The following is a 54,389-nucleotide window of genomic DNA, read 5'->3' on the forward strand; positions in this document are numbered from 1 at the left end:
CCTACCTGGCTGCTGGAATTACCCAGGCCATTCGGGAAGGCATCAGAAACAGAGTTAAGCAGCACGAAAGTAGTACCCAGCGTAGAAGCGTTCAGGAAAACGATCTTGGCATAGTACTCTTCAGTTTTCATCGTCTCAGCATCCATGATCCGCACACCCTTCGCGCGTTTGGTGTCTTTATCATAAATAACCTCCAAAACAATAGAGTAAGGACGGAGCGTCAGGTTGCCGGTCTTACGGGCAGCCGGTAACGTGGCCGAATTGCTGCTGAAGTAGCCGCCGAAAGGACAACCCTCATGGCAGCGGTTACGGTATTGGCAGGGACCACGATCGCCCACTTTGGCCGTATGGTTGGCAGAGCGTCCAATGATCATCGCGCGCTCTTTAAAGCGCTCCTTGATCCTGGCAGCAACATGCTTTTCCACGCAGTTCATTTCCATGGCTGGCAGAAATTCTCCATCAGGCAATTGAGGCAAACCATCTCGGTTACCGTTGATGCCTGCAAATTTCTCTACATAGCTGTACCAGGGAGCCAGGTCCGCATAGCGGATGGGCCAGTCAGTACCATGACCATCCTGCGCATTCGCACCAAAATCGATATCACTCCAGCGATAGCTCTGGCGGCCCCACATCAGTGAGCGGCCACCCACATGGTAACCCCTGATCCAGCTGAAAGGCTTCACCTGGTTATATGGGTTCTCCTGGTCGTTCACAAAGAACTTCTTCGAAACTTCATTGAAAGCATAACACTTACTCTGGATCGGACTTTTCTCCCGGTCTTCCTGGGTAAGGTTATTATGGTGGGGTAATTCCCACGGCGCTTTATCAGTATCGGTATAATCTTTAATGTGCTCCACATCCCTTCCGCGTTCCAGGAGCAGCGTCTTCAATCCTTTCTCACAAAGCTCCTTGGCAGCCCAGCCGCCGCTGATGCCGCTGCCCACTACAATAGCATCGTAGGTGTTTTGGGCAGTCGCTTTGTTGTTAATGTTAACGTTCGATGAATCCCCGGGCATAGATTAAGTTTATAGAAAATTATAGATTGCCTTTTTTCAGTTCGCTCACGGCAAAATCAGCCGCCCGCGCAGTTAAAGCCATATAGGTAAGGGAAGGATTCACACAGGAGGCCGAAGTCATACAGGCGCCGTCTGTCACGAATACATTCTTACAATCCCACACCTGGTTGTGTTCGTTCACGACAGAGGTCTTCGCATCTCTGCCCATCCGGGCCGTACCCATTTCATGAATACCCATGCCCAGCGCATAATCGCCGCGGAAACCTTTTACGTTCTTCACACCAGCGGCTTCCAGCATTTCCACGCCGTCGTTCACCATATCGTCCTGCATCTTCTTTTCATTGTCCTTGATCTCGGCATCAATGTCCAGAACTGGCAGGCCCCATTTATCTTTTACATTTTTGTTCAGGGTGATCTTGTTATCATGGTAAGGAAGCGTCTCGCCAAAGGCGGTCATACCGATGGTCCAGTTGCCTGGTTCGGTAAGCGCTTGCTTCAGGTCGGCGCCAATGCCCAGCTCGGCCACATTGCGGCCCCAGCCTTCACGGCTGGCAGCTCCCTGATAACCAAAGCCACGCAGGTAATTCCTTTTCTCACCAAACAGGTTGCGGAAACGGGGAATATAGAAGCCGGTTGGCCTGCGGCCAAAGTAATACTTGTCCTCATAGCCCTCAACGGTACCCGAAGCGCCTAAGCGGAAGTGGTGGTCCATCAGGTTATGGCCCAGCTCACCACTGCTGCTGCCCAAACCGCCCGGCCATATATCGGTGGCCGAATTGAGCAATACCCAGGTACTGTTCATCGCCGAAGCGCAAAGGAAAACAACTTTGGCAGTGTATTCAATGGTCTTATTGGTCTCGGCATCTACGATCTCAACGCCTTTCGCTTTCTTCGCGTCCTTATCATAAAGAATGCGCGTCACGATCGAGAAGGGACGTAAAGTAAGATTGCCGGTTGCTTGTGCAGCTGGCAAAGTAGAAGATTGCGTGCTGAAGTAAGCGCCAAAGGGACAACCCAGCCAGCATTTATTGCGGTACTGGCAATTGGTACGTCCGGGCAAAGGCTTGGTAATATTGGCCACACGGCCAATGGTCAGCAGGCGCTGACCTTTATAATGATCTTTCAGTCGCGCAGCAACATCCTTTTCAACACAGTTCAGGTCCATTGGAGGCATGAACTGGCCATCAGGCAATTGTGGAATGCCATCCCGGTTACCGCTGATGCCGGCAAATTTTTCAACATAGTCATACCAGGGCGCGATGTCTTTGTAGCGGATCGGCCAGTCAACCCCAATGCCTTCCTTACCGTTGGCTTCGAAGTCGAAATCGCTCCAGCGATAGCTTTGGCGTCCCCACATCAGCGAGCGACCGCCAACATGGTAGCCGCGAAACCAGTCGAAACGTTTGGTTTCAGTATAAGGACAATCTTTCTCATTGGTCCAGTAATCAAGGTTCGTTTCATTCAACGGGTAGTCGCGGTTCAGCACAGGATAGTTCTTGATCATCTCCTGCGTTTTACCGCCCCGATGAGGAAACTCCCAGGGGTTCTTATTGGCGTTCACATAGTCCTTGACGTGCTTGATGTCGTTTCCGCGTTCCAGCAACAACACTTTCAAGCCTTTTTCGGCAAGCTCTTTCGCTGCCCAGCCACCGCTGATACCACTACCCACAACGATCGCGTCATAAGCATTATCTGCCATAGTATACCGTTTTTAGTGTTTGATAAATAATTACCGGCCCTCTCCCTCACTGTCCCGACGCATGTCGGGATTGCCTTTCTGCCTTTACTCCCCCCACTGCCTTCTCTACACATCACAGATCTGGATCGCTTTCTCAAGCGACACCAGGCGCTCTTCATTGGTCTTGCGGGCGGGGATGAACTCCTGCGCTACATAACCCTTGAAGCCTGTTGCCAGGATAGCCTTCATGATGGCGGGATAATACAGTTCCTGCGTATCATCGATCTCGTTACGTCCTGGAACTCCACCGGTATGGTAATGTGAAATATAGTCATGACTGCTGCGGATCGTGGCGATCACATCACCTTCATCGATCTGCATATGGTAAATGTCATAGAGCAATTTGAATTTCTCCGAGCCAATGCGCTTGGCCAGCTCTACACCCCAGGCGGTTTTATCGCACTGGTAGTCTTTATGGTTAACCTTGCTGTTCAACAGTTCCATCACGAGGGTCACTTTGTGCTTTTCTGCCAGCGGCATCAGTTGCTTCAGGCCTTCCGCGCAGTTGTTCCAACCCGTTTCATCATCGATGCCACGACGGTTACCGCTAAAGCAGATCAGTTGCGTGTAACCCGCCTTGGCTACCAGGGGAATCATTTCCGAATAGTTCTTGATGAGTTGAGCATGGAACTTCTTGTCGTTGAAGCCGTCGACGAGGTTGATCTCGGCGCCATTGCACATAGAGGAGTACAAGCCATATTTCTGCAAAACAGGCCAGTCTTTGGGGCCTACCAGGTCAATAGCTACAATGCCCATCTTTTTGGTCGCAGCACAAAATTCTTCCAGCGGCACGCTGCCATAACACCAGCGACATACCGAGTGATTGATATTTCCTTTCAAAGTAATTGATTTAGACTCGTCAGAGGCAGAAAAGGAGGAAAGCATGCCGGCAGCGCCAATAGCAGCAGAGCCCGCCACAATATTCTTCAGGGCATCCCGGCGTGTTTGATTGTTGGACATGAGAACGTAAATATTGAATGTACAAAAAATGTTACTTCACAAAGGCCGAAAACACATCATTAACATAACACTAAGCACCCGCAACACTCAATTGCTGAGGCTTCTTTCTGCCACGCATATAGATCACCAACCCCGCGAAAGCAACCGTCAGAATGATCGGGATCACCAGGGTGGCATTCAACACAGCCGGACCCGCTGCGCTTTTCGCCGCACCCAATGCGTTCGCCATCTCGGATCCTGCAGGGGCCGCAGTATAATCAGCCAGGCTCGCACCGGAAGGCAGTTTTTCACCCACCAGCTTGTCATAATAACCGCCCATGAACATCATATAAATAGATACGGCAAACATACCCGCACCGCCCATTAGGTTCAACCCAACAGCGCCGGTCTTGGGCAGGTTTTCCGAAACAAAACCAAGCATCGTGGGCCAGAAATAACAAACGCCCATGCCGAAGATCAGCGCTCCAACAAACACCATATTTCCTGCAGTATGTCCAAGGAGATAGATGCCGGCAGCGGCCAGGATCGCAGAGATCAGCAAAACTCCCTGCGGAGAAAGACGGTGTACCACTGGTTCTGCCAATCCGCGGCCAACCACCATTACACCGGTAGAAACAGCCAGGATCAGGATTGCATTATCGGTCACATTCTTTAATAAGATATCGATCCACTGGCCGGTGAACAGCTCTGTAATAGCCGTACCGAACATACAGATGATCATAAAAATGAAAAGGGGATTGCCAAGCGATTTGTACATCTCGCTGGTAGAAACGCCCGCAGCAACACGTTCTGTAACAGGGAACTTCAGTCGGGAGAACAGGAAGCCATAAAGAAGCGTTGGTAATAACATAGTACCAACCTGTATCTGCCAGCTCAAACCAGCTTTAGTGAAGAAATAAACGATCAGTGTGCCGATCACAATACCACCCGGGAACCAAAGGTGAAAGTGATTCAGCTTGGTAGTCTTATTGTCTGGGTACAAAGCCGTCACCAAGGGATTACAAGCCGCTTCAACGGTGCCGTTGGCAATGCCGATCAATAATGTAGAAATGAATAAGGTCCAGTAACCACTGGCGAAAATAGTGAGGAGAATACCAGCCAGGTGAAAAACGAAGGCCATCACCAGCAAACGCTTCATGCCGATAGCGTCAACGATCATACCCCCAATAACAACCGCAAGAGGAAAACCCCAGAAAGCAGTGGCGGCAATAACACCCAGCTGCGAAGCATTTAATTGGAACTCGGTACCAAGTTTACCGAGAATACCCGCACGAATACCGAAAGACAAAGAAGTAACCAAAAGGGCAAGACAGCTGGCCCAGAATAACTGACCACGTTGGATGGTTGATTGCATGGCAAGGAGTTTTTATTTGTGAAAATCGTTAGGAAACAAATGTATACTACAGGATCAACAACACCCGTCCACCGTCACCGGATCATCTAACGCACGCCCCACGATTCACAGCCCGTCTACACAAAAGCCTTACGCACAAATCCTATTGTCGAAACAAAACCACGCATCCCTAAACCAACTTTGACATAAAATCCGGCCTATTTAATATTCCTTTAATTTGCAAAACTTATCACTTCCTGCTTACCTTTAGCGGCGTTTCGACGTATTGAACAATTTTCAATATACGGTCGTAAATGTAAATTTTTTATTTTTAAATCGCATTGTTCTTTTAACAATTTATAATACTTTCTAATCATTTTTACATGAACCGAAAACTTCGAATGGGAATGGTGGGTGGAGGTAAAGATGCCTTCATCGGCGCTATTCACCGCATTGCAGCCAATATGGATGGATTGATAGAACTCGCCGCAGGAGCACTTAGCATCAATCCCGAAATTGCGAAAGACTCAGGCAAAACGTTGTTCCTTCCCGAAGATCGCATATACCTCACGTTTGAGGAAATGATCGAGAAAGAAAGCAAACTCCCGGCAGATAAACGAATAGACTTCATCACCATCGTTACGCCCAACTTCGCACACTTCGCACCGGCTATGAAAGCCCTCGAAAACGGTTTTCATGTCGTGATCGAAAAGCCCATCACCTTCACCATCGATGAGGCCAAAGAGTTGAAAAAGAAAGTAGACGAAACAGGACTCATCCTCGCACTCACGCATACATACTCCGGCTACCCCATGGTAAAACAAGCCCGTGCAATGGTACAGGGTGGCGAACTCGGAAAGATCCGCAAGATCTGGGTCGAGTATCCCCAGGGATGGCTCAGCAAACTCAGCGAGCGCGAAGGCAACGCACAGGCAGCCTGGCGCACCGATCCCAAAAAATCAGGCAAGAGCGGATGCATGGGCGATATCGGAACCCACGCAGCACACCTCGCAGAATATATATCCGGATTGAAGATCACGCACCTCTGTGCCGATCTCAAAGTAATGGTGCCCGGCCGCGCATTGGATGATGATGGCAATGTGCTCCTCAAGTTCGACAACGGCGCAGCAGGCGTACTCATGGCATCGCAGGTAGCAGCCGGCGAAGAGAACGCACTGAAGATCCGCATCTACGGCGAAAAAGGCGGCATCGAATGGGCACAGCACGAACCCAATACCCTCCTGGTAAAATGGCTCGACGCACCCACACAGATACTCCGCGCCGGCGGCAACTACGGCGACCGCCTCTCCTCTTATGCAACCCACAACTGCCGTACTCCCGGCGGACACCCCGAAGGATACCTCGAAGCATTCGGTAATATCTACCGCAACTTCGCCCTCACCCTCGGCGCCCGCATCGATGGCACACAACCTACCAAAGAAATGCTCGACTTCCCCCGTGTGGAAGAAGGCATCCGAGGTATGGCATTCATCGACAACGTGGTAGAAAGCGCTGCGGCTACTGTTAAATGGACAGAATTTAAAGTTTAGATAGATATCATCAAGCTGGCCGCATGAAACGTCGGCCAGCTTGAAATTCAACCCGCTGAAGATCTTCAGCACCAACCAGCCTTTACATTCATTTTAGAAACCAAAAGCTATATGAAGACAATAAAAGGTCCCGGCATATTCCTCGCCCAGTTCATGGGCGATAAAGCCCCCTTCAATGACCTGATATCCATTTGCAAATGGGCAAAGGAATTGGGTTTTGTCGGCGTACAGATCCCCACCTGGGACAGCCGCTGCATCGATCTCCAGAAAGTGGCAGAAAGCAAAACCTTCGCCGACGAATACAAAGGAAAAATAGAAGCAGCTGGCATGCAGATCACCGAGCTGTCCACCCACCTGCAGGGGCAACTCGTGGCCGTGCATCCCGCCTACGACACCCTGTTCGATGGATTCGCCCCCGAGTCCGTACGCAACAATCCCAAGGCACGCACCGAATGGGCTGTGCAACAGCTCAAGTGGGCGGCAAAAGCCTCCCAAAACCTCGGCCTCAACGCCCACGCCACCTTTAGCGGCGCCTTGCTTTGGCCCACCGTATACCCCTGGCCCCAGCGCCCGGCCGGATTGGTGGAAACAGGTTTCAAAGAACTGGCCAACCGCTGGTTGCCCATCCTCAACGAGTTCGATGCCAATGGGGTAGACCTTTGCTACGAAATACACCCCGGCGAAGACCTCCACGATGGCATCTCCTACGAGATGTTCCTGGAACATACCAACAACCACCCCAGGGCATGCCTCCTGTACGATCCCTCACACTTCGTACTGCAGAGCCTCAATTACCTGGAGTACATCGATAACTACCACGAGCGCATTCGCATGTTCCATGTAAAGGATGCCGAGTTCAACCCCACTGGAAAACAAGGCGTTTATGGAGGATACCAATCCTGGATCAACCGCGCCGGCCGCTTCCGCTCGCTGGGCGATGGACAGGTGGATTTCAAATCCATTTTTAGCAAGCTCACCGCGTACGATTATAGTGGCTGGGCTGTCATGGAATGGGAATGTTGCATCAAACACCCCGAAGACGGAGCCAGAGAAGGAGCCCCCTTCATCAAGGACCATATCATCCGGGTAACAGAAAAAGCATTCGACGATTTCGCAGGCACCGGCAGCGATGAAAAATTTAATCGCTCAGTGTTGGGTTTGTAAAGTAAATTGCGCCCGCTTGCGTCATCTATTTGTCATTTATTAAACAAAGTTGCACATGAAAAAGCTGATGATCGCTTTTTTGATCTCCGGAGCCCTGGCCGCTTGTGGTGGAGAGGAAAAAAAGCCCGCCGAAGGCAAAACAGAAGAGAAAAAAGAAGCTGGTACCGTAGAGGTAGCCAATCAGAAAGGCCTCGAGCTGATCGGAGCCAGTGACTGTACAACCTGTCACAAGATCAGCGAGAAAAATATCGGACCCGCTTATACCGACGTAGCCGCTAAGTATGAAAATACCGATGCAAACGTTGCGATCCTGGTAGAAAAAGTGATCAAGGGCGGACAAGGTAATTGGGGCACCGTACCCATGACACCGCATCCTGCATTGAGCAAGGAAGATGCTACCGAAATGGTGAAGTACATCCTCGGACTGAAGAAGTAATTAGCTATCAGAAGATACCACAACAGGTTTTACTGATTGTCGGGAACCCCGCACAGTAAAACCTGTTTTTTTGTGCTTGGCCCACCCCAACTTCTTTTCCAAACACGGTAAAGCACCCGCCCCATTCTCCGCTATCCAAAGCCCAGCCTTCAACACATTCAACAACAATGGTTCGTTAACTTTTTAACTACTGCCGGCAAGCTCCTGCGGGATGCAACCTTTTCCCCTCAAAACCAGCCCCATCGCGGGCCCCATCAAAAACATTTTTTCGTTCAATGTCAAAAGAACAATCTATTTCAAGCACGTTATTCCATAAAAATCCCGTACTTTGAACTCAAATTTTTTACAATGCTAAAACGGTTTTGCCTCCTGTTTGCCATATCCGGCGTAATCGCCTGTTCTTCGTCCAAGAATTCTACCGGAACACCAGCCAATAACACCCTCTCTAAAGCAGAAAAGAAAGAAGGCTGGCAGCTCCTGTTCGACGGCACCACCAAAAACGGATGGCACGTTTTCAATAACCGTACCGACGGCTCCGCCTGGAAAGTAGAAGACGGCACCCTCTACCTCGATCCCAAGGCCAAAGGCCCCAAAGGCGAAGGCGGCGGCGAATTCATCACTACCGACTCATTCGAGAATTTCCACCTCAAGCTCGAATGGAAACTCGCCGAAGGGGGCAACAGCGGCATCATCTTCCTCTCCCGCGAAGACCTCAAATACCGTTGGGCATTCCAATCAGGACCCGAAATGCAGATCATCGACAACGATAAACACGCCGATGCTAAAAATATCAAACACCGTGCAGCCGATCTGTACGACCTCGTATCTTCTTCCCCCGAAAACGTAAAGCCCATCGGCGAATGGAACCAGATCGAGATCGTCCTCAACAAAGGAAAACTCGACCTCTACCAAAATGGCGTGAACGTAGTATCCACGACCATGTGGGATGAGAATTGGAAAGCACTGGTAGCAAAAAGCAAGTTCAGAAACTCTCCCGAATTTGCCGCCTTCCGCAAAGGACACATCGTGCTCCAGGACCACGGCGATAAAGTATCCTTCCGCAACATAAAGCTCAAGACCCTCTAAATAGAGGCATCAACAAATAAAAAGAGAGGCTGTTACCCCAAAGGGAACAGCCTCTCGTCATTTATCGGGTTTTTCGGAAATCTTGTCAGTATGGTGGTGGCCAAACGGGATGAAATCCCCAACGCCATCAAATAACCTCATCCAGGTCTCAGCCATAGCTGAACCCATGCAGAGGAAGTTCTCGAAGGAATTGGGAGTAAACCTAACGCAAATTTGAAGTAAACCTAAAGTAAACCTAGAGTAAAGCGCAACGCTTTTTTGCCCTCAAACGTCCCTCCGCAGCACCCAAAGCCCCGGTACAAAAAAAGCAGGTCATATCGTAGATCGCTAACATCTAAGGCTAAATATTGCCTATTTAAATTTACTGATAATTTGTCAGCATTAATCAAATAGCTAATAAAAAATTAAGACCAAACCAGTATCTTGAATACACAAACAAAATAACACATATGCGATCCCTGCTTGCAGCAACCATCCTGGCATCAGCTTTTACCGCATGCCAGTCAAACCAGCAACCCGCCTCAACCGAAGACACAAAAAAAGATAGCATGGCGGCAACACCAACCACACCACCCGAAAACAATAGCCTCACCGCAAATGAACAGTCCGAAGGCTGGCAGCTCTTATTCGATGGCGCCACCAAAAAGAACTGGCACGTCTTCAAAAACCTTTCCGACGGCTCCGCCTGGAAAGTAGTAGACGGAACCCTCCACCTCGATCCCGCCGAAAAGAAAGATGGCAAAACCGTAGGTGGTGGCGATATCGTCTCCGATGAAGAATACGACAACTTCCACCTTAAAGTAGAATGGAAGGTCGACTCCGCCGGCAATAGCGGCATCATGTTCTATGTGAAGGAAGACCCGAAAATTGAAAAGCCCTACCACACCGGCCCCGAAATGCAGGTGCTCGACAATGCCGCCCACCCCGATTCAAAGATCATCAAACACCGCGCCGGCGACCTGTACGACCTCATCACCAGCGCACCCGAAACCGTTAAGCCCGCAGGCCAGTGGAACGAAGCCGAGATCATCGCTAAAGACAGCACCCTCGAATTCTACCTCAATGGCAGTAAAGTCGTATCCACCAAAATGTGGGATGATAACTGGCGCAAAATGATCGCCGGCAGCAAGTTCAGCAAATGGTCCACATTCGGCACCTTCCAATCTGGCCGCATCTGTCTGCAAGACCACGGAGATCCCGTTTGGTACCGCAATGTCAAGATCAAAAGATTGAAATAAGACTGTTGGCGACAACCCGCCACACCATATAAATAAAACAGGGTGAGCTGTACTACAACAACTCACCCTGTTTTTTTATCATCAAACTCCGGAGCACAGCCGCCGTAGCCCGTGCCCCAATAGCAAATACTAAACCTTCGGCAGCTTATACCCGTTCTGGTATTCCTTCATCAGGTACTGTTTGTTCACCTTGTTATCGGTAAACTCTCCCTTCGCGGTATCCCAGGTTAGCTTTTGTCCCGTACGGAATGCAATATTGCCCATCTGTGCCACCGTAGCCACATGAGCGCCAGCCTGGATAGAACAATGCAGGTCGTCCAGCTTCCTCGACTTCACCACCTCCACGAAATTCTCCCAATGTTTATTCAAACCATTATCAGAAGCCTTCACCAAAGGTTTTGAAACCTTGCTCTTGCTTTGCTTTTCTTCGATCACTTCCCAGCCGCCACGGTCTACCACCAACGTACCGTTATTACCGATGAACGCAATGCCGTGGTTGCGGCCATAAGAGCCGTTATCGATGCCCATGGCAGAATCCCACACCAGGTTAAAGCCATCAAATTCATAAAGGGTGGTCAGTGTATCAGGCGTTTCTTCATACAGTTCTGGATAGGCAAACCGGCCTCCCAAAGCAGCAATGGTCTTCGGAGTAGGAGCCTTCATACCCAGCAGGCCATAATCCAGCAGGTGCACGCCCCAGTCAGTCATCAAACCACCGGCATAATCCCAAAACCAACGGAAATGAAAATGGAAACGGCTGGCATTGAATGGTCGGGTAGGAGCAGGGCCCAGCCACGCCGCATAATCGACGCCTGCTGGTGGAGCGCTGTCAGGCCGCACGGGCTCTGGACGCATCCAGCCCTGATAGCACCACACCTTTACCGTGCGGATATTTCCCAATTGGCCGCTGTGCACAAAGTCAACCGCATCACGGAAATGCTGCTGGCTTCTTTGCCACTGACCAGCCTGCACTACCTTATTATAACGTTGCTGCGCAGCTACCATCGTACGGCATTCGATGATGGAGTTGCCTACAGGTTTTTCTACATATACATCCTTGCCAGCTTCGCAGGCATGGATCATTTGCAGCGCATGCCAGTGATCGGGTGTGCCGATGATCACCGCATCGATGTCTTTCTGCTCCAGTAATTTCCGGTAGTCGGTATACACCTTCACCTTCGAAGCATCGACATTCATTTTCGCCAGGTCGGCTTTGCGCTTGTCCAGCACGTTTTGGTCCACGTCACAAATTGCGACCAGGTTTACCCCCGGCACCTTTAGTGCCGCATTCACATTCGACCAGCCCATCCCATTGATGCCAATAGCGCCGATATTCAACTGGTCAGCAGGTGAAATGCGATTCCGGAATATCGCAAACGGATGATTGTTGAAAGACGAAAACACAGTGGCCCCGGTAACCAGGGCGGCAGATTGCTGAAGAAACTTTCTGCGATGGCTCATAATCGTTAAAGTTTAAAAGGATGGTTATTGGTTGATAAATCGATAGCACAGCCGGCCATCGCCGGCGCCTAACCCTGCAGTTAAAAGCTACTAAAGAATATTGCTGTTCAGGTAAGAAATGCTCTTGGCAATGCTGTCAAAAGGGGAGCCCGGGCATACATCCTGTTCCACGAAGAAATACTTCATGCCGCTTTTCTTTGCCGCCGCAAAGATCTTTTTGAAGTCGATCGTTCCATTACCCACTTCCGTGAAGAACTTCTTCTCCGTCTTATCCATGTCTTTAACATGCCACATAACGATACGGCCAGGATGCGCTGCAAACAGTTGTACCGGGTCATGGCCGGCCTTCACCGCCCAATACAGGTCGAGCTCGAATTGCACCAGCTTTTTATCAGTTTCTTTGGTAAGAATATCAAAACCTGTAGTGCCATCTACCTTGAAGAACTCAAAATCATGGTTGTGGTAGGCCAGCTTCATACCGCCCTGGTGAGCCAGTTCACCGGCCTTGTTAAGGCCCGCCGCGATCTTTCGGTAGTTGTCTGCACTGTTGCGGTAGTTCTCCTCCAGCCAGGGAATGGTGATGTACTCCTGTCCCAGTGTTTTGGAGTCTTCAACGGCTACCTTCCATTGATCTTCCCAGCCATCTTTCAGGAAGAAACTGCCGGGAAAAGTATGACCACTCGGAGAGGTCAACCCATTATTTTTTAAGACGGAAGATAATTCAGCGGGAGAAAGGCCAAACCATTTACGGCCACCATAACCAAAGGTCTCGACTTGCTTGTAACCCAGTTGAGCCACCTTTTCCAGGGTACCCTTGGCATCTTTGCCGATCTCATTGCGCAGCGTGTATAATTGAACGCCAACTGGTTTTTTCTTCTTGAAGAGCTCTTCTTTATCAACGAAAAAACAAGCGGCAAGCAGGGAGGATTGTTTGATAAAATCCCGACGGGTAGCAGGCATCGTAAAATAATTTAGTAGATGCCCAAATTACTAAAAAATACCACGTCAGTTTGAAAGCAATACTATTTTAACACGGGGCGTGTTAATTTATTGTCACAAAGACGGTTCATGTAGTTGTAAAGAACCAGCAGCACATTCCAAGTCCACAAAAGATCATCTTTATCCTACAGCACTACGCTTCCTCTTCCATTTGATTGAGAAGATTCTTCAGCTTGTTGATGTGGCGGCCGTAGAGCTTGTTGACATACCAGATGTTCAGGAAATAACTGCCGATCGCCAGCGCAACACCCGAAACGGTAAACAAAACAAAGTAATCATGCCCCGTGATATGCGCCATCATTGCAGGCATCTTTTCCTCGGTGGCACGCGGGGGCGATTTGAAGAAAACGATCAGTCCCGCTACAAAATAAGCCGCCGGGGTTAGCACAGTTCCCGACACAAAATAGAAACGTACATATTTCTCAAGGGTCGACAGGCGCTTCTCCAGATTCACCTTCACCTGGCTTTCTACCAGCTGCATTTCTTTTAACAAACGGTTCTTGCGGAAATAATACACCACGAACGAAGCACCGATCACACCCAGCAATAAAGCGATCTCCCAATACCTGCCCTGCCAGGCCGTGATATAATAATACATCGTCACAGAATATAACGCAATGATCACACCCAGCTCCCATCCCAGATTACGCTTGATCTTCGCAATCGGGCTTTGGGAACGCTTCCGCAGGATCGCAGCGATCTCTTCCTCATGACTGGTCACAGCAGGCCCTATCCCCCCTTTGTTCGTGGGTTGGAAATCCTTCTCGTCCAGGTCCTTCCAGATCTCTTTGAGGTTATCCAAATCCATGTTCAACAACTTTAGTGAGTTTACGTAATTTTTCCTTGATCCTGTTCATCTTAACCCGCAGGTTATTCTGGTTGATACCTAAAATATCTTCCATCTCTTCATAGCTCTTGTCCTCCAGGTACAACATCACGATACCCCTTTCAATTTCAGGAAGCTGGTGAATAGCCCGGTATAACTGCTGAAGTCTTTCTTCTTTCTCTTTATTGTACTGAATATCCTGTATCTCAGTCGGCAGTTGGTCTGGTTCAACGCTTTGAATATGTTTCTTCTGCTTACGTAAGTCCGAAATAGCCGTATTGAGCGCAATGCGATACAACCAGGTACCAAACTTGGAGTCGCCCCTGAATCGTGGATAAGCTTTCCACAATTGGATCACGATCTCCTGGAAAAGGTCCTGTTTATCGTACTCCGATGAACAATACAGGTTACATACCTTGTACAACATGCCCCTGTGCTGGTTTACCAACACAATAAATTCATTTTGGTCAGCCCTTGACTGCAAACTGGGTGGTTTTAGCGAAAAGATACTAATTGGTCGGCGAATGTCGGAAAATATTACAGTTGTAACATCCACCACCCGCTGAATAGGTAGAGTAGTTAAAGATCAATGAATTAACTTGCGCCCATGAAGAAGTTTTATCATCTGGCCAATTGCACCACCTGCCAGGCCATCATCAAAGAAACCGGCGTCGATAAAGCAGGATTCACCATGCAAGACATCCGGACCGAAAAGATTACCCCCTCCCAGCTCGAACAAATGAAGAAGATGGCCGGTAGCTACGAAGCGCTTTTCAGTCGCCGTGCCCTCAAATACAAGGAGTTAGGTTTGAAAGACAAGCAACTCACCGAAAACGATTACCGCGACTATATCCTCCGGGAAGACACCTTCCTCAAGCGCCCCGTGGCCATATTGAACGATAAGATATTTGTAGGAAACGATAAGAAAACTGTGGCGGCACTCAAAGAAGCCATAAAATAAGGGCCGCTTCCGGCCCTTCCTGTTGCGCAATACAACTTTAGTATCCCGCAGCCCCGAAAACATCCGCAGCACCGGTCGCTCACACGCCGCACGAATAATGGTGGCTCCAGCCACTATTCCGGAGCATTGTTGACCGCATCACCCTCCATTTCGCATCAGCCCGCGGATCAAACCCTCCATATCGATCACTTTTACATTCACCAGCCCCTTCCGGCCGTTGTAATCACCGGCCGAACTGAACACATACTCCTCCGGCAGCCGTACGATCCGGTCACGCACCGGGTTTTCATGCACATAGTTTAGGTGGTCCCGCACCTTCATCGGTTGTCGGAAATCCAGGAACTCCGGATTGCTGCAACTCTGCCACACCTGATATTTCTCCAGCTTCTTCAGGCTTACACTCGAATGCTCAAACCGGCTCAGCATCCAATGCCGCCGTAATTCCGGTTCCATTTCGATCGCTTCTAAAATAGCGGTAGACGTTATGCGCTTGAAATCGCGCTCGATCATCGATAGCCCAATACCATCCTTCGCCTGCAACAGCAAATGCAGGTGGTTCGACATCAGGCACCAGGCATGTATCGTGAGCCCCCTTACAGCAATAAAATCATTGAGCGTGTCTACGACGATATACTTATATACCGGTCGCACAAATATGTCGACCCAATCAACGGTGTTGAAGGTAATATAATGACAGGCATGCTGGTTGGTAACACTGTTTTTCTCCTGCTTCATACGTGGCTCGGTTTTAACAATGGATCCCTGATAACCAGTTAGAATTGCACCCGTAAAATTACAAATACCGTTCCGTTCCACACTACCCAAACACATTAAAAAGCCACGTCCGAAACTTTGCCCGGTTTGGGGTACCTCCACAACAATTCACATGTTTGTGTTATTGCCCGGCCCCGCCTTAACTGGTAGGTTTGCATTGTTAAATAAAAAACAACCCGGAGAAAAAAGTAAGTCATGAAAATCTTATCAGTTGTGGTACTCGCTATCGCCTTGATGGCCGCCACGGTAACCAACGTGTTCGACGATCTGCAAGTCACCGAAGACAGGGCCAAAGAAGGCATCATTGCATCCTTTGGTGGTGGCATGATCAATATTAATTACGACGTGGTGAAAGCCGCAAAGGCCCTCCCTGTCGACGTAAGGGTCGCAAGCACCCGCCAGCTCATCAGGTTCGCCAAAGAGTATTCCAAAACGCCCGACTTCCAGAAGAAATACACCAAATGGAGAAATGAACGCCTCGGCTATAAATCCAAGAAGTTTGGACTGCCCAGCCTGTCGAAAGCCCTCGACAACGCTGTAGACAAACAACTTAACAAAGCCGACGACGAAAAGAAATTCCCCGCCAAATCCGACGACCTGATCAAGCAAAGACTCGAGAAGTTCCTGGCAATATCAGCAACGGTCGACTTCGATGCTCAACTCAATGGCAGCATGTTCGCCAATCCCGAGTACGAATCAAAGAGCGGCGAATGGAAATCCTGCTTCCGCGCAGGTAAAGCGGTAGTACAGGCAGCCCGCGAAGAAGCACAGGCCTGGCTCAAGGAACTCGAATAGTTTACGCCTTACAACAACCGATAGAACATTCCATGTGTAAAAAGAGGTGATGCCGCAAGCATCACCTCTTGCTGTTTTGTGAGGAGGCCTCCACACAACTGACCGCTTTCTTCTCCACCCGACTCGCCACACCGGCATTCCGGCTATTTCATCGACAAACGCCTTTCATCGACGAAAAACTCACTCAAACGAAATTTTGCCCGCTTTGTCACACTCAATCGGCTGTACGGCTATTTTATGTTTTTTGCCTGCACAGGACAAATAACTTTACTATAGTTACATTTTTTCAGAAAACATTAAGTCATAGCCATGAAACATTATTTCAACCTGCTCACTGTTGCCGCCTGCCTGTTCATTGGGCAAGCCACCGCCTCCGCGCAGGAAGAGGCCTCCGAAACAACCACTACCCAAACTACAGCGCCTGCGCCTCCACGTTGGGCCTCCGAAAAAGGCTACTGGGTGGTTGAGTCAAACATCCACATCCCCAAACAGTACACGATCCGGTTCTACAACAATGACCAGGTAATGGTATACAAAGAAGAAATGAAAGGAGTAAAGCTGAAGATCGATCGCCGCAAAACGAAAATGCACCTCAAGCAGGTGTTGGAAACGGCCATACTCGCCTGGAACCGGCAGCATGAAGTTAAAGAGAATGAAGGCTGGGTCGCCACTCGCCTGTCACCAAACTAAAATGATGACAAAACTCATATATGCGTGTTATCATTACCTCTTCCCGTTCTCTGGAAGAGGTTTTTTTATGGAACCGATCACCAGAGGCAATTTAAGGCTGCCTCGTCTCGAAGAACTTTAGCTTCTTTTTTAATTTTGGACCGGCTACCAACCGGTAGGCAGCATTGAAGCGCACATTGCCCGTTCGTATGGAGTAACTGCCATGGTCGTTTTTTGTCTGCACCGAACTGTTAACCCAGATCACACTTACATTGATGCGGTCACTATTGTAACCAACACCCACGCGCGACAAGACATCCGGACTGATCGTGATCCGCTTTTCCGTCACCCCATATCGCCACTGCTTGTGAAAACTGAAAGGAAAACTTACGGTAACCCCTGCCGTGCCGTAAAAATGTTCATCGACTACCACTGTGTAGGCATAACCAATCCCCGGACCAATATCAAAATACCTGGTTTTGATAACCCCCGATTGTTGATAATCGTTTTCCAGAATGCGGGGCACCAGCGCACTATCGCCGCTGTTCGTGCCAAAATAGAATTCGGCCCCCAGCAATAAACTGCCCGCCGATTTCTTCTGCCATTCATTCTGCAAGGCAGCCGCCCGCAACGAAAACTTTTTCCAGTTGTAAATATAATAGGCCGCGCCGCCCCAATGCCGCATCTTGACATCGGGCCGCACATAATACAGATCCCGGTCCTGCGGAACGATCCGTTTGGGAAAGGCATAGAACCCCTTGTACAATTGCCCAAACAGGTCGATGCTCATCTTGCGCGTATAAATATGTGATTGCAGGTCAAGATATTTCGTTTTACCCTTGGGATTGTCCGACTTGTTCAGAAAATTGAAACCATAGGCAAGGTTCAGCGTAAACCAGCCATACGTGGCACCTACACCCAGGTTGAGGGTCGTGTTGGGCCGGTATTCCAGGTCGCGCACAGGTTCATCGGCCTTGATCCGTAAAGAAGTATATTTCTGGGAAAAATAGATACGCGAGGTTACCATGTCCGTGTAGGACACATAATAGTTTTGGTCAAACTTCTTGCTGGTATCCGTTTGGGCAATACTCTGTGCAGCCAACACGAAGTAAAAAAGTGCAGCCAGCGCCGGCCTCGCAAAGCCCCTTGAACATAATCCTACCCGAATGCCAGCCTTTGGTTGCATAAACCTGCAATATCATGGTTTTAATTGAAATACAACAGGTATATGCAATAATGTTGCCTATCCTTTGACGAGGTATTCGAAGAACAATGGCCGGCGATTTCCTTCGTCAGTGGTGATAATAATGTCCGATTCGCTGAAGCAGCTGTTAAAGGCATCCAGTTGTTGCCGGCTGGGCCGCACGCCCATTGCAAGATCTTTGTTGTCCCCTGCAAGCAAGCTCCCTTTATCCAACCGGATGATCCTGCTTTTCGTTTTCTCCTGCAAACGCTGATAGAGATCATCGGCGGGCATCTTCCAGCCCTTCTTCCCCTGTTTCTTGGCCACCGCTTCGTCTACAGGGATCATCGCCACCAGGTCTTCACTGGTCATTAATTCAAGGCCATGTTTGCGCGCAGTAGCATTGTGGCTGGCATGATGCCCCACTTTATAAAAAACAGTACGCGCAAGAAGATCACTGGCCGTAACGGTTTCCTTTTTGCCCCCCTTCTCTACCTGCCATTTGATCTTTGGTTCGTTGGGTTTGTCAGCAACCGGCTCAGTCCAACTGAGCCAGTTGCCGATCTGTGCATCTGCGGGAAACAGCAACACCTTATTGCTGCCCTCCAGTTCGATCGCGATCACCAGACTGGTATTGTTGGTATACGAGTCGAGATTAAGCGCCAGCGCGCCGGCATTGTGCAGCCAGTCGGTCTCGATACCACGCCAGTCATGCTCTTTTGCATGCCGCAGGTTCCATACGTTGGCAGGGTCTTTCAATTGTTCTTCATCCACGTCGCCTGCATGCCACTTATACCGGCGGTGGAAAGGAGAAAGCGCCTCATCATCTTCATCGTCAGGATGATTCGTCAAAGCCATGTAGAAGTTGTCCGACAGCCCCATCTCGGTCAGGTACATTTCAATATGCTGGGCATCCTCCATCACGCGCAGCTTATCGTAGTCTTTAGGTGGCCCCAGAAAATAGAACTTGATGCCCGGCAGGCCGGTAACTTTGGCATCGGCCAGGTCGCCCGGATTCCAGAAGCTGATATCCGGACTGCCCTTCTCTTTGCTGCGCTGGATGAAATAGCCCATAGCGTCTTTCATCGTCAGGCCTAGTTCGCCGCCATTGGCGCCCAGGCTTGCAACCTCCTTTTCATCGATATCAAAAAAGCCAAGAATTTGTTGAAGCGCCGAAGCATAGCGTTGTTGTGCAGCATAGTAGTCCGAACCAAGGTATTCCTTGTTCAGCATCTTTTTGTGATCTGCCTGATGGATCGCCGTGTTGTATAGTTGCAACGCTTTGGCTAAAGCCCTTTTCTTTTGCTCTTGCTTTTGCATGAGCTGGATCGCCAGCTCGTCGCCATTGCCGCCGGTATTCTCCGTCCAGGCTAGCCACACGTTATCGACCTCGATGTCGTCCCACAGCAACTTATCCTTTTTATCGCGCAGGTTGAAACCCGAGATATGATCTTTATGCTGGTGCGTTTGCACCACCAGGTTGAGGTGGCCACCACAGGTGTCTTTTATATGGTTGATCACCGTCCGAAGCCGGTCCGAGTCACCGGTCAGCATACCGCAATCGATCAGCATCCGGTACACCGGGTTGTCGTTGCTTAAGAACGTCAATAGAAAACAGTCGCCAAACCCGTGCGCGTACATACGAACAGAAACACTATCGGCCTTGACATTGATCGTTCCACTATTGGCTCCGGATGATTGTAGAGAAGGACTTGGCTTCTCTCCATTGCTTGAGGGACGTACTACCCTTTTCACAGTGGCTGCCTTCGCAACATGTTGAACCGCAGCCTTTCGGACCGCCGCAGATTTCACCGCCCCGACAACGTTCGCCTTGCCTGCCACCCTCTTGGTATTAACTGCATTTCTCCCAACAACAACCTTCCCGTCTCGGACTGCCCCACGCGAACCTGTCGGCTTTGCGCTAGCCGAAGACTTTCCTGGTCCTGCAACTTTCGCCTTACCTGCCACCCTCTTCGCACTAACTGCATTTCTCCCCGCAACAACCTTCCCGTCTCGGACTGCCCCCCGCGAACCTGTCGGCTTTATACTAGCCGCAGGCTTTGCTGACCCTGCAACCTTGGCCTTTCCAGCTCCAGGCTTCGCGCCACCGGTTTTTCCGGCCGCGGCTGTCTTACCCGCAACAAGCCGCTTCCCCCCGTTTTGCTTCGCCGCTTTCGCAGCCGCTTTTTTGATCGCCGCCATAACGATTATAGGATTTTATGAATGATGGCAAAAGGTTCAGCCTCCAGGTTACCATAGGCTGTGCCGAAATAAGTAGCGTTTAGCGAAAAATCTTTGTTGTTGAAAAGCATCCGGTATTGACGCTTCATCCGCTCCAGGTCATTGATGTCCTTCTTGATAATGTATTTCAACTTCACGTTGTCCTTACTCAACGCATAATCCAGGTCGAAGATCATCGTACATCCACCCCTGAAAACAAACCAACCCTTCGGCAATACCTTCTCGCTGCCCTCACTCGTTAACCCCTCTGTCTTTTCAGGGTATGGCTTCAATTCGGGTTGCTCATCTTCATTTCGTGGCCTGGTATAATATCCTTTCTCCGGACTTTCCGGCACAAAGAAGCCCTTCACCTCTACATTGCCGTATTGATCCGTTTCACAAACCACCCCGCGGCGCTGCGTCAACGTAACCAGTATTTGGTTCACCACATTGCCGCTGGGGCCCACCCGGCTCGCCAGCTTAAGGTTATGCACCTCCAGTTTCGGCGCCATGAATGTATTTGCAGCAGTCGAACGGCCAATGCCCTGCACATCGATCTGCTCATCATCCAGCAACAGGCCCGTGAGCTTACTGAACTGTTGCCCTTCTTCCACGCCCATGAACTTTACATTCAACCGCTGGTGAAGCCCCATAATTCGATTCTCCTTTTTTCCACCCTTCTTATCCTTCACACCTGCTGGCGCCACACGCTTGCTGGCTCCTGCATCAGAAGCTGCTCCCGGAGAATGGATACCTCCTCCGGCAACAGCGGCCGCATACATATCTCCTGAGGCCGCCCCGCTAGCACCCAAACCCGCCCCAGCTTCCGAAGCCGCAGCCGAACTTCCCGCACGGCCCGCTCCATACTCCGCCTCATCATCATCTTCGCACGCACTATTAATATCACCACCAGTAATAAAAACACGCGTCAGGTTATACAGGTCCTTTCGCTTCGTTACATAACTGATCTTTTCTTTGAACAACTTGAAAAACTCGATGAGGTCTTTGAACTGATGCTCAAACCGGTCAGCATCATCCTCCACCTTACACAACAGGCTCTCCACGCTCATGTTCTTCACATTGTCCGGGAAAATACCCCGGCGCTGGAAAGCTTCGATGATCGCGATCCGGTAGTCGAGGTTGTCATCCTCTACCAGGTCATAGTCTGCTGTGATCATTGCCCGCAGATAATCACCGAAATTGATGTCCATCGGCGGACAATAATCCAACGCCCTGATGCAGATCTTAAGGATTTGCCCTGCGGACTTGCTCGCTTCCGTAGCCATCCTGTTCACCAGGTCGGGGTGCAGCGATCCTGCCGACAACATCCCCGTACCACCGGTAGCAATACGTAACAGGTCGGCCACCCGCCGCCGGTAAATATTGCTGAACACATCGAAGATGGTCGCCACCAGTATCGAACCCCGCTCATGCGGCTCAATGATCTTCTGGTAAGCCACCGGGTTGGGCGTAAGCGGCTCCCACTTGCCCGTCTCATCGTTCACCTCGCCCAAAGCATCTCGCAAACTGCCGTAATGCCCGATCGCCTTGCCAAACTCCTGCGCCAGCTGGCCCAGCAGGTTCTGGCTCGCCAGGTCGCCGCGCGTACGGGCGATCTGATCTTTCAAAACTTCCGGAAATGTAAAGTGTTGGAACAACGCCACGATATCGGCAAAAGCCTCATGAAAGGCCAATGAATCCGGATGCGTAGCCTCGATATAACGCCGGTGCATACCGTCCAGCAACGCATGGGTGATCTCGTGCGCAATGATATCATGGCTCAGGCAGGTATACACCGTACCTCCAGGCATCAGTAAGCTGGGGGTATCCGGAGCCGCGCTGAAATACCCAAATAAGAGAGCTTTCTTCTGAGGACTATAATACGCATTCGCCTCCCTTAAGGCATGCGGGTAAATGCGCAACCGCTGTACATAACCATCCGGGTAGCCCTCCTTATCCCGGCACGGGCTCCAGAGGATCTTACGTCCCAGTGCCCGCTCGAAATTCTTGATCGTCACCATGGCCACGGCATAGGCCATTTGCTGGTGAAACTGCGGATTGCTTTCCGCCGGGTCCAGCCCATCCTGGGCCAGCGTATACGGATCATCCAGGTTAACCGGTTTATAAAAGCAATTGCTCGAAGGATCGAAGTCGACCACCTCGATGTATTCACCCACCGGCCCCGGCCGCAGCGACTCCCAGGGTACTTTATAGACAAGATTGTTGATAACGCTGGTATCCAGCTTCAAAGACAGCGAAGGATCAAAAGTAAAAGCCCGCAACTTTCGGAATGCAGGCTTCAACGTAGTAATGTTGGCACACTCTTTCATGACGGTTGCGTTAATGTAGGACAATACAGCCTCACCTGCAGCTCCGTCAGGTTGGCCGCCTGAATAGCAAGATAAGTAAGTTCTTCCTTAGATAGCGGCGTTAAATTGGTTCCTACGTTGCGGGCAATCGTTAATTGAGGCGGTTTCAGGTTCCGCTGAAAGATCTCTTTATAGTTGACCTCATTTTCCAGGTAGGTCGTTAGCTCCGTCCGGTACCGCTGGGGATCTTTCACCCACTCCTCTTTAAATTGATGCGCCTGGATCACCTCATCCGTGATCTTACCCTTGGCCAGGTTATCGATAAAACCGGGAATACACTGTTCCAGATTCCATCCCAGCGATAAATAAGCGATCTGGCGATTGCCCAGCTCTGTATTGTCATACAGGTCCTGGGTCATCTGGAAGTTCTTGATACGCGCCATGAAAACATCCATCGTACGGATCAGGAGAATCAGCAGGTTGTTATACGAACCCTGAAAAGGTAATTTGTTGCCGGCATCACTCGTAATAACAATATCACAGGCATATATACTGCCTCGTTGAGTGATCTTATGAATACCCTGGTTATCGTAAACGCCGCCGTCCACCAACTGTGGTTCCACCCGCAACGTGTCGGCCGGGTTTACATAGAACTGCTTGTCGATATGCACCGGCGTAAACGCGAAAGGGACACAGGAAGAGGCCATCACAGCCCGCGCAACAGGAAATTCTTCCTGCTTGAAGCGCACCGCTGGATCCATAAAGGCATACGACGAATCTTCCATTTTCAAACGCGAAAAAGTAAAAGGCCGCGCCGATTGCAGGTTCGTAGAGCCGATGGCCAGCAGCGGCTTTTCCGTCAGCCGCGAAAGTGTAGCTTCTTCATAAAAGAATTTGTTATAAGCACGTTCTATTTCCTTGCTAACAGGAAAAATGGCAAACTGAAAACGCACGAATAAATACAACATCAGCCCGATCAGGATCAAAGACAACCAGGCATAGGCACTGAACAAAACATACACGGCTGGCACCAGGAAGAGTAAAAAGAAAAGAACAGTCCTGATAAAAGTGAAAGAAAGAAAAACCTGTTTGATCACATTCTTGGAGCCAAGCGCTTCCGTCATGTACTTATCAAAAGCAGCGAAATCTTTGTTGTGTAGACAATAGTACGCACCGGTAATCGATCCCCCCGAGATGGTACTCATAACATCCACCTTTTCGAGAACGCCCATCTCATGCAGCTTACGAAGGGTTCCCATATGGAAAGCAGCAGCTCTGTAGCCTCCCCCCGAAAGGGATAAGCCCAGTTTTTTATCAGCAGCCATAGTGTTTGTTTAGGTTATCTATTAATGCTATGGCAAATAGGCGGGGACACCCATCACCGCTGCTAAACTGGCGCTTTTTTGTTTGACCTCCAATAGTATAAGTACTGAAAATTGGACAAGTAAATTAGCCCAAACGAATGAGAAACAGGCACAAAAGCGAAAAGTGCGCTCCGTAGGGAACACACTTTCCATGAACGCTTATTCCCTTTTGTTGACCTTCTATCTTTTTATCGATAGTCGATGTTTGTTTCCGGGAAATCATCGTCCGTTTGTACTCTATATAGTATAAAATCCGTGCCAAAATCCATCTCAAACCATAATGAATGTAAGTCAAGGTATTAGAACAAGGCAGTCCACAACGTCACCCGAAATGTCGCCATTTTCTACAATTTTCATCGCACACTTGTAGAACCATTCCCCAATCATACCTAAAGTATAAGGACTCTCGTGACCATTGCCCGAGTAGGTTGTTCACATAACCGCATGCGTTCCGGGAACCACCTTCATCAAACTGAATCCGACGCCACCGGCACCACATCCGCTCGTCAATAATAAGAATCACCTATCAGGACTAAGGCACACTTGTTAAAATTCTGATAACGCGCCACCGAAGCGAACTAAACGGCGCCGGCAAACGTCTAAACCCTGAAATATCCAACGAGAACCTTTAAAAAGAGTAGAATCTATGCAGCGGAACTTAAAACCATTTTTATTCTCACTGGTGTTGGTGGCCTGTGTATCTGCGGTTTGGGGAATGACGGTTTTAGCCGGCAGCACAACAAAAACAATGCACCCTGTAACGGCTGAGGCAAACACTAAGGCCGTCAGCAAAACGGCCCTCTACGATAGCCTGCGCCTCGATACGCTCGAATTGTCTAAAGAAGCATTCCTCTATGCCATGCAAGGATACAAGAACCTGCAGGATAAAGGAGAATTGCCCAACGATCGGATCCTCACCATTGCCGATTTCTCGCTGCCCTCCTCCAAAAAGCGACTGTTCATTATAGATATGGAAACAGGAAAACTCCTGTTCAATACTTTCGTATCGCATGGCAGAAATTCAGGTACCGAAATGGCTACCCACTTTTCCAATCGCATCGATAGTCATCAAAGCAGCCTCGGCTTCTTCATAACCGGCACAACCTACAACGGCCGCAATGGCTACTCCCTCAAACTCGATGGAATGGAAGATGGCATCAACAACAATGCACTTGCTCGCGCAATCGTGGTGCATGGCTCCGCCTATGTAAATGAAAAGATCGCCAGTGCGAAAGGATATATCGGCCGCAGCTTTGGTTGCCCCGCCGTTCCATCCAAATTGGCTAAAGTAATAATCAATACCATTCGCAACGGAAGCTGCCTGTTCATCTATGGCAACGATAACCACTACCTGGCCATGTCGAAAATATTGTCCCAACCCTATCAACAGTTGTCCGACACAATGATAGCGGACACCATGGGATAATTTGATCCATACCCTTTTTAATCCGTACTCCTTTTTAATCCCTGCCCTTTAATCCGAACGCAATTTTAATCCGTACGCTATTTTGATCCGTAAGCTGATTTAATCCGTACCCTTTTTAGTCCATACGCTTGTTTAATCCTTACGCTATGCTGATCCGTGCCCTGTTAGTCCGTGCGTCTTTAATCCGAACGCAATTTTAATCCGTACGCTGTTTTAATTCGTACCCTATGCCTACTTCTGCTATCTGGTAGCAAGTGGCACAGACGAACTGGCTGGTGCAAACATCTTTTTGGCCAGCCTTTCATCATATCCGTAAATATCTTCCCTGAATTGGAGTTGCTTGTTTCCATCTACCCAGGCCGTATAATAGTAGATCAGTACCGGTACCGGGTCTTTTACTTTCACAAACTTCTCCTTTCCACTATTCATCGCACTGTCGATACGCTCACGCGGCCATTCCGGTTGATTCATTAAGAGAAACTCTGCAAGTTTTACAGGCTCCCGCAATCGGATGCACCCATGGCTATAGGCCCGCTTATCTTTATTGAACAACTCCTTGAAAGGAGTATCATGAAAATAGATGTTGAATCGATTGGGGAATAGAAACTTGATCTTGCCAAGCTGGTTTTGGTTGCCCGGCAATTGCCGTATTACAGGCAACCCATCTTCTTCGCCGGTCACTTCCATTTGGTGTTCGGTTAAATAATTACTGTTCTTTGCCAGTTCCGGCAACACTTCTTTCCGCACAATGCTTTCGGGAATATTCCAGTACGGACTAAAAACGACCTGATTTAAGTTCCCGGAGAATAGCACCGTGCTATGCCCTTCTTTGCCTACCACCACATCCATATTGAACAATTCTTTGCTGCCATCCTGCACATACATTTTGAATGCAGGAATATTCACGAGTATCAAACTGCCCGAAGGCTCTGCAGGCATCCACCGCATCCGCTCAAGGTTAACCAGCAATTGCTCCAGGCGCCGCTCTGCAGAAACATTCAGTTCCTTCAACAACGCGGCGGTAACCACGCCGTCGGCCGTAAAGCCATATCCCAATTGAACAGATTTAACGGCCGCGTCCAGTTGGTCGTTGAAAACCGCACTGGTGTCATTATCCGTAAACTGCCCCGTCGCCTGCAAACGCTTCTTCAGCGCCACCACAACAGTATCGATAGCGCCCTTCTTCAATTTTTTAGAAGGAGCAGCAATAAAACCCCAACCACCCTGTGCGGCAATTTTTGAATAACGGCTCACTTCTCGCTGTAGCGCCTCGTAATTTTTGTTGGGAGCATCATGATCAGCTGCCAGGAGTTTGGCCAGTTCCTGTGGTCCGTATTTCTTCGAAGGAACCAATTGCTCCAGCGCTACACGCCGGGTCTTCTTCCCGTCAAACTTATCCCATACGTAGTTGATGTACCGCCAGGTAAGCAGCAATTCTGTTTTACGGATTTCCGCATCCCCACTACCCACGTTAAGACTATCTCTGGCCATCAATCCTTCCAGTCGCCTGTCGAGCGACTTGTGCGAAGTGCCACTGTCATTTGAATAGTCATACAGGTTGCGGAAAGCAAGCGCCTGCTCGGTAAGCCCATCGCTCGCAAACCAGGCATATTGGTAATTGCGGGCATTATAAAAACTGCGCATGCCCACACTGATCGTATCATTCAAATGCTGATCAGCAATGAATGCTTCCATGGCAGAGCTGTCGAGGAAAACATCAGTGTAAGCGTTGGCCTTCGTAATAGAATGATTGCGGGGAATAAGGTCCTGGTTGCCGCCAGCAACGCGCCCATCTGATGCAGTCCGGTTTTCATCATTACAGGCAACAAGGATCAATACAGCAGCGAATAGCGATAAAGTGATTCTTTTCATATACCCGACCACCCTTCAAAAGCGTTGCCTCAGCACTTAGTGATTGATAGCCAATGATCTGCGGAAATGCAAGTTGGGGTATACCCGCTACATAAAACAGAACTTTCCTAATTTACACCCTTCAAATAAAAATATGGCATATCGAAATCTCCTCGCGGCGCTAATGATATTCTTCGCAGGTTGCGCTTCCAACAAATACAAGAATCCACATATTGAAATAGAAACCAAGATCGGCGATATCGAAGTGGAACTGTACCCGGCGCAGGCGCCGAAAACAGTCGCGGCATTCCTGGCCTACATAGAGGCGGGCTATTACAAAGACGTGAACTTCTACCGTGTCCTCAATGCCGATAACCAGCCATCCAATGCCCCTAAAGCCGAATTGATACAGGGTGGCTTGTATGGCACCAAACGCCCCGACCTGCCCGGTATCCCCCACGAAACTACCCAACAAACGAAGATCCTCCACAAGGATGGCACCATATCACTTGCCCGCCTGGAGCCCGGCACGGCCAACACAGAGTTCTTCATTTGCATCGGCGACCAGCCAGGATTCGACTTCGGCGGCGAGAACAATCCCGACAAACAGGGTTACGCGGCCTTCGGCCGCGTCATCAAAGGAATGGACATCGTTCGCCGCATTTATAACATGCCCGAAGAGGATCAGCGCTTCGATCCCCCTGTTCCAATCTATAGCATAAAAAAACTATAAGTCTGATTTTGCTCCTTTTTATAAAATGATGATTATTTGTAATTGATTGTCGAAGACATTGTTGAAGTTCTTCTGATTTTATGCAATAGTTTAATAAACAAACATTTATTTAATAACCAGCTATCCCGTGCCATCCTGTCTCTACCCTTTTCGGTTGCCTTATTCAGCTATCGTTAACAAATAACAATCAAATAATATTTGAGGCCGAAAAATCGTTGGGCATGAGGGCGTCGAAGCCGTCAAAGTCAAGCCCACAGCGTATTTTAAGATTTCATTAAGAGCTTTGAGATCATTAAATAGCCCAAAACTTGGTTTACACAATAAAAAAACTCGCATTACTTTTACATCAGAAACAGGGACGATAGGTAAGCAGAGAAGAAAAAGAGAAGTGAAGAGAGAAAGTGCTTAAGCAAGACGATAAAGAGGTCGTCAAAAAAACAAGATTATTACCTTTTTTCATATGGCAAGCAATCGTTAGAGGTCAGCTGTTTCTACAGCAGACCCTTTTTTTTTTAAATACCCATCCCGGAAACGATTCTTCAAACACATAAGCTGCCAAAACCCATCGCTGAAAATTGCGCCGCCATTCATTCGATTGCCGTTTCACCCATTAGATTGTTTTGTCCCACGTTTGCACGCGATTGATTAACAACCATATACTGGCCCGGTAAACCGTTGTGCGGCATACCTATGCCCTCCAACGGGCCGATCAGGTATTTAAAATATAAACTATAAAACACAAGATCATGAAATCACTCATTAAGCAACTGTTCTTCGACAAGGAACTCGTAACAAAGATCAAGACCACAAAGACCAACAAAGCCGTCCTGTACATAGCATTGCTCGATGGTCGTATCACACTTGCTGAATATATGGCGGCTACAAAAGCCTAACCATTTCGTAATCAGGAAACAACCGGTTGTCAGGCAGCAATTCGACTAGCCTGACCCGGCAGCTTGCCTGTCCGGCTCCCCTAGGGGCAGCTTCTACTCCCCGAATTCCCCTATCGCTCAGCGTATTGCACTGCGTTCAATAAAGACGTATATTGTTAGGTATCGTAAACCCTTAAACACCTGCATATGTCATTCTTTACACGCCTATCCAATGGTTGGCAGATCTCCATGAACAGCCTACAGGTCCTGAAAGAAAATAAACAGTTGATCCTCTTTCCCATCATCTCCGGCATCTCGATGGTACTCGTAATGGGTTCATTTCTCCTGGCCATGCTCGGAACATCAAGCTGGAACTTTGACCTCATCGAAAGCCACAGCGATCTTTATTTCATTGGCTTCACCTTATTATTCTATCTCGTCAACTACTTTGTAGTCGTATTCTTTAACGTAGCACTCACGCATTGTACGCGCATGTATTTTCATGGCGAAGAAGTGAACCTGAAAAAGGGAATTGATTATAGTATGAGTCGCATCGGGGCCATCTTTTCCTGGACCTTGTTTGCAGCCACCGTAGGTACTATCCTGCGTTACCTGCAGGAAAATACCGGATGGCTCGGTCGCATTATCATTGGTGCGCTCGGACTTGTATGGAGCGTCACTACCTTCTTTGTAGTGCCGGTGATCGCTTATGAAAACCTTGGCCCGCTGGGAGCGTTCAAAAGGTCTGCAGGGTTAATGAAACAGAAATGGGGCGAAAGCGCTGGCGCAACATTCAGCTTCGGACTAATACAGTTCCTCGCCACGATCCTGGTAGCAGTACCCTTGTTATTACTGGGAATGGCCATTCATCCGGTAGTGGGGATAGGGCTGGGTTTGTTAGCTCTTTTGCTCATTATGGCAGTATTCAGCGCTGCAAAAACAATCTTCGTCAGCGCCATCTATCATAACATCAACGGCGATCCCGTACAGCATTTCAACGATCAGTTTGTAGAGAACCTGTTTGTTCAGAAATAAAAGATCGTAATAAAATTAAAGAGCCGGCCCAACAAGGCCGGCTTCTGTTTTTATATGAAAGGGAACTTCTTTTCACCGCTCCGCTCAACGCTAATTTTCTCCATCCTCCAAATGCCGGATGCCCGCCTCCACCGTTTCAACTGCTCGCTCGTAAAGTGCCTTGTTGCCCTTAGTCAACACTTTCAATAGCGCCCTGCACTCTCTTAAGAATACGTCCGCAAAATCTGAGTCCAGGAAAGCTACTTCAGCGCTGTTGTCGATAATGTCTGCATACTTGACCGTCTGCGCATCCGCACGGGCGGCCCCCAATCTTTCGATCTCCTTCGATTTCCGCTTGCGCCGGTTCCAATCCGGGTAATTATGTTTCGTATAAATATCCGTCAGGTCCACTACCAGGTCAAGGGTGCGTTGCGCCGTGGCTTCCGGCATAATAGATCGCAAAAAGGCCAGCATGGCCGGCTTCTCAACCGGCGTATCCTCCAGCACATCGTGCAGCAGCGCAGCAGCGAGGATGGCAACATCGGGTGTTTGCGTGCGGCAGATCTCCATCACGCGGATCGGGTGGGCGATATACCGCTCGCCCACAAACTTCCTCATCTGCTCGCCGTGCGCCTTTTCCGCAAATTCCAGCACTTGCTGTAAAACATCATTCATATCAATTAATTAAAAATAATCATACCAGTTCAAGTTAACAGTAGCGTAATCTTTATTTAATAATGCGGTAACGCCGATCGAATAGGTTGCAGCCCATTTAACAACATACATATGAACCGCAAACACGGACTACTGCTATTGACTGCCGCCTGCATCTTCGCAAGCTGTAAAAAAGACCACGACGACGATTTCTATGTGCCGGAAGACCCCGCCACCTTTGCCGAGATCGGCACCATCGACATTGGCGACGTAGGCGCCGCCGAGATCTCCGCCTACGATCCCCAAACAAAAAGACTGTTCGTGGTGAATAACGGTCAGGAAGGCAAAGACAACAAGATTGACATCATCGACTTCGCAGATCCCACCAAACCCAAAGACATTGGCGACATTTCAACCGCGCCCTATGGTGGATATGTGAACAGCGTATCTGTGAGCAACGGATTGCTGGCAGCCGCTATAGAATCTATTAACAAGCAGGAACCCGGCAAGGTTGTCGTGTTCAATACCGCCAACAATGCCGAAGTGAAAAGTATAACGGTAGGAGCCCTGCCCGACATGCTCACCTTCAGCCCCGATGGCAAATACATCCTCTCTGCCAATGAAGGCGAACCATCTGCCGATTATACCAACGACCCCGCAGGTACAGTATCGATCATATCCGTAAAAGACAACTATGCGGTAACTACCCTCGACTTCTCCGCATTCGCCGGTCAGCAGGCAGCTCTCCAGGCGCAGGGACTTCGCGTATTTGGCCTCAACGCCACTTTTGCGAAAGACATGGAGCCGGAATACATCACCATCGCCGCCGATTCCAAAACAGCCTGGGTCACCCTGCAGGAAAACAACGCCATCGCGAAGATCGACATCGCATCGAAAGCCATCACGGCCATCTACCCGCTCGGTTTCAAGAACTACAACGAAGAGGCCAACGCCATCGATGCCAGTGATAAGGACAATACCATCGCCTTCAAAAAATGGAAAGTAAAAGGCATGTACCAGCCCGATGCGATAGCAGTATATAATACCGGCGGCATACCTTATTTGTTCACAGTCAACGAGGGCGACGTAAGGGAATACACGGCTTTTAACGAAGCTAAAAGAGTAGGCTCGCTCACCCTCGACCCCACCGCCTTCCCCGATGCAACCACCCTCAAATTACAGGAAAATCTCGGCCGCCTCAACGTAACCACCACCCTCGGTGATACCGACAAGGATGGAGACTACGATGAACTGTATTCATTCGGAGCCCGTTCATTCTCCGTATGGAATGGCAACAGCGGCACGCTGGTATTCGATAGTAAGAATGACCTCGATGCCCGTACCAAAACAGCCAATCTCTACGATGACGGCCGCAGCGACGACAAAGGCGCCGAACCCGAAGGCATTGCCCTCGGTGAGGTGGGCAAAAAGAAGCTCGCTTTCGTGGGCCTGGAGCGTGCTGATGCAGTAGCCATTTACGACGTAACAAATCCCGCGGCACCCCAGTTCCTACAGCTGCTCTCCACCGGCGACGCCCCCGAAGGTGTACTGTTCATTTCGGCCAAAGACAGCCCCATACAGCAAAGTTTAGTGGTGGTAAGCTCAGAGAATGATGGTGTTATAAAAGTGTATAAACCGAAAAAGATATAATCGTCCATTTCCTTATTTTTGCCCAAAATCTCACAATGGACATCAGCGGAAAGGTATTAACACTGCTGCCACTGCAAACTGGACAGGGCAAAAACGGAACTTGGAAAAAACAAGACTTCATTCTCGAAACAGCCGACACTTACCCTAAAAAGGTATGTATAGCCGTTTGGGGCGATAAAATAGATATGAGAAGCGTAGTGCCCGGCGCACAGGTAACCGTATCGTTCGATGTGGAAAGCCGCGAGTTCAACGGCCGCTGGTATACAGATGTAAAAGCCTGGAAGATCGTAACAGGCGCTGCGTCTGGCGGTGCAGCTTCCGAACCTGCTCCCACCTTCCACAACGCACCCGGTGGAGCCGATGATGACCTGCCCTTCTAATATAGATTCAATCTGAAAGAAAAATAATAAGCTACCGGCTGTAACGTAAAAGTTATAGCCGGTATTTTTTTAGCTTCGCCACAACATGAAAGCAGCTACCGTCCACGAACTAAAAGACGAATTACAACAGTTGCCGGTTAAGCAACTGGTCGAACTCACCCTCCGCCTCTCCAAATTCAAAAAGGAGAACAAAGAACTGCTCACCTACCTCCTCTTCGAATCGCACGACCTGCCCGCCTATATTAACAATGTAAAGCAGCAAATGGACGAAGCATTCGAAGCCCTCAATACATCCCAGATCTTCCTGGCCAAGAAAACCGTTCGCAAAGCCCTTCGCATCGCCAACAAGCATATCCGCTTTACCGGTAGCAAGCTGGCCGAGGTGGAGCTGCTCATACATTTTTGTACCCTATTGAAGGAATGTGGTATCAACCTGGCCAAAAGCACGGTGATGCTGAACCTCTACCAGGGCCAGCTGAAGAAAGTACAAGCAGCCCTGAAAGGCCTTCATGAAGATGAACAGTACGATTACAAAAGGGCAGTAGATAAATTGGCTAAGTAACCTAATGGCCTGCCGGCCGAAAAAGACTCCCTCCGCAACCGTGTGCGTGGAGAGCGCCCCAATAAAAGAGGGGCAACGTTCTGCGAACGTCGCCCCCTATATCGCCGCTTTCCTATAGCATTGGCTTGAGCTCCAAAGATAATGGTTACAGCAATACGAGGGTAGTTTATTGATACCCTTCACGGGCTTTTTCTAATCTTTTCTGAATAGTCGATTGCAGGGATTTGGGGGCCAAGACCCGCATATGCTCGGCAAAACCCAGGATTTCCCGTTCCAGTTCGAAGTTTAAGATGACGTCTATACTGATAATAATTCCTTCCTGATCTTCTTTAAGCAGGGCCTGGGTATGGTGCAGCGGCTTGGTCAGCACGTAAGGAGCATGGTATTTGTCGACAAACAGTACCACTTTATGGGGACGATCCTTCTCGGTCCTGGTTACCCCCAGCAGCTCATCGAAGTATTGCTCCAGGTCCATACCCTCGTAATCCACAAAAGGCTCTTTCAACAGCTCCTGAAAGTTGATGATCCTATCCAGCGCCATCGTCAGTAACAAGGGACCTTTCTTCGACTTGGCGATCAGGAACCACCTGTTCCGGTATTCCTTCAGCAGATAAGGATAATAGATATGTTGCTGTGAAGCGGCCGCCTTGAACGATTTATATTCGATCAGCAGCGGTCTTTTGTGCAGAATGCACTGGTAAAGCGGGGTAATATGTTCCAAACCCTTCACCTGCCGGTTATTTTCCAGTTGAATATAGTTCTTACCCTGAGGAATGTTCTTGTATAAATTGTTTTCCAGCCGGGCGATCATATCGCTCATCTCTTCAAAATAGCTGAACCCACTGAACTGCTTCAGGACCGACACCACTTCTTTCATTTTCTCAACGTCCGAAGGGTTAAGCGGAGCCCGGAAAATACTGTATTCAGGATCCGAATAGGAGTAATACCGTTTGTCTACCACCACGATCGGGGCGTTATAGCCCAGCTTGTCGCTGCGCATAATTTGAATATCGGCCTGGATGGTTCGGCGGCTTACGCCAGAAGTAATGCCTTCCTGTTCATATAAAACAGTCGAAACCTTTTCGATCAGGTTGTCGAGCGACCATTTACGATACCGGTTGCGCAGACATTCATCGATGGTCTTGTAACGTATTAAAGCCAGTTTATTGATCGACATGAGGCTGGGGGTTGGGCGATAAAGATAGCCGCCAAAAATATACTACGCAATACAGTTGCGCAGATTCCTTGAATAGGATTGCATCTTAAATAAATGCTCGCGTATTCGATTGTTAAACAATCAAATAAAAAAACATTTAAAAACTTGTCTACTGCGCAAATTGGCTGCGCAGCAGCGCATGCATATTTGTGTTATCACAAGCAGGTCAAGCAGAAGTTACTTCAACAACACCTAACATGTCACACTTCTTCCAATTACCGCTTGTTCTTAAAAAAACAAAATCATGAGCCAGTTATTAACCATCAGCCTTCGCCAAAAAGCCATCTACATTCCCGAGAATGCCATGGTCGCAAAGGAAAAAGGGATCACCGTTACTACCGGCATGCTGGTAGCCAACCTGGCCAAACTGGGATTCGGTGTGAGCGAACCCCTGCTGGTGGCCCTGAATAAAACAGTACCTGCTTACCAGGCCAAAATATTGGCGACCTGTAATGAAGTGATGGGAACCGGAAAGGGATGGACGCCCCTGGTAAAGGGGTGGCTGGTACCAACCGGCGAATCAATAGCCGATCATATCGCCACTTTTTTTGCCAACCTGTTCGGTACAAAGGGAAAAACAATGCCATGTGGCCATATCATACCCTTTAAAACATTCCCGTTGCATCGGTACAATGGTTGTCCCTATTGCGGAACACCCTTTGTGCGCGAAAAAGCGGAGCAACTGGAGCAGGGGAGCCATCAAAAAGTATTGGAGCTGTGGGAAGAAAAAGAGTTGATGACGTTTATGGAAGACCTCCTGTCGTCCAAAACCGCCCTGGATGCAACACAGATGGATAGCCTGAAGCAATTGCTGGCCGTTAAAAAGATGCCAGCTGTCAAGATAGCCATGAAAGAAACATTGATGGCGGTGATCGAGGCGTTGGTGAAGATGGAACAGCCCGAAAAAGCGCAGGCATTGTTTACATCGCCGGCCGATGTACTTCGATACCTCTGGTATAAGCATACCGGGTTCCTTCAGATCATAGAACCAAAAACGATCATAAAACGAAAAGCAAACAACGGTCGTCAGATCGGTTATACACGAGGAAAGGGGAAAGGCCTGAAAGCCAAATACGAAGCCTCATTTTCTTTGAAACTGAAGTATACCCGCCACCAGGCATTGATGGTCGCCAACTGGTTGAACAACCTGCCGATGGAGATCGAAATGATGTGTGAAGTAATGCACCCTAAGCGTAGCATGTGGGTCCGCTTTATCCGGGCGCTGCGTTTGGCAGAATACAGCAAACGAAAAGGATTTGAGAAGCTCCATGCAATGTTGGATGCATTCTATAAAAAGGAGTATACCGTGATGGCAGGAGAGATCGATCACGCACGTTTGCGCTATGATGCAGCTGCCACGTTCAGGCTACTGCAACAAAGACCCGGACTATTTGCCCGTTCCTTGTTTGCGAACATGGTGTGGTTTGGTCCGGAGTTAACGACCCAGGCATTTGCTCAGGTGATGCACCGGGTGCCTGCCCGCTTGTTGTTCACGCTCGAAATGTACGCGGAAGATTATTTCAACCCGGCCAACGAACGAAGCGTAAAGCCGTTGGGAGGAATTGCTAAAAAAGTACCAGCCAACCAGCTGTTGAGCCTCTATGCCGAAGACCAGTTGAAAGCCATGCGTCAATCGGTGCAGGACCTTTGCTTAAAAACAGTGATGAACCGTTTTGCAGCTGTTGCCACCGAAAGCAAAACGATGTATATCGATCCCTTGCTGTACAAGATGCCGGTATCCATCGGAGATCGTAGCGAAACCCTGCCAGGAGCCTTGATGGGAGCACGCTTCCAGCTGGAGGGAGATAAAGTGCGCCTCTTCATGCAATGGGGAACCGGATTACCGGCCCAGCGCCTGGATATGGATTTGAGCTGTATGGTGGCTTATGACCATGCCATCGACCATTGCTCTTACCGGGCATTGCAGATAGTGGGTTGTAAACATAGCGGCGATATCATCCATATACCGCATATGACCGGGGCAGCTGAGTATATAGAATTGGACCTGGCCGTATTGAAGAAAGCAGGCGCCCGTTATGTCATGTTCACCTGCAACGCGTACAGCGGCGGGGCCATAACGCCTAACCTGGTGGTGGGATGGATGAACAGCCGGCACGAAATGAAAGTGTCCGAGCGTACAGGTGTAGCTTACGATCCATCTACTGTGCAGCACCAGGTGCGGGTAGTGAGCGACCTTACAAAAGGGCTGCTTTTCGGAGTACTGGATGTACAGGCCGGTGAGATCATCTGGCTCGAGATGCCGTTTGAAGGTCAGGTGGTTCAAAACCTTGATGCGGCGAATGTCGCTGCCTTTCTGCGAAAGCTGAACAATAAACTGACTGTGGGCGAATTGTTGATGGTAAAAGCAATGGCGCAAAAGCTGCAGTTGGTGGAAGTTCCGGAAGCAGATGAAATATATACACGAGAATGGGCAATGAATACGGCCGCCGTGACAAAGCTGCTGATTGATTAATGAAGCCCTCCCGCGTGGAGGGCTTTTTAGTAAAAGGAGGTATTATGCAACAAGCAATCATGGAAAAACTGGCAGCAATAAAGGAACAATACAATATTGAGATCCTTTTTGCCTGTGAATCAGGAAGCCGCGGATGGCAATGCCCTTCGCCCGACAGTGACTACGATGTTCGTTTCATTTATATAAGACCCTCCAGGTATTATATGTCGGTAGCGAATCAGGGATACGATCTTAATTTTCCCATCAATGACGAACTGGATATCTATGGCTGGGATCTCAAAAAACTGCTGCAGTTGATGTTGAAGTCCAACACCACACCGTTCGAGTGGCTGCAGTCGCCGATCGTTTACGATCAGCGGCCCGGCTTTCGCGACGACCTGTGGGCCTTGAGCCAGCATTTTTTCAGCCAGCGCTCAAATATTCATCACTACCTTGGCATTGTTACTGGTGCCTTCAAATCAATAGATCAGGAAGGGATGATAAGTATTAAAAAGCTATTCTATGTCCTGCGCCCGCTGCTGGCAGCAAAATGGTGCCTGGAAAAAGATAATATAGCGCCTATGACAGTAAGTTCCCTAATGGAACTGATGCCCGCCCGCTATCAGCAGGAAGCGCAAGTTTGGCTAAGGAAAAAAGCTGGACGAAAGGAAGGAAGTTTGATCCGGATGAGCGAAAGCCTGCGGTCCTATATCGAGCAGCAATTTCTCGACATCAGTAACGCATCCCGGGCCTTGGAAAGCAATTACTTCAAGCCCGACCAATTGGATGAATTTTTCATAAAGACAATCCTGGATCATGACAATTGACGACATAAAGAACAAAGGCTTGCTGCTGCTGGAATGTATCAGTGGCAGCAAAGCCTATGGGCTGGAAACTGAAAAGTCTGATACTGATATCAAGGGTGTTTATTATTTGCCCAGAAATCAGTACTACGGACTGGAGTACATACCCCAGGTGAGCAACGAGTCGAGCGATATCGTGTACTTTGAATTGGGACGCTTCGTGGAGCTGCTTTTGCGCAACAACCCTAATATACTGGAGCTGTTGGCAACTCCTGAGCAATGTGTGCTGTACAGGCATCCATTGATGGATCAGCTGACCATTGACCTGTTCTTGTCGAAGCTTTGTAAAGACACGTTTGCAGGCTACGCGCTTACACAGGTGCGTAAAGCAAGGGGGTACAAGAAGAAGTTTGTGAACCCGGTGGAGAAGGAACGCAAAGGGGTACTGGACTATTGTTTTATACCCGAGGGGGCAGCTTCGGTTCCGCTAAAGCAATGGTTGGCCCATCGCAACCTGGAACAGGCCGATTGCGGACTCGTAAGTCTGCCCCACGCAAAGGGTCTTTATGCATTGTATAATGAAGGCGATGGCGCAGGGTACTACCGCGGCATCATCAGTGGTGAAGAGGCCAATGAGGTAAGCCTAAGTTCAGTGCCCCCGGGTAAAGAACCGAAAGCATACCTGTATTTCAACCAGGAAGGGTATTCTGCGTATTGCCGGGAGTACCGGGAATACTGGGATTGGGTGGAGAAGCGCAACGAAGACAGGTATCTCGGTAACGTGCAGCATGGAAAGGGCTACGATGCCAAGAACATGATGCATACTATCCGTCTGTTGCAGGTGGCGGAAGAAATACTGCGCGACGGTAAATTGCAGGTACGCAGATCCAATCGGGAGGAACTGCTAGGGATCAAAAGTGGGGCCTGGCCTTACGAAGAACTGCTTTCAATGACCGACACGCTAATGGAGAGGATCGAAGCTGCTGCGTCAACCAGTACGCTCCCCCTTGAGCCGGACAAGCATAGGGCTGAGGCGTTGCTCGTCAGCATGCGTGAACAACTGTATCGCTAGATCAACAGAACAAACAATAGGTGGCTGCCGTAGGTCAATAAAAGGAAGTTGACAACTGGTGGCCACCTCTTTTTCTCTAATTATAGGCTGCTTGCTAACCTTCGCAGCTTCCACAATTTTCAATGCACCACCCTTCACCAGCACGGACTTCCCGTTAAAAAACCGGAATAGTTCGATCCCCAGTACCTGAATCAGAAGATCTCCGGCTTTGCCTGGCACTGCAGCCTCAAAAGAAATAGCATCGGGCGTCTTCCTGCTAAGCGGAAGCAGTTCGCTGTATTGAATACACCTGCTGTAGATATTGCTGGTGAAATTTAGGGCCACCAGCGCATGTACAAAGCGAAAATGCGTTGCGCCGGCCGGATAAGATTTCCTTTTATAAGCTACAAACCGCGGAATCTGAACCTTGGCCATCCTACTGTCGGCACGAAGAGAATGTTCTGCTTGCACACCGAGGGCAGTATCGAGGGAAAGCTGTTTGTTAAACTCGAAGCCGTTTAGAAGACTGAGGTTACCGGCTGCTGCGCAACGGTCGCCATAGTCCTGAATGGGATCTGTAGTGGCTATGGAATGTAGCAAGCCATTCATATGGCCGTTTAAAGTAGTGCAGCGAACGCCGTTCAGCGCATCAGAAAGGGCGCGCCGCAACAGGGTGGCATCCTGGATAGCTCGTTTGAATTCGCTGGCGTTGCGACGGGTAAGAGCAAATTTGTCGCTTTGTAGAACCTGCTCGCGGGTCGGACCAGTCTTGCTCCCCACAATTTTCCCTTCGGGAGTGAGGCGAAACGTGAGGTCGTCGATGGTGCCGCGAATCGTGAGCACGCTGCTGTATTTAGCCATAACATAGGAATTTGGTGATAGCCAAACTTACGGTGAAAGCTACCCCATCTCCAAAAGGTGGCTGTCCGAAATGGCCGATTTGGCCGGAAGTGTCCGAATTGGCCGCATTTTTAATCTCGGGCTAATGCAGAAAGCGCGAAGTCTGGGGTGATGTCCTACCGTAGCCAGCACGATCACAACCCGCAAGCTCGGAGATCCTTTATGGATAGTAGCAAGATGAAGAATAGATGGTGGCGGGAAACGGAGAGCCGAATAGGAGCATTCCATAAGGAAATGGTAAGCCAATAGTAAGAGAGAAAGGCTGAAAGGTAGGCTGGGAGGGAGTTTTGCCGTTTAGAGCAGTTTTTGTGAGTTGAAAACTAAGAGCTGATTGCTTCCTTAATCGTCTGTGAATCACGTAAGTTAAAGGTACAAAAAAAGGGGGCCAGAGGGCCAACAGTATCGTCAAAATAGTTGTTGGGGCTTATGCTTGTTGTAAACCTTTCTTCCCGGCAAAATAGGTGTACAATTTTCTGCTGGTAAAAAGAACGGCCCATCCGCCGATAAGGCCACCGATGAATCCTGCGGGAATACCCCAGGAAAGCATAGTTTGGAAGGAATAGGTTTTGGGTCCGTAAATGTGAACCAATAAGGCGATCAAAGCAACTCCTCCTATACCACAGAAGCTGAACGAGAGGTACACAAACCATTTGAATCCGGTGTAAAAGGACCGCTTGTACAATCCCATGCCTATCGAAACCGATAAGATGCCTGCTGCCGTCATACCCAACAGGATGGCTCCCAAAATGGCTGCCGCAATCGACGCAAACACAAACGCTACCAAAATTCCTCCTAAAGCGAAAACTAACAGAATAAACAATCCCGGCGCAAAGTCCTCATCATAATAATCGTCCACAGGTGCCTGCACCGCCAGACTGTCTGCTTGGGCGAATAACTGAGTTACGAGAATAAGTAGCGCGATTAGGGGAACTAACTTTTTCATCTGGAAAGATTAAGGAAAGTTCAAATTAGCCCAATTTCGCATAGCCGCAAACGAAACGCTATGCTTTCCTATGCTTCTCCGCATCTTTCATCCCTTCAGCAAACCCGCCGGCGCATTGATACAGGAGATAGCTGGCAGCCACAACCGCCAACGCAATAAGGATAACTCTGAGGAACACGCTCTTTTTCGTCATAGGGGTTTACCATTAGGCGAAACGGGCAGAAATCAACCTGCTTCCTGCAAAACCAAGGTCTCACATATTACCATAATCCGGGCAGAAAATCAATTTAGCTAGCAATCGAGGCGACCCACTCACCACCAAAGGCGCTTTCCTTCCGCCCGAAAAAGGCACCAATCTCCGGCGGACAGACCTTTTACAAGCAACCAATCGACGATCCGAAACCAATCAAATACACCCATTTACAGCAGATTTTGGCCTATTTACAGGCAAAATCGGTCCATCCGGCGAAAACATACGACTCCCCAAAAATGGTAAAGCCCTGTGTCGTCCGTACTTACGAATATTTATTTCTTGTTTTCAATTCGTTTTTCAGCGTATTTATACGCACCTTTGCAGTAGCTGCACTTTATCTTTGAAAATTCTCCGACACAGCCGTACCAAAACGCCTGCCTGCGAAAAGCATACGAAACAAGTAAAACAACGTAATAGATGTACACAACAGCTTGGGTTAAGTACCTGCCTATCATTAAGATCCTGCTGAAGAAGTCTATCCAGACTGATCAGGAGTTACCCTTAAACCGCATTGACTTTGAAAAACTGGGCCTTGCACGTAAGGCAACCAACAAATTCACTGTTGTTTTCGAAAACGGCAAAGCAGCCAACACAGTTGGTAGCACGCAGATCGCCCGCGATATGGCGACTGTGCTCTCCGAAAACAACGATACCAAATTCCTGTTTAAGCACAACACCTACGAGCTCACCCTCAACTCAAAGTTCGTGTTGCTGATCATCAACAAGACCAAAAACCCGGTCCCTCTGCCCACAGCAGAACCCGAAACCAATACACCGGTAGAAGAATAACCGGTCAACCTTTTTCACGGGGGCGGCAAACGGTGTGTCCATTTAAACTAGACCACCCTTGCCGCCCCCGTTGCTTTTGTACCTCCCCCGAACGCTTCCCAATCTACCCCAATCCCGAAAAGCCGCCCCTCAATTCGCTCCAACTTACCGCCCCAATTCATTAAACCCTTTCCCCAACCTATCCATAGCGTGCAACGATACCCTCCCATTTGGTTGTTAATTGCATAAAATTTAGCCATGAAACAAATGATCGTGCTGGCACTGGTTGCCGCGATGGTAACCTCGTGCCGTAAAGAGGATGCCCCAAACCCCAATAAACCTCCGGTGGAGAAGGATCCCGAAATGATCTACACCGACCTCCTAAATCGTGAACTCAAATTCCAACAGGCCCAACTGGTCGACCTCAACAATGACAGCCAGGCCGATATTGGATTCTCTACCTGGTACATCGGCGACCCCGTAGAAAAGGAAGATGAAGTATTGTTCTTTGCCGGCTCCTATGTACACAGCAATCTGCTCGTTAACCACGACAATGGCTCTCCCGCTTTCAACAAAGGCGATCTCATTCCGGTCAATAACTTCCCAGGCCTCGAATGGTATCCGGTAGCCCAGGTAGAAATGGTGTACAAGAATACACCCGAAAGCGGAGCCCCCTACTGGGAAGGAAGCTGGAAACACGTTAACCATAAATACCTCGCCGTGCAGGTCATGCGCGAAGGAAGAAGATACAACGGCTGGATCGAAGTGTCATTCGATATCGCAGGAGAAAAGCTTATCCTGCATAAGTCTGCCATCAGCTCCAAACCCGACAAGTCTGTGATCGCGGGGCAGTAAAGGCGAACCATTCGCACCATTGACCCATTAAACCTTATAATAATAATCCCTGCCTCGCTTCCTGTACCTGAGAAGCCCGGCAGGGATTTCCTTTTGCTATCTAATCCGATAACCGTCTGCATGGCTACCCTCGTCTAAGCTACCTTGATCTTAATTCCCGAGGTCGGTACCTCCGAATGCAGGCCTCTACGCCTTCGCCTCGGCCAGCTTGATCGCATGCACCGAAGCCAATACTTCAGAATATAACGTATCGGCGATCCTGCCAACCGGTATCAGCCGCTCGTCTTTTTCGTTCCGCGGTTCCGTAAACCAACCCTTGCGGCCTTTATCCGCCACCATAAAATACAACCTACCCAGCGCCGGGTCTATATCGCTATCAAACCCCGCCGCAAATACACCCTGCACTTCCAGCACCGCTTCCACCGTACCGCTATAATCCAAAAAATGAAAAGCATTGATAGAACCAGCATCCTCCGCCTGTCCCTTCCGCCAGCCAAATCTTTCCAACGTACCCCTGATAGAACCGCTCACCGTTTCCTTTCCGTTAAAATCATACATGATGGCCTTGCTGCTTTCCTCATCAGCCAACCGGTAAATGGGTCTGTCCAGTTGAGGAAAAATAGGCTCTATAGAAAGGTCAAAGAACTTCCGCTTCCAGACCTGCAATACACCTTCCGTTAAATGAATAGGATGCACGATCCTGATTTGCGCTCCCTCAGGAATGGTTATTTCGTCGTCGTCGATATTCACAAGCGTAGTATCTTCCTGACAAATAAAGCAGTCTACCAGCCTGCCCTCATTATACACACCCCACAACAGCTTCGTCGCATAAATGAACATGACGGGATTATGGAGGAAGAAAGCCTGCCACACTTCAAAAGGCCAGACCCTTTGCACCACCAGGTAATTCTCCAATCTCAGCGACTGCGATTTCACCACATCCCGCACTTCCTTCGCCAGGTCTTTGAACTCGGCTTTCAGGTCTGCAGATGCCGCTGCCGGTAAATTCTTCAGCGCCTTATTGTCTTCATCAAAGAAAGATATCTTGAACTTACTATCGATAAAAGCACGGTACTCATCATCCCCGATCCTGAAATGCCTGAACAAACCTTCAAAACCAAAATCGGGCACAATACGATCGCCCAGCTCCTGGATAGTGATACCCAGTTCTTCAGCCGCATCCTCCAGCGCCTGCAAAGCCGTGGCGCCGATCACCGCTTTCTTATTCCTGTATTTCCGGCTATACCACTCCACCCATCGCAGTGCTTTATCATTGCCCTGCAAAGCCAAAGCACCCACGCCATGCTCGGCCATCTTCGTCCTGTTTTCTTCCAGCCAGTTGTTGATCGTAGTGCGGATCTTATCCACCGTATCATCGTCGCCCAATAAAGCCGCCACCGCCATCAGGAACTTATGCTCTGCCTTGGCTCCATTGTCCAGGTATCGTTGAAACAACTGTCGCGCAAATTCCCCTGCACGCCCCCGGTCAACCTGCGACAGTAATATCCGCGCTTCCACATCCGATCGCATTGTCTTTACACGGCTCATACGATAGATCAGGAACCGCACAGCCTCCACATTCAGCGCCGAACCATCTTTGTAATATAGGTCAGGCAGCTTAGCCTCTTCCAGCCACAGCTCCATCGGCGCATTCAGCTTGCCCCTCTTCTTCGCTCCTTCGATCATCTCCTGCACAAACGCCTTATCGGCCCTCGCTTCGAGATCGGCCGCCACCGTCTGCAACAACACATCGCGGGCATTATCATTGGATTCTTTTTGTAAAGCTTTGTTGACAGCCTCAATGGCAGCAGTTGATGCAAACCGCTGCAGTATCACCGCAGCCGTTAATCTCGTTTCTGCCTGTTTGCTATCGAGCAGCGCGATCGCCTTTTCCTCCGCCGAAGCATCCTTCTCCACCAATAAAGCAATAACAGCTGCTTTCAATGGCTTCGATTTGGTGCCCACCACCTTCCATACAAAAGGCAGATAATCCGCAGGCTCAAAATGCTCCTGCATCAGCGTCAGCATTTTAGTGTAGTGCTCTATGCCATCGGGCGGACTATCGTTTTGCAGATCACTTTGCAAAAGAGGTAGCGCCTCTTTACCAAGCACCTTATGAAGTGCTTCCATCGCATCATACGAAAGGAATTTCTTGTTGGCCATCCACTCGTGGATCAGCTTCAGTATCTGCTCCCGCTCGAATTGCAGCAAATAATACACGGCCAGTCCGCTCAGTTTATAACGAACATCGTCCTCCTGCAGCCAGGTACTTTCCCAATTGTCCAATTGCTTTTGATTCACCATGAAAAAGAGGTACAGATTCGCCAAACCAGTCAGCAAAGCACCATACTGCTCTTTGTTCTTATTGTACAAGCCCAGGCCCAACGTAAATCGTTGCTGAATATCCGACCTGTCCCGGACACCAGGCTGTTGGAGATGTCCAATAATGGCTGGAACATACTTGCCCTCGCGATAGCCCAATAAAAATCCGGCTACCTGGTGATCATGCAAGGCTTTATGAATAGCGTAATTTGTTGCATGCTCATCGAGCATATTCTCCTCCAGTAATAGGAAATAAAGGAAGTTCCACGAATAAGAGTATAGAAAGGTAGGTTGCCGGTAAGCTCCTGATTTCATCAGAAACTCCGACAGGTACTGCTTCAATTCCGTACCCTGCAGCATTTTTAAAACATAACCCTCTCCTTTGCCATCGAAAAAGGAAACGATATCCTCAAACACCTTCACTTGGCCATAACCGATCTTTTGAAAATAGTTAATGGTCACCGCTACCGCATTGTTGGTAGGATGCGCCACCGTATACTGCACCAGCTTGTGCGCAAACGTGTAGGAGAGGCTTTGCACCAGGTCGGGGTGCAAACAAAGATTAATGATCAATTGCTCTTCTTCCGAGGGCTGCTCGAAGTTCTGCAGGTAAGCCACCAGCGGCTGATATTTATACAACCCATAATCCTGCTCGATGAAACCCAACGTAGTGGTCTTGCCGGTCAGGTAATTGGCGATCGTTTGAAAGTTGGCCGATTGCTTCAACAAGGGCATATCCTTCTCGATACCGTAATAGCCATTCTTTTGGAAAATCTGATCGATAGCTTCTAACGTAAATGCCATAATCCATTATTTTTTGAGTACAAGATCTTCTTTAGCTGCCCACAACCCAACATCCTGCTTGCTTAAAGCAGCAGCCATCAGGTTGGGAAATTTATCGGGCGTACACGCAAATACCGGAATGCCCAGGTTCGACAGGAACTGAGCATTGTCATGATCATAGGACGGTGCCCCGTCATCATTCAGTGCCAGCAACACGATCACCTGCACACCTGCCGATACCAGCTCCGTAGCCCGCTTGCGCATATCGGCCACATTGCCCCCTTCATAGAGGTCTGTGATCAACACCAACACCGTATCCATCGGTTTTGTAATGATCTGCTTGCAATAGGTCAGCGCCGCATTGATGTCGGTGCCGCCGCCCAATTGCACGCCAAACAATAACTCTACTGGATCGCTAAGGTCTTCCGTGAGATCGGCCACTGCCGTATCGAAAACCACCATCTTCGTTTTGATGGCCGGAATCGAAGCCATCACCGAACCAAAAATGCCCGAATAGACCACCGAGGTCCCCATCGATCCGCTCTGGTCCAGGCAAAGCACCACATCTTTTAACGAAGAGCGCTTGCGTCCGTAGCCGATCCGTGTTTCAGGAATGATGGTTTTATATTGGGGCTGATAATGCTTCAGGTTCTTTTGGATAGTTGCATGCCAGTTGATCTCGTTGTGTCGTGGCCTGCGGTTACGGGCGCTCTTGTTTAAGCTGCCCACAATAGCCTGTTGCGTTGGTTGCGCCAGCTTACGCAGTAGTTCGTCTACCACTTTACGCACCACCTGCCGGGCTGTATCTTTCGTTTTGTCGGGGATCACACGGCTCAGCGATACCAGCGTAGCCACCAGGTGAACATCGGGCTCTACATTCTCCAGCATTTCCTTTTCAAACAACATCTGCGTCAGGTTCAGCCGCTTCATAGCATCCTGCTGCATCACCTGCACTACACTCGATGGAAAGAACGTGCGTATATCTCCCAGCCAGCGCGATACATTAGGCGAGGAAGGTCCCAGCGATCCTTGCCGCGTATTATCGTATAAAGCTTCCAGCGTTTTGTCGATCTGGATATCCTGGTTTTGCAGCGAGAAACCTGTGCCGTCATTTTGCTGACCGCCGAGTATCAATCGCCATTTGCGCAAATGTTCATCGTTCATCATACAGAAGTGGTTTGCGTAATACCCAATAATTGAAGAATAACCGGGATGCCTTTCCGGGCTCTCACCGGATCGATATCGCCATTGGCAGCAACAGGTGATACCTGCTCGATACCGCCCGACTTTACTTTCTCGCCCAGCTTACGACGCTCTGGCTGAGAGAAGTTAGCAAAGGTCCTGCGCAGCAAAGGCAGCACCTGTGTAAATACATCCGGGGGAATGGAGGCCACCCAATTGTTCACCAGGTTCCAAAGCTGCTGATCCAGCAACAGGATCGTACCACTGCCCTTTAAGAAACCTTCCAGCCAGGCAGCTGCAATATCCGCTGGAGTAGCCGCCGACATGGCATAGCTGAAAGCCTTTATCAATCCTTCTCCTTCCAATATTTTATAATCGGTCAACAGGCGGGTAGCATATCCCCTGATCACCGGTGCACTGTGTTGCGAATGGGCAATGGTCTGCAAGGTGCTTTGCCATTGAGCCGTGATGTCGGAGTTCTGTAAAAGGCTAACCGCATCATTGAGTTTGCCAAATAGCTCGAGCAATTGGTAAGCGACCTCATCATTGATGCCGGTAGTCGCCGCAGGCAATCCAATACATATACGCGTGATCATGCTGTCGACAATACCCAATAGCAGTTCGCCATCAGTCTTGCGCACGTTGCCATAGCGGGTCACACTCACCAGCGAAGGAATAACACCCATCAACTGGATCACATCGCCACTGGCTGCTGCTATATTGTTGATCTGGTCGATCAGTCCGGCCGTAGCGCCGTGTACTTCAGCTGGTATGGCTTTATCGAGCAATTCGCACACAACGCCGAGCGAACCAGCCTCCTTACCTTGATGTAAAGCATATTTTTCAGCTGCTTCTGCCACCGTATTGCCCCAGTTACCCTTCTCCACCACTTCGATCGAAAGCTCGGGATCCCATTGCAATCGCCAGGCTTCTTTAAAAGTTCCCTTACCCGAAGAACCCTGCGGCGCACCCCAGTTGATCTCCAGCAATTGCAGCCTGTGAAGGAATATACTGCGCTCGAGATCGTTCTCTTTACGCAAGTCTAGGGTATAGTCTTTCCAGTCGGCCGTGGCAGGCAGCCGCAATCTCTTTTGTAGTTTTTCTATATCCAGCTGCAAGGGCGGCTTAGGAATAGTTTCAGGGACCGCACCTATCCGGTTGCTGACGATCAACTCGCTTTGGATGAGCTGCATCGGCATCGCTTCACCACCGCACAACACACTCAGCGTCGCCTCATTCAATTCTGCCAAACCCGCCTTTGAATATTGACGCAACGAAGCCAGTGCTTCGGCCAGCCTGATCGCTTCAATCACATGCGCCACGGAAGTGTCCTTCCCTTCCTTCCTGAACAACTTGGCTACCTTGGCCATCCATCTGGTACCATCATCTGCCGGGTATTTCCAAACATGGTTATACCATCCCGGCGAACGGATGCCCGCACCATAACCGCTGAAATACCCCAGCCGGCTAAAGGTCCAGGGGATCCAGGTGCACTCGATCTTTACCTTGGGCAGTCCTTTCAGGACCTCACTGTCTTCTTTCTGCGATGGCATCTCCTTCAAAGCCGGCGCATGCCAGGCGCCGCAGATCACCACAATATTTTGAAACATCTCTTTCTCTGCCTGCCGGATGCATTTGCGCATCCACGCTTCGCGGCATGCTTCCATACGGTCTTCAGGTTGCGGAATAGTTTCCCGCAACACCTGCATCGCCTCCATGACCGCCTCGAACACCTGCTCCGAATGAAGCCGGTGCTCAAACATATGTTCCCACCATTTCTCGCCATCCGGGTAGCCCGCCGCTTCTGCCAGGTAGCTGATAGGGTCGCGCCTGATGGAAACAGCCTGCACGGTTTCAGCGTCGCCATTGGTTGTAGCATCACCTATCAATACGGGTTCACCACCGATAGCTGCTTTACCATTGCCATTATTACCTTCCAACTGCTCCCGGGCATCGGCAGGTAGTCGGCCTGCGTCGGGAGTGCTGCCGCTATTAGGTCGCTCCGCAGCCTCTTCCTCCAATGCCGTCTTTCCTTGGCCATTACCGCCTTCCACTTGCTGCTGCGCCTCTTCCTGTAATCGCTCTGCTTCTTTTCGCGCAGCTTCTCTTTTCTCCTTCTCCAGCGCAAATTGATGCGCCGCCGGCAAGTCGAAAAAACGCACATGTATCTTTTGCGCACGCGCGTAGCTGATCGCCTGCCACTCAGGCGAAAATTCTGCAAACGGATAGAAGGCACCGTTCTGCGTATCATCTGATTGGTACACCAGAATGGCTACCGGCGGCTTCAGCTCATTATGCCCCACCCACTCGAGCAGGCCGTCTGCTTCGGGCGGACCTTCCACCAGCACGATGTCTGGCTTCACCCGTTCCAGGAACTCTTTCACGTTCCTCGCCGAACCGGGCCCATGGTGCCTGATACCAAGTATATGGACTGCCATAATTTAATAGTCGATAAAAAGATTCATCAATCAGATCATTCATTGCCTGCGGGCGAATCTGTCCTTAATGCCACGCCGCACCGCAAGGCCACACGTCACCGTGCTTTCATGCAGAGCCGCATCTACAGCTCTCTGCAAGCCCTGTAAATATCTTTCCATTCCTCGCGCAGCTTCACCACCGTCTCCAGGTACTCCTGCCACACCAGTTTGTCCTGCACTGGATCCTTTACTACCGAGCCGATGATACCAGCCGCCAGGTCAGTAGCCTTTAACTGGCCATCGCCGAAATAAGCAGCCATCGCCAGTCCGCTATTCACTACAGAGATCGCTTCTGCCGTACTCAGCGTGCCACTCGGCACTTTGATCTTTGTTTTCCCATCGAGCGTAACGCCATTGCGCAATTCGCGGAAGATGGTAACGATGCGCCTGATCTCCTGTAACGCTGGCTTCTCTGCCGGCAATTCCATCACCTTCTCAAAACTCTCCACACGACGTTTAACGATATCGATCTCTTCTTCGATCGAATCAGGAACCGGTAGGATCACCGTATTGAAACGGCGCTTCAGGGCACTCGATAGCTCATTCACCCCCTTGTCGCGGTTATTCGCAGTAGCAATGACATTAAAACCCTTCACCGCCTGCACGGCAATATTGAGTTCGGGAACCGGCAAGGTCTTCTCCGAGAGGATGGTGATCAAAGTATCCTGTACATCGGCGCCAATACGCGTCAGCTCTTCGATGCGCACGATCTTGCCATCTTTCATACCGCGCATCATGGGCGTTTCCACCAACGCCTTCTCCGAAGGGCCTTCGGCCAGCAGGCGTGCATAGTTCCAGCCATAGCGGATAGCCTCTTCACCGGTACCCGCAGTGCCCTGGATGATCATCGCCGAATCTCCGCTGATAGCGGCCGCCAGGTGCTCGCTCACCCAGCTCTTCGCCGTACCCGGCAAGCCATAAAGCAATAATGCCCGATCAGTCGTGAGGGTTGCAACAGCGATCTCCATCAGTCGCTTGTTGCCAATGTATTTAGGGGTTACTTCAAATCCATTCTTTAGCTTACCACCCGTGAGGTAGGTTACCGCGGCAGTGGGGGTTAGTTTCCAGTTGGCAGGGCGTTTACCGCTGTCCGATTTCTGAAGTTCTTCCAGTTCATGGGCAAACAGCTCTTCGGCATTCTGGCGTAAAATGGCTGACATGATATTATTTTATGGCGTTAAAAGATTGAAATAATTGTTGTTTAAGTCCGATCAGTTTGTGCAGGTAAGTACTGATATTGCTCCACATGGGTTTGAAATGTTCTTCGGGTGGCGTCAGGCCATCCAGTTCGAACAGTATCGCAAAGGGAAACCGCTCGATGTGCTGGCTGTAAAAGCTGCGATTGTATTGGTAGGGATGCCGTGCCGCGTAGCGGAAGATCTGCCGGGTGAGGTCGATGCTCCATTCGCCGGGCCGCTCTGCGCAAAGGATGATGGCCCTGTCGGCCGAATGACTTAATGCATTGATCGCATAGGCATCCTGCTCATTCGCCGGCAGCAAAGGAAACAGTTCGATATAGTTGGTGTCTACGTGTTTTACGAAAGCCAACGCCCAGGTGCGGTCATTAAACTGCACGATGGCCTGGGCAATAGAAGCGATCAGGTATTTGCCTTTTACATCCTTCTTCAAAACCGCAATCACCTCTTCAGGCGATCCACCCAATAGCTGCTCCCAGATCGAAGGAGGCACGCATGCAGCCAACTGATACACGATGAAATCCTCATCAGACACCCCTTTTTTGTCGCTCAGCTTTTCGATGCCCGATTTGAAGACCTGTTCATCAATCGTGGATGGTAATTGGATGTCTAGTAAATGTTTGCTGGAAAGCCCCGGCAGCACTTTTTCTTTTTTATAAGAAATCGATTGCCGCAGCACTTGCTCATATAACTGCACAACAGAGGAGGAGGGAATGCGGCGCAGCAAGGAAACGGCCTGCTCTTTCACCTTTTTGCTTTTCTCGCCGGCCAGCCCTTCCAGAAACGGAGCATCCTCCGCTCCGATATTCGTAACCAGCATAGCCAGTAATTCTGTTTTCGTATTAGCGTCTTCCTGCGGCCAGGTTTTTTGCAGCCATTCGCGCCCAAGAGCAGGATCTGTGTTCCTCATATCCTGCAAGGCCGCTTTTCGTTGCTCGAGCGAACCTGTTTGCCATACTTCGGTATCAGCTACTTCGATAGAGAAATTCCACTCGGGATTGAAGCGTCCCAGCCAGGCGCCCCGCTTGCCACAACAGTGCCCCAGCAGAGTTTGCAGTTTCTTGTGCTGTTTTCCCTGCGAAAGCATGGCCGGCAATAGTTCAGGGTGAATCAGCTGTTCGCGATCCACGCATTCCTGTAGCCAGCGTTGCAGCAGCGCCACATTGTCTTCTTCAATAATGTCCTTCAGTACCTGCAAGGCCTGTGGCGTGCAATAGGCCTTATCCTCTTCCCCCGCAACAAGACCTTCCTGGGCCGCATTTTTCATGGGCGATACACCACACTGCCGGTAATTGAAAGCCAGCGAGGCAATCCGGAGGAACTGCTCTTCCCGGTCTGCATCTGTTTGTTGAACGATCAGCGACACCGCTTCCTGAAGGTCGGGCGTCAAGCTTTCAACGCCAGGTGGTCGCTTGTCGGTACCCATCATCGCTGCGTTCAGCATCTCCTGCCACATCTCCATACGGCTTATAAAAGTTTATAGTTTTGATGATGCCATACACCTATCGGCATAAAAGATTTTTCCTTTCCAACAACAGCCATATTGAGCGGAAAGCCCCCGCTTAGCGACAAGAGCTTCCAGATATTCCGGAAGCCGCTATCGATGGGCATCATATGATTGGTGGAGTCCTGTAGCCACCATTGCTGATTGTACTGCACCGGTCGCAACTGTTCAATGATATAGGGCCGCTCGTTGCGAAACGGCAGCTGGCTGCTGTATTGGGATTCTGCGGTTACCACCGCCTGCCAGCTGGCAAATCCCTGATAGGTTGCGGTGGCCGATGAATTGATCTGCTTCTTGATGATCGCCCGCAAGGGGATCGTGGAGGGATAAAATACCAATTCTGCTTCTATGAATAGACCGGGCGTAAGGGGAATCGCTGATGATCCCTGCCCGCGAACGATGAATTGAAGAATAAGGGCGTAGCTGTTGCTGTTGATCCCGTAGAGCCAATTGCGCTCTACTGTCAGGGTATCCTCTTCACTCGTTTGCTTACCCATGATCAGCCAGGTATCCGTAATGCCTTTTTGTTCTTTCAGGGCTTCCTGGTTTTGGGTAAAGCCAAGGAAAAGACGAAGGTCTTGCTGCAGCGCCTCGGGCAGTTGCTCGTTGTTCTTGTAGCCGGTAATAATTAAATATATACGCAGCAGCTGATCCAGGAAATCCGATTGCCAGCCTTCGCGATAGAAGTTGGTATCGCCTAAACTCCTCACCATATTGGCCAGGCCCGGGGCCTGTGCGTCTACCATGCGGCGCGCCATCCCTTCAAAGTAGGCAGCGCCTTTATCGGGCATGGCCAACAGGCCATTGCGGACAATATCTTTTATCCAAAGCAACAGCTCTTCTGCACCATCGCTCACTTTTGACTGACGTGCCTGTTGTCGTTTAGCCTGTGCCGCTTCATCTACCGGTTTTTCTTTCTTCTCTACCTGCTTCTCCTGTTTTTCGGTACGCTTGTTGATCCATTCCGACACCCAGGCAGGCATATCCGTGTCGGTAAAGCTTGCAGCCTGCCGGGCGTGTAACAGCAACAAGCCGATACCATGTTTGCAGGGAAACTTCCTGCTGGGACACGAGCACTTGAAGGCAATATTCGCGCGGTCTACCTGCGTTTGATAAGGTTTGCTGCCGCTGCCCTGGCATTCGCCCCAGAGGGCAGCATCGCTGGCGCCTTTGCTTACCCACTTGGAGGGGTTGGAAAGATCCTTGCCGGATTTCTTCGACGACTCGTCAGGCGCCAAAGCAAGAACCTGTTCTTCGGATAGGTGCAAGAGGTGAAAATTTGAAATGACAGAATAAAAACACCAGTAAGTTAAATAAACCTGCCAAGTAGAAAAACTTAACGGTTATATGTATATTTTGCGAATACCATTTGCCTTACCAAACTCATTATTTAATGGCTGCTTCAGTTAAGATCGACTTCAATAACCTATGCGAAATTGATAATATATCCGAAGACCTGCGGATCAGCACATTTCAAACGAAGCTCAACATCGGACAGGCAATGCCGTTAATTGTAAAGATCAGTAACCAGTCGCATGCCATGCTGCCCAACGTGTACAATCTGGCGTTTGGACCGCTCAACGCCAAAGGCAAGATCGACGATCGTGCCGAACTCACCCATGCCGACTATTCCAAGGTCTTCTCCACCATCCTTTTCTCAGCATTGGCTTACCTGAAATCCAATCCCGATCACTACCTGGGGATCGATGGCTCTGATAATGCCCGAGCTTACTTCTATTACAGAGCTCTCCAAAGGAATTACACCTATTTGAATAAGCATTTCCGCATGTTTGGCGTTAAATACTTTGTGCGGATAACGCGGTTTGGGAAGACCCAATACGATAATCCCTTTGATTTTGAGGATATTATGCCCTATCCTTTCCGGATTGAAAAGGGCGCGCTCATTTCACAGGACCATATGTACAATTATTTCATTTTCAACCTGAAGCAGTAGCGTAGCGCTAATGTGGATAAATCAGAAAAACGCCTTAAATTTGACATTATGGAAAAGACCATCGAACGTAAAGTAGCAGCGTTGACCCGCAAAGCAAAGGGTTCTGGTAAAAAGGCGGAAGCCAAAGTGGCGGTGAGCTCTTCCCTGCACCAGGTCATCAAGACCAAAGAGCAGGCTGCCCTGTTCATGAAACTCCTGAAAGAAGCATAGACCTCAAACATCTTATTATATAGCAACCCGCCTCCAGGCGGGTTTTTTGTTGCCAGTAAGGGGTCAGCGTGCTGGCTTCAAATCGTGCAGCGTTGGGCTTATCAACACTAACCTCAGTCACGTCCTTACCAGTTTAACAACAGCTAAGCGCCAGGAAACTTCGCTACTGGTTTTGTCACGTCCTGAAATCGCTTTACAGTTTTGGGTAGTAAGTCTGTAACTTAAATTTACCCAAGTATGAATCTAAAGAAAGAAGGCCGGGATTCGATTTATGACAGCAGTTTGAAGATCACGGT

46 protein-coding genes (1 of these 46 cut by a window edge) are annotated in these 54,389 nt (G+C 49.5%); 22 read left to right on the forward strand and 24 right to left on the reverse strand.

Features of this window, described 5'->3' with window-relative positions; translation table 11 throughout:
* The 4 genes from P2H89_RS22125 to P2H89_RS22140 all read right to left on the reverse strand — a co-directional run.
* A protein-coding gene (locus tag P2H89_RS22125; RefSeq protein ID WP_275830989.1) for a GMC family oxidoreductase crosses the window boundary here: on the reverse strand, window positions 1-1,016 show its 5' portion. 700 nt of this gene lie to the left of the window's left edge; 1,016 of the gene's 1,716 nt are visible here — the first part of the coding sequence; it begins with the start codon at window positions 1,014-1,016; its stop codon lies beyond the left edge, outside the window.
* A 19-nt stretch (window positions 1,017-1,035) separates the two neighbouring features.
* Window positions 1,036-2,715 carry a GMC family oxidoreductase gene (locus P2H89_RS22130; protein ID WP_275830991.1) on the reverse strand — a complete coding sequence of 560 codons (1,680 nt, stop codon included), beginning with the start codon at window positions 2,713-2,715 and terminating at the stop codon, window positions 1,036-1,038.
* A gap of 105 nt (window positions 2,716-2,820) precedes the next feature.
* Window positions 2,821-3,714, reverse strand: a complete 894-nt coding sequence (locus P2H89_RS22135; RefSeq protein WP_275830993.1) for a TIM barrel protein — start codon at window positions 3,712-3,714, stop codon at window positions 2,821-2,823.
* A 70-nt stretch (window positions 3,715-3,784) separates the two neighbouring features.
* On the reverse strand, window positions 3,785-5,068 hold the full coding sequence (locus P2H89_RS22140) for an MFS transporter (RefSeq protein WP_275830995.1): 1,284 nt from the start codon (window positions 5,066-5,068) through the stop codon (window positions 3,785-3,787).
* Window positions 5,069-5,430: 362 nt separating this feature from the next.
* Between P2H89_RS22140 and P2H89_RS22145 the strand changes: the two genes are divergently transcribed.
* The 5 genes from P2H89_RS22145 (at window position 5,431) to P2H89_RS22165 (ending at window position 10,521) form a co-directional block, all read left to right on the forward strand.
* Complete coding sequence (locus tag P2H89_RS22145; RefSeq protein ID WP_275830997.1) at window positions 5,431-6,597, forward strand: Gfo/Idh/MocA family oxidoreductase; 1,167 nt, start codon at window positions 5,431-5,433, stop codon at window positions 6,595-6,597.
* Window positions 6,598-6,708: 111 nt separating this feature from the next.
* Complete coding sequence (locus P2H89_RS22150) at window positions 6,709-7,761, forward strand: sugar phosphate isomerase/epimerase (RefSeq protein WP_275830999.1); 1,053 nt, start codon at window positions 6,709-6,711, stop codon at window positions 7,759-7,761.
* A gap of 55 nt (window positions 7,762-7,816) precedes the next feature.
* The gene (locus tag P2H89_RS22155) at window positions 7,817-8,197 is read left to right on the forward strand and encodes a c-type cytochrome (RefSeq protein ID WP_275831001.1); all 381 of its coding nucleotides are present in this window, start codon (window positions 7,817-7,819) and stop codon (window positions 8,195-8,197) included.
* A 348-nt stretch (window positions 8,198-8,545) separates the two neighbouring features.
* A complete protein-coding gene (locus P2H89_RS22160) occupies window positions 8,546-9,283 on the forward strand; it encodes a DUF1080 domain-containing protein (RefSeq protein ID WP_275831002.1) in 738 nt (245 codons plus the stop codon).
* Window positions 9,284-9,732: 449 nt separating this feature from the next.
* Entirely contained in the window at window positions 9,733-10,521 is a 789-nt protein-coding gene (locus P2H89_RS22165) for a DUF1080 domain-containing protein (protein ID WP_275831006.1), read from the forward strand.
* A 129-nt stretch (window positions 10,522-10,650) separates the two neighbouring features.
* Here P2H89_RS22165 and P2H89_RS22170 read toward each other — a convergent pair whose 3' ends face one another.
* The 4 genes from P2H89_RS22170 to P2H89_RS22185 all read right to left on the reverse strand — a co-directional run bounded on the left by P2H89_RS22170 (window position 10,651) and on the right by P2H89_RS22185 (window position 14,258).
* Entirely contained in the window at window positions 10,651-11,982 is a 1,332-nt protein-coding gene (locus P2H89_RS22170; RefSeq protein WP_275831008.1) for a Gfo/Idh/MocA family oxidoreductase, read from the reverse strand.
* Between the two features lie 90 nt (window positions 11,983-12,072).
* Window positions 12,073-12,942, reverse strand: coding sequence for a sugar phosphate isomerase/epimerase (locus P2H89_RS22175; RefSeq protein WP_275831010.1), 870 nt, complete (start codon window positions 12,940-12,942; stop codon window positions 12,073-12,075).
* A gap of 172 nt (window positions 12,943-13,114) precedes the next feature.
* Entirely contained in the window at window positions 13,115-13,789 is a 675-nt protein-coding gene (locus tag P2H89_RS22180; protein WP_275831012.1) for a hypothetical protein, read from the reverse strand.
* A complete protein-coding gene (locus P2H89_RS22185; RefSeq protein WP_275831089.1) occupies window positions 13,776-14,258 on the reverse strand; it encodes an RNA polymerase sigma factor in 483 nt (160 codons plus the stop codon). The genes P2H89_RS22180 and P2H89_RS22185 overlap by 14 nt, the downstream gene beginning before the upstream one ends.
* A 156-nt stretch (window positions 14,259-14,414) precedes the next feature.
* Here P2H89_RS22185 and P2H89_RS22190 point away from each other — a divergent pair, with 156 nt between their 5' ends.
* Window positions 14,415-14,768 (forward strand): ArsC/Spx/MgsR family protein, encoded by a 354-nt coding sequence (locus P2H89_RS22190; protein ID WP_275831014.1) that lies wholly within the window; start codon window positions 14,415-14,417, stop codon window positions 14,766-14,768.
* Window positions 14,769-14,906: 138 nt separating this feature from the next.
* Here the strand turns inward: P2H89_RS22190 and P2H89_RS22195 are convergent, their stop codons facing one another.
* Window positions 14,907-15,503: a transposase gene (locus P2H89_RS22195; protein WP_275831016.1), complete on the reverse strand. Its 597-nt coding sequence runs from the start codon at window positions 15,501-15,503 to the stop codon at window positions 14,907-14,909.
* A 234-nt stretch (window positions 15,504-15,737) separates the two neighbouring features.
* On the opposite strand from P2H89_RS22195, the gene P2H89_RS22200 reads away from it, so the two are divergent.
* Together P2H89_RS22200 and P2H89_RS22205 are read left to right on the forward strand one after the other, a co-directional pair.
* Window positions 15,738-16,337, forward strand: a complete 600-nt coding sequence (locus P2H89_RS22200; RefSeq protein WP_275831018.1) for a hypothetical protein — start codon at window positions 15,738-15,740, stop codon at window positions 16,335-16,337.
* Between the two features lie 309 nt (window positions 16,338-16,646).
* Complete coding sequence (locus P2H89_RS22205; protein WP_275831020.1) at window positions 16,647-17,027, forward strand: hypothetical protein; 381 nt, start codon at window positions 16,647-16,649, stop codon at window positions 17,025-17,027.
* Between the two features lie 91 nt (window positions 17,028-17,118).
* Here the strand turns inward: P2H89_RS22205 and P2H89_RS22210 are convergent, their stop codons facing one another.
* The 4 genes from P2H89_RS22210 to P2H89_RS22225 all read right to left on the reverse strand — a co-directional run bounded on the left by P2H89_RS22210 (window position 17,119) and on the right by P2H89_RS22225 (window position 24,043).
* Entirely contained in the window at window positions 17,119-18,192 is a 1,074-nt protein-coding gene (locus P2H89_RS22210) for a DUF4421 domain-containing protein (protein ID WP_275831022.1), read from the reverse strand.
* 57 nt (window positions 18,193-18,249) lie between these two features.
* Window positions 18,250-19,944, reverse strand: a complete 1,695-nt coding sequence (locus tag P2H89_RS22215) for a hypothetical protein (protein ID WP_275831024.1) — start codon at window positions 19,942-19,944, stop codon at window positions 18,250-18,252.
* A 452-nt stretch (window positions 19,945-20,396) separates the two neighbouring features.
* Window positions 20,397-22,739, reverse strand: a complete 2,343-nt coding sequence (locus tag P2H89_RS22220) for a hypothetical protein (RefSeq protein ID WP_275831026.1) — start codon at window positions 22,737-22,739, stop codon at window positions 20,397-20,399.
* Window positions 22,736-24,043: a patatin-like phospholipase family protein gene (locus P2H89_RS22225; protein ID WP_275831028.1), complete on the reverse strand. Its 1,308-nt coding sequence runs from the start codon at window positions 24,041-24,043 to the stop codon at window positions 22,736-22,738. The genes P2H89_RS22220 and P2H89_RS22225 overlap by 4 nt, the downstream gene beginning before the upstream one ends.
* Before the next feature lie 787 nt (window positions 24,044-24,830).
* Here P2H89_RS22225 and P2H89_RS22230 point away from each other — a divergent pair.
* Window positions 24,831-25,508, forward strand: a complete 678-nt coding sequence (locus tag P2H89_RS22230) for a murein L,D-transpeptidase catalytic domain family protein (RefSeq protein ID WP_275831030.1) — start codon at window positions 24,831-24,833, stop codon at window positions 25,506-25,508.
* A 240-nt stretch (window positions 25,509-25,748) separates the two neighbouring features.
* Here P2H89_RS22230 and P2H89_RS22235 read toward each other — a convergent pair whose 3' ends face one another.
* Window positions 25,749-27,380 (reverse strand): L,D-transpeptidase family protein, encoded by a 1,632-nt coding sequence (locus P2H89_RS22235; protein WP_275831032.1) that lies wholly within the window; start codon window positions 27,378-27,380, stop codon window positions 25,749-25,751.
* Window positions 27,381-27,513: 133 nt separating this feature from the next.
* Between P2H89_RS22235 and P2H89_RS22240 the strand changes: the two genes are divergently transcribed.
* From P2H89_RS22240 to P2H89_RS22250, 3 genes are all read left to right on the forward strand, one after another.
* Complete coding sequence (locus tag P2H89_RS22240; protein ID WP_275831034.1) at window positions 27,514-28,092, forward strand: peptidylprolyl isomerase; 579 nt, start codon at window positions 27,514-27,516, stop codon at window positions 28,090-28,092.
* A 746-nt stretch (window positions 28,093-28,838) separates the two neighbouring features.
* The gene (locus tag P2H89_RS22245; RefSeq protein WP_275831036.1) at window positions 28,839-28,985 is read left to right on the forward strand and encodes a hypothetical protein; all 147 of its coding nucleotides are present in this window, start codon (window positions 28,839-28,841) and stop codon (window positions 28,983-28,985) included.
* A gap of 186 nt (window positions 28,986-29,171) precedes the next feature.
* Window positions 29,172-29,999, forward strand: a complete 828-nt coding sequence (locus tag P2H89_RS22250; protein ID WP_275831038.1) for a DUF6159 family protein — start codon at window positions 29,172-29,174, stop codon at window positions 29,997-29,999.
* 90 nt (window positions 30,000-30,089) lie between these two features.
* Here the strand turns inward: P2H89_RS22250 and P2H89_RS22255 are convergent, their stop codons facing one another.
* Window positions 30,090-30,653 (reverse strand): HD domain-containing protein, encoded by a 564-nt coding sequence (locus P2H89_RS22255; RefSeq protein ID WP_275831040.1) that lies wholly within the window; start codon window positions 30,651-30,653, stop codon window positions 30,090-30,092.
* A gap of 111 nt (window positions 30,654-30,764) precedes the next feature.
* Here P2H89_RS22255 and P2H89_RS22260 point away from each other — a divergent pair, with 111 nt between their 5' ends.
* The 3 genes from P2H89_RS22260 (at window position 30,765) to P2H89_RS22270 (ending at window position 33,224) form a co-directional block, all read left to right on the forward strand.
* A complete protein-coding gene (locus tag P2H89_RS22260) occupies window positions 30,765-32,282 on the forward strand; it encodes a choice-of-anchor I family protein (protein WP_275831042.1) in 1,518 nt (505 codons plus the stop codon).
* A gap of 35 nt (window positions 32,283-32,317) precedes the next feature.
* The gene (locus tag P2H89_RS22265) at window positions 32,318-32,662 is read left to right on the forward strand and encodes a DUF3127 domain-containing protein (RefSeq protein ID WP_275831044.1); all 345 of its coding nucleotides are present in this window, start codon (window positions 32,318-32,320) and stop codon (window positions 32,660-32,662) included.
* An 85-nt stretch (window positions 32,663-32,747) separates the two neighbouring features.
* On the forward strand, window positions 32,748-33,224 hold the full coding sequence (locus P2H89_RS22270) for a hypothetical protein (protein WP_275831046.1): 477 nt from the start codon (window positions 32,748-32,750) through the stop codon (window positions 33,222-33,224).
* A gap of 166 nt (window positions 33,225-33,390) precedes the next feature.
* On the opposite strand, the gene P2H89_RS22275 is transcribed toward P2H89_RS22270, so the two are convergent.
* The gene (locus P2H89_RS22275; protein ID WP_275831048.1) at window positions 33,391-34,401 is read right to left on the reverse strand and encodes a WYL domain-containing protein; all 1,011 of its coding nucleotides are present in this window, start codon (window positions 34,399-34,401) and stop codon (window positions 33,391-33,393) included.
* Window positions 34,402-34,684: 283 nt separating this feature from the next.
* Here P2H89_RS22275 and P2H89_RS22280 point away from each other — a divergent pair, with 283 nt between their 5' ends.
* Genes P2H89_RS22280 through P2H89_RS22290 form a run of 3 tightly spaced genes read left to right on the forward strand, consistent with a single transcriptional unit; the run spans window position 34,685 to window position 38,767 of the window.
* Window positions 34,685-36,913 (forward strand): hypothetical protein, encoded by a 2,229-nt coding sequence (locus P2H89_RS22280; RefSeq protein ID WP_275831050.1) that lies wholly within the window; start codon window positions 34,685-34,687, stop codon window positions 36,911-36,913.
* Window positions 36,914-36,957: 44 nt separating this feature from the next.
* Window positions 36,958-37,719 (forward strand): nucleotidyltransferase domain-containing protein, encoded by a 762-nt coding sequence (locus P2H89_RS22285; protein ID WP_275831053.1) that lies wholly within the window; start codon window positions 36,958-36,960, stop codon window positions 37,717-37,719.
* Complete coding sequence (locus tag P2H89_RS22290; RefSeq protein ID WP_275831055.1) at window positions 37,709-38,767, forward strand: nucleotidyltransferase domain-containing protein; 1,059 nt, start codon at window positions 37,709-37,711, stop codon at window positions 38,765-38,767. The genes P2H89_RS22285 and P2H89_RS22290 overlap by 11 nt, the downstream gene beginning before the upstream one ends.
* On the opposite strand, the gene P2H89_RS22295 is transcribed toward P2H89_RS22290, so the two are convergent.
* Both P2H89_RS22295 and P2H89_RS22300 read right to left on the reverse strand, forming a co-directional pair.
* Window positions 38,684-39,607, reverse strand: coding sequence for a hypothetical protein (locus tag P2H89_RS22295; protein WP_275831057.1), 924 nt, complete (start codon window positions 39,605-39,607; stop codon window positions 38,684-38,686). The genes P2H89_RS22290 and P2H89_RS22295 overlap by 84 nt on opposite strands.
* A 463-nt stretch (window positions 39,608-40,070) precedes the next feature.
* Window positions 40,071-40,589, reverse strand: coding sequence for a hypothetical protein (locus tag P2H89_RS22300; RefSeq protein WP_275831059.1), 519 nt, complete (start codon window positions 40,587-40,589; stop codon window positions 40,071-40,073).
* 670 nt (window positions 40,590-41,259) lie between these two features.
* Here P2H89_RS22300 and P2H89_RS22305 point away from each other — a divergent pair.
* Both P2H89_RS22305 and P2H89_RS22310 read left to right on the forward strand, forming a co-directional pair.
* Complete coding sequence (locus tag P2H89_RS22305; RefSeq protein WP_275831061.1) at window positions 41,260-41,631, forward strand: hypothetical protein; 372 nt, start codon at window positions 41,260-41,262, stop codon at window positions 41,629-41,631.
* A 237-nt stretch (window positions 41,632-41,868) separates the two neighbouring features.
* Window positions 41,869-42,465: a hypothetical protein gene (locus P2H89_RS22310; protein WP_275831063.1), complete on the forward strand. Its 597-nt coding sequence runs from the start codon at window positions 41,869-41,871 to the stop codon at window positions 42,463-42,465.
* Window positions 42,466-42,651: 186 nt separating this feature from the next.
* On the opposite strand, the gene P2H89_RS22315 is transcribed toward P2H89_RS22310, so the two are convergent.
* The 6 genes from P2H89_RS22315 to P2H89_RS22340 form a co-directional block, all read right to left on the reverse strand.
* Window positions 42,652-45,591: a DUF4132 domain-containing protein gene (locus P2H89_RS22315; protein WP_275831065.1), complete on the reverse strand. Its 2,940-nt coding sequence runs from the start codon at window positions 45,589-45,591 to the stop codon at window positions 42,652-42,654.
* A gap of 6 nt (window positions 45,592-45,597) precedes the next feature.
* On the reverse strand, window positions 45,598-46,737 hold the full coding sequence (locus P2H89_RS22320; RefSeq protein WP_275831067.1) for a VWA domain-containing protein: 1,140 nt from the start codon (window positions 46,735-46,737) through the stop codon (window positions 45,598-45,600).
* On the reverse strand, window positions 46,734-49,190 hold the full coding sequence (locus P2H89_RS22325) for a DUF5682 family protein (protein WP_275831069.1): 2,457 nt from the start codon (window positions 49,188-49,190) through the stop codon (window positions 46,734-46,736). Before P2H89_RS22325 ends, P2H89_RS22320 begins: the two co-directional genes overlap by 4 nt.
* A gap of 122 nt (window positions 49,191-49,312) precedes the next feature.
* Window positions 49,313-50,389: an AAA family ATPase gene (locus P2H89_RS22330; protein WP_275831071.1), complete on the reverse strand. Its 1,077-nt coding sequence runs from the start codon at window positions 50,387-50,389 to the stop codon at window positions 49,313-49,315.
* Between the two features lie 4 nt (window positions 50,390-50,393).
* Window positions 50,394-51,887 (reverse strand): DUF5691 domain-containing protein, encoded by a 1,494-nt coding sequence (locus P2H89_RS22335; protein ID WP_275831073.1) that lies wholly within the window; start codon window positions 51,885-51,887, stop codon window positions 50,394-50,396.
* Between the two features lie 5 nt (window positions 51,888-51,892).
* Window positions 51,893-53,197 carry an SWIM zinc finger family protein gene (locus tag P2H89_RS22340; RefSeq protein WP_275831075.1) on the reverse strand — a complete coding sequence of 435 codons (1,305 nt, stop codon included), beginning with the start codon at window positions 53,195-53,197 and terminating at the stop codon, window positions 51,893-51,895.
* Window positions 53,198-53,322: 125 nt separating this feature from the next.
* Here P2H89_RS22340 and P2H89_RS22345 point away from each other — a divergent pair, with 125 nt between their 5' ends.
* Both P2H89_RS22345 and P2H89_RS22350 read left to right on the forward strand, forming a co-directional pair.
* Window positions 53,323-53,883: a hypothetical protein gene (locus P2H89_RS22345; protein ID WP_275831077.1), complete on the forward strand. Its 561-nt coding sequence runs from the start codon at window positions 53,323-53,325 to the stop codon at window positions 53,881-53,883.
* 48 nt (window positions 53,884-53,931) lie between these two features.
* Window positions 53,932-54,093, forward strand: coding sequence for a hypothetical protein (locus P2H89_RS22350; RefSeq protein ID WP_275831079.1), 162 nt, complete (start codon window positions 53,932-53,934; stop codon window positions 54,091-54,093).
* Window positions 54,094-54,389: the final 296 nt, after the last annotated feature.

The organism is Paraflavitalea sp. CAU 1676 (genome assembly GCF_029223285.1).
GTDB lineage: Bacteria > Bacteroidota > Bacteroidia > Chitinophagales > Chitinophagaceae > Paraflavitalea.

What these genes read in the sequence shown, in the direction of transcription:
- P2H89_RS22225 (WP_275831028.1), bottom strand. Translation starts at nt 24,043, where the DNA reads ATGGCTGCTGATAAAAAACTGGGCTTATCCCTTTCGGGGGGAGGCTAC.
- P2H89_RS22160 (WP_275831002.1), top strand. Translation starts at nt 8,546, where the DNA reads ATGCTAAAACGGTTTTGCCTCCTGTTTGCCATATCCGGCGTAATCGCC.
- P2H89_RS22350 (WP_275831079.1), top strand. Translation starts at nt 53,932, where the DNA reads ATGGAAAAGACCATCGAACGTAAAGTAGCAGCGTTGACCCGCAAAGCA.
- P2H89_RS22330 (WP_275831071.1), bottom strand. Translation starts at nt 50,389, where the DNA reads ATGTCAGCCATTTTACGCCAGAATGCCGAAGAGCTGTTTGCCCATGAA.
- P2H89_RS22270 (WP_275831046.1), top strand. Translation starts at nt 32,748, where the DNA reads ATGAAAGCAGCTACCGTCCACGAACTAAAAGACGAATTACAACAGTTG.
- P2H89_RS22315 (WP_275831065.1), bottom strand. Translation starts at nt 45,591, where the DNA reads ATGGCATTTACGTTAGAAGCTATCGATCAGATTTTCCAAAAGAATGGC.
- P2H89_RS22285 (WP_275831053.1), top strand. Translation starts at nt 36,958, where the DNA reads ATGCAACAAGCAATCATGGAAAAACTGGCAGCAATAAAGGAACAATAC.
- P2H89_RS22180 (WP_275831012.1), bottom strand. Translation starts at nt 13,789, where the DNA reads ATGGATTTGGATAACCTCAAAGAGATCTGGAAGGACCTGGACGAGAAG.
- P2H89_RS22195 (WP_275831016.1), bottom strand. Translation starts at nt 15,503, where the DNA reads ATGAAGCAGGAGAAAAACAGTGTTACCAACCAGCATGCCTGTCATTAT.
- P2H89_RS22170 (WP_275831008.1), bottom strand. Translation starts at nt 11,982, where the DNA reads ATGAGCCATCGCAGAAAGTTTCTTCAGCAATCTGCCGCCCTGGTTACC.
- P2H89_RS22210 (WP_275831022.1), bottom strand. Translation starts at nt 18,192, where the DNA reads ATGCAACCAAAGGCTGGCATTCGGGTAGGATTATGTTCAAGGGGCTTT.
- P2H89_RS22205 (WP_275831020.1), top strand. Translation starts at nt 16,647, where the DNA reads ATGAAACATTATTTCAACCTGCTCACTGTTGCCGCCTGCCTGTTCATT.
- P2H89_RS22130 (WP_275830991.1), bottom strand. Translation starts at nt 2,715, where the DNA reads ATGGCAGATAATGCTTATGACGCGATCGTTGTGGGTAGTGGTATCAGC.
- P2H89_RS22335 (WP_275831073.1), bottom strand. Translation starts at nt 51,887, where the DNA reads ATGGAGATGTGGCAGGAGATGCTGAACGCAGCGATGATGGGTACCGAC.
- P2H89_RS22250 (WP_275831038.1), top strand. Translation starts at nt 29,172, where the DNA reads ATGTCATTCTTTACACGCCTATCCAATGGTTGGCAGATCTCCATGAAC.
- P2H89_RS22300 (WP_275831059.1), bottom strand. Translation starts at nt 40,589, where the DNA reads ATGAAAAAGTTAGTTCCCCTAATCGCGCTACTTATTCTCGTAACTCAG.
- P2H89_RS22135 (WP_275830993.1), bottom strand. Translation starts at nt 3,714, where the DNA reads ATGTCCAACAATCAAACACGCCGGGATGCCCTGAAGAATATTGTGGCG.
- P2H89_RS22140 (WP_275830995.1), bottom strand. Translation starts at nt 5,068, where the DNA reads ATGCAATCAACCATCCAACGTGGTCAGTTATTCTGGGCCAGCTGTCTT.
- P2H89_RS22150 (WP_275830999.1), top strand. Translation starts at nt 6,709, where the DNA reads ATGAAGACAATAAAAGGTCCCGGCATATTCCTCGCCCAGTTCATGGGC.
- P2H89_RS22310 (WP_275831063.1), top strand. Translation starts at nt 41,869, where the DNA reads ATGAAACAAATGATCGTGCTGGCACTGGTTGCCGCGATGGTAACCTCG.
- P2H89_RS22280 (WP_275831050.1), top strand. Translation starts at nt 34,685, where the DNA reads ATGAGCCAGTTATTAACCATCAGCCTTCGCCAAAAAGCCATCTACATT.
- P2H89_RS22345 (WP_275831077.1), top strand. Translation starts at nt 53,323, where the DNA reads ATGGCTGCTTCAGTTAAGATCGACTTCAATAACCTATGCGAAATTGAT.
- P2H89_RS22265 (WP_275831044.1), top strand. Translation starts at nt 32,318, where the DNA reads ATGGACATCAGCGGAAAGGTATTAACACTGCTGCCACTGCAAACTGGA.
- P2H89_RS22220 (WP_275831026.1), bottom strand. Translation starts at nt 22,739, where the DNA reads ATGAAAGAGTGTGCCAACATTACTACGTTGAAGCCTGCATTCCGAAAG.
- P2H89_RS22200 (WP_275831018.1), top strand. Translation starts at nt 15,738, where the DNA reads ATGAAAATCTTATCAGTTGTGGTACTCGCTATCGCCTTGATGGCCGCC.
- P2H89_RS22190 (WP_275831014.1), top strand. Translation starts at nt 14,415, where the DNA reads ATGAAGAAGTTTTATCATCTGGCCAATTGCACCACCTGCCAGGCCATC.
- P2H89_RS22245 (WP_275831036.1), top strand. Translation starts at nt 28,839, where the DNA reads ATGAAATCACTCATTAAGCAACTGTTCTTCGACAAGGAACTCGTAACA.
- P2H89_RS22260 (WP_275831042.1), top strand. Translation starts at nt 30,765, where the DNA reads ATGAACCGCAAACACGGACTACTGCTATTGACTGCCGCCTGCATCTTC.
- P2H89_RS22320 (WP_275831067.1), bottom strand. Translation starts at nt 46,737, where the DNA reads ATGATGAACGATGAACATTTGCGCAAATGGCGATTGATACTCGGCGGT.
- P2H89_RS22230 (WP_275831030.1), top strand. Translation starts at nt 24,831, where the DNA reads ATGCACCCTGTAACGGCTGAGGCAAACACTAAGGCCGTCAGCAAAACG.
- P2H89_RS22165 (WP_275831006.1), top strand. Translation starts at nt 9,733, where the DNA reads ATGCGATCCCTGCTTGCAGCAACCATCCTGGCATCAGCTTTTACCGCA.
- P2H89_RS22325 (WP_275831069.1), bottom strand. Translation starts at nt 49,190, where the DNA reads ATGGCAGTCCATATACTTGGTATCAGGCACCATGGGCCCGGTTCGGCG.
- P2H89_RS22175 (WP_275831010.1), bottom strand. Translation starts at nt 12,942, where the DNA reads ATGCCTGCTACCCGTCGGGATTTTATCAAACAATCCTCCCTGCTTGCC.
- P2H89_RS22145 (WP_275830997.1), top strand. Translation starts at nt 5,431, where the DNA reads ATGAACCGAAAACTTCGAATGGGAATGGTGGGTGGAGGTAAAGATGCC.
- P2H89_RS22155 (WP_275831001.1), top strand. Translation starts at nt 7,817, where the DNA reads ATGAAAAAGCTGATGATCGCTTTTTTGATCTCCGGAGCCCTGGCCGCT.
- P2H89_RS22255 (WP_275831040.1), bottom strand. Translation starts at nt 30,653, where the DNA reads ATGAATGATGTTTTACAGCAAGTGCTGGAATTTGCGGAAAAGGCGCAC.
- P2H89_RS22295 (WP_275831057.1), bottom strand. Translation starts at nt 39,607, where the DNA reads ATGGCTAAATACAGCAGCGTGCTCACGATTCGCGGCACCATCGACGAC.
- P2H89_RS22290 (WP_275831055.1), top strand. Translation starts at nt 37,709, where the DNA reads ATGACAATTGACGACATAAAGAACAAAGGCTTGCTGCTGCTGGAATGT.
- P2H89_RS22305 (WP_275831061.1), top strand. Translation starts at nt 41,260, where the DNA reads ATGTACACAACAGCTTGGGTTAAGTACCTGCCTATCATTAAGATCCTG.
- P2H89_RS22240 (WP_275831034.1), top strand. Translation starts at nt 27,514, where the DNA reads ATGGCATATCGAAATCTCCTCGCGGCGCTAATGATATTCTTCGCAGGT.
- P2H89_RS22235 (WP_275831032.1), bottom strand. Translation starts at nt 27,380, where the DNA reads ATGAAAAGAATCACTTTATCGCTATTCGCTGCTGTATTGATCCTTGTT.
- P2H89_RS22275 (WP_275831048.1), bottom strand. Translation starts at nt 34,401, where the DNA reads ATGTCGATCAATAAACTGGCTTTAATACGTTACAAGACCATCGATGAA.